Genomic DNA, 44,300 nt, shown 5'->3' on the forward strand with positions numbered 1-44,300 from the left:
TGGAACCTCGTAGGTGGTGCCTTCGAAGACCAATTCGCTCATGTAGTCCAGGTGGCGCCGGACTAACGGCTGAGCACGTCGTTGCGTGTGGACTCGGCAATGGCAAGTACTTGCTGGATCAATTCCGCGGGCGCGGATAGTTCACTAAGCGCCTTCTCAAGATTCTCTTTCACGGCGTCGAAATGCGTGTCATTCAGTCCGCGAGCCACGAGATGAGCGTGCGCCCTGCGCATGTCTGCGCCGGTGTAGTTGTGCGGTCCGCCAAATGCCATCGTCAAGAACGCCTTTTGTTTGGCCGCCTGACGTTCCATGTCGACGTCATCAAAGAAGTGACTGATGCGATCGTCTCCGAGTACATGACGGTAGAAGATATCGACCGCCGCCTCGACCGCCGCCTGCCCGCCCAGAGTCTCGTACAGAGTTGCCATGAAACAGCCTCCCGAAGTTGGTTTGCAGAAAAGATGTATGTAGTATACATCTTTTGCGGTGACCGATCAATCTCTATTGAATCATCGGCACTGGAAACATTGAACCTGCGGCAAGGGGCTCGTCGTGGTACAATTTGCGCGACGGAAGGAATCTCGATGCAATTAACATTGCACACAGACTATGCGTTACGAATGCTCCTCTACTTGGCATTGCGCGCGAAGGGCGCCACGATTTCGGAGATTGCGGAGCGTTACAACGTTTCGCGCAATCATCTTGTGAAGATAGCCCACGCGCTCGGGAAGAAGGGCCTGATAGAAACAACTCGCGGCCGCGCGGGAGGGTTACATCTTGCAAAGCCTGCCGCGGAGATCAATATCGGCGCAGTTGTGCGAACGATGGAGCCCAACTTTGACATTGTGGAGTGCTTTGACAAGAAGCGAAACGAATGTGTGATTTCGTCGGCTTGCGAATTGCGCCGAGCGCTTTACGAGGCACAGCGCGCTTTCTTAACGACCCTAGATCGTTACACGCTAGCCGATCTCACGGCAAACAGCGCGCAACTGGGAGCTTTGCTTGATAAGAGACCGCGTACGTCTGCCCGCGGTACAGGCCGTTCTCGCGTGAATCACTAACCCGGATTTCCCACGAACACTTCCCGTGACATCGCGCGATCAGTGCGCTTGCCCTTTATTCGGGACACTGGCATTCCTCAGCTTTCATGCACAGAGAGCGAAGACTTGGCTTCTGATCGCCACGGACCCACAATATTGTCCTTGAATGTCAAAAATAGAATAAAGATGGCAAAAGCAGATGCTCCCCATCGCGCAACTCCTACCGTAACGGCAATGATCAACGTGGGGAGTGCCGAAACTGACCAGGAACTTCCGGGCAACAGAAGATACCGTAGTGAATCTGCAACGAGTCCGACGGATGCACTGCCAAGGCATCCCAGCAAAACTACAGCGACAACATAGTGTAGAGCTGCCGATACGGCGGAGAGTGCCGGAGAATCGCCTGCGGTTCCGCAGGCTATCGCGACGACAAGCATGAGCCGCACGATGCCATCCGCAATAGATACTAAGCACACCGCGCCAAACCAGGGGAGGTTGCTCCATTCGAATAGCGCGGGAACGTTTGACTCACCGAACAACGAGGAGGCAAACAACGACGTGGATATTGCGTTGACGGCCAGAGCGGGCAGGAACGTAGCGGCTCTCATGAGCTCTGTATGGAAGATGCTACGCGCCAGAGCGTCGTCCTTCGCAGCCGTCACAAAGAGAAGGTCAAGGTCGCCTTTTCGTCGCGCCGAAGAGAGAATGATCGCGGCGTCGTATGAAACGACCAGCATGATGAGCAGGCCAACAACGCCAAACGGGATCAGGCCAACAAGTACGCTCGCGACGACCACTACAACTGCCAATGGACCCTGCAATAACCCTGCGCCGCACTCACGAGCGGTGGCGTTGAATAGACGGGCCAAAGGACCCAGACGAAGCAAGGGGGGAGTCCAGTGGATTGGCATGGGTCTGTAGTGCCGCCGCGACCCGCTTTGCGAAGGGGAAGATTCTGGCCTCCAGAGAATGGCGATACTGATCCGAAGCGAAATTGCAGCCACGGCAATACAGGTAAGCGTCAAGGGTCCGCCTATCCACCATGTTTTCTGACTGTCGTCGACAAACGGAGAAACGCTCGGGAAGAGAGCCGCGGTGGCGGCGCATAGAGCCATGCTCAACCCGAGGCAAATGATATAGGCATCCGCCGCGCGGCGCACGTAGGTAGATGCCAATATGCCAATTGCAGTCATAGCGAGATTGAGTCCGCTTATTACGGCAAGATCGTAGAGTGACGCCTGAATCGTAATGCCGCCGAGAAAGGCTGCAATCCCTTGAAGCGGGAGGCAACTGAGTACGAGCATTTCGCTTTGGATAAACGCGGCAAGTGCCTTCGCAAGCACGAGATCATGCGCGCGGCAGTCTGTGAGCAGAAGCAAGTTGAGGGTGTTTTCCTGACGCTCGCGCGCAATCGATCCTGCCGAAAACAGCGGCGCTCCAAACAGAGCCACCCCCAGTTGGAAGAGCAGAAGTACGTTTCGGAGCATGCTTCCCAGCGATTCGGCGGATGTCCCCGCGGTGTCCACGCCCATCGTCTCTCCAATCCCGAACATAAGGAACACAAAACAGACAACCGCGGGTGCGGTACGCAGCAGGTACATAGACTTCTTGCGACCGCTTCGAGAGAGTTCCAACGCAATTAACGGCAGGTGATGGGCCATGTGCAGGTTACGTTTCTTGCGGAGCGGAATTGGGGCTATCGCCCGAATCCGTGTTTCGGTCAGGATCGGTCATCTTTAGAAAGACATCCTCAAGCAACGCCTCCTCCTCTTCTATGGTCAGCACCTTGAGGCCTTCCTTCACCAAGCGTGCCGCAATGAAGCTGAAATCGTCCATATCTTCCGGCAAGTCAATTGTAATGGTGTTGTCTACGGTATCGACGCGTTTGACCGCTGGGTAGCTTGCAAGCAATTCGGCGGCTCGTTGCGTATCGCCAATCGTCTTGACCCTAATTCGCCGGCCGCTCCGCGCAAACGTCAGCGCCTCCTTGATCGAGCCGTTGTACAAAACCGATCCGTTGTCGAGGATGCACATGCGTGTGCAAACGGAACTCAATTCGGAGAGAATATGCGAGGAGATGAGGATGGTCTTTCCCATTTCCCGCAACACATTCAGAACCGCAAGAAGCTCGATTCGCGCACGGGGATCAAGCCCCGACGCCGGTTCATCCAGTATGAGCAGCTTTGGATCGTGTACCAGGCAGCGGGCCAATCCGAGACGTTGCCGCATTCCGCGGGAAAGCCCATCTATCTGACGCTCGCGCAGGCTGTGCAGCCCTGTTAGTTCCAGGCAGTCTTTTACGACACGAGTGCGATCCGGTTCTTCAATACCGTAAGCTGCCGCGAAGAATTCAAGATACTCGTGAAGAAGCATGTCCCGGTAAGCGCCGCCCGAATCGGGCATGTATCCGATGAGCGGCCGCACCCGGTTTTCTTCACCGTTCACATTGAAGCCAAACACATTGGCCCGGCCCATATCTGGACGCATAAGGGTCGCGAGAATACGAATCAGGGTGGTCTTCCCCGCGCCGTTGGGGCCAATTAAACCGCAAATCTCGCCCGAACCGACAGAGAACGAAACGTTGCGCAACGCGACGGTCTTGTCGAACGATTTGAATATGTCTCTGACCTCAACCACCGGACTCATTCTCATCTTCTCCTCACGGCCCATCTTGCCCCGGATAGACGATGACTTCCAGCCGTTCGAGGCAGTCTCCCGTTAGTGTCTCTCCATTCACGAGGATTGAGCCGAGAACTCTTGTATTCATTGTCGCCACAAAGAGTAGACCACCCCGGGCCAATGCGGCGCGCGCATCCATTTCTCGGGTTATAGATTGCTGGAGTCCATCTGCCTGAGATGGACACCCCATGCGTGCAAATGCCTCGCTGGGTAGTCGGCTTGGAAATTCGCTGGATTGGGCTCTGTCGAGGACAAGAGAAGTCTCTGAATCTGGTTTGATGGAGCCGGACACGCTCCAAACTTGTGTTCCGTAGCAGACCCAACAATTCTCCAGGTCGACCCTGCCCATGTTCGCGATAGACACGGTTTCTATTCCGTTGGGAGACTCCAGACGTAGACCGACTGGGCAGGGCGCCGTACTTGCGGTGCTGTTCAGATACACGCGGTAATTCCATATTGGGACTCGGTCGATTGTCGCGTATTGGTCATTTTCAAAGGTTGCGGGCTTTAGCGTCGGCCAAATCTCGGCTAATGGGTTCAACGGTTGGAACAAGCAGCCCAATTCGTCTGACAACGCATACGTGCCCGTGGCAGGAGTGAACAGGCTAGAAAGGCGGCACTGAGTGGCTGTTACTACACCCGGCGCATACAGAGTCCGTTGAACAAATCGTACGCCCAGTTCACCTCCGACGAGATACTTCGCTCCCAACCAAGAACCCGCTGTGAAGACAACCATAATTATGGGAAACGTGACCCACGTAAGATAAGGCTTCCCCAGGAACTTGACGAAGCTGTGGTCAAGCGGGCCAATAGCCACTGCATACATGGCAGTCAAGAGTACAACGAGGGCAATCCTATTGCGGGGTTGCTGGACCGGCTTCGCCGCCGTGATGAGCTTTAGCGCATTGTATCCCGTGCTCGGTTGTGTGCCGTTGGCTGAACCTGAATCTTGACTGGAGGCAAACAAGTACCCCAGTATCCGCTGCTGCCACATAGCTGTCCAGCCCTCCCAGCTGCTTACAGCCGGGGCTTCAAGGGGCACCGCTACGCACACAACACTTCCCAGGCCCATGTTGCGACGGACGACGAGAGGGATGCCGTTCGACTCCAGCAAGGTCGTGGCGCGGTCGATGATGCCGGTCATGACTTCTGTCTGGCCGCCAAAGTGGGAAATGTTGAGCAGTTCCAAGGCGCGTGGCTTCAGGGGCAGCATGTCTCCTGACGCCAAGTTCATCACCCCGTCCGTTTTCGCGTCAACGTCGACGATCCAGACGCCGCCACGCAAAACCCAATTGTGCAATGCGCTCAAGCGATTACTTTCCAAGGGATGCTTGATTGCAGTTGAGAAGGCAATGACATCAAACATCTGTAGTCCTTCCCAACGATCGGGCAGTTGTTCCGGCGTCAGAAACACCCGAGTGCTGAGAATGTTACCCCTTTCGTCTATAGCTGCTGGAAAACCTGGGGGTATCGGACCAATTATTCCTATCATGGGCGTGAGAGGAGGTACAGAAGTGACCCGCTCACTGGTCTCGGAGACTATATTGTTCCTCCCGGCCTTGTATTGGACTTTAACCCGGTCAGGTGCTGCTAAAGTTGCGGGAAGGTAAAGAAAGACGGACTTGCGGGAGTGCGGCGGCAGTTCAATCGTCTTAGTCGCCCTGCTGACCGCCATTTTCGCATTCGTGAGACTTACGTCAACAGTTCCGTTCCTATCCACCTCGTCGTTTTGCAGGGTGACAAGAACGGGCGTGATCGCACCGGGCCGCACTACCCCGCCCGCGCCGGCTATCAACGAAATCTGCACGCTGGCATGAGCGCTGAGTGCGGTGAGACCCAAGAGTATGTACGCAACCCAATTTTGCGAGATAGAAGACCCCATGTCTGCGATACTATGCGTCAAGAGGCCATCGAGTCAACAGGCAGGGCGAACGGAGTAGTCAAATAGAGATACTGGACGGCGGCAACTCGATATTCAATAAAAACGGCATTGCAAAAACCGCACAAGCCGCAAATTTTGGAAATTGTTGACTCTATTCTGCACTATGGTTATAATTTGTCCGTAAGGGCAGTATTTACCTGGGGGCATAGGCGAGATGTTCCGCCTCTCCTTTATGACTCACTCGGGGTCAGTCCAATCTGTATGTTGCATTCATGGACAAGTGACGCCGAGTCGTAGCCCAGGCATTTGTTGTTGAAGGACTTAATCCCCATTAAGTCAAGGGACAGGTTGTATTTGATAGAAGGCAGGATGAAAGGAGTCCACGGGTGAGCACAAGCAAATGGTCATTGCGGGCGCGATTGATTGCCCTCGGTACGTTACTTCCTGCCTTGTTGGTTGGTGCCCTCTTCTTTCTTTACTACACCCAGTCTCGGAACGCAACAATCGATGCGTATGTAGACAAGGCGCGGTCTATCTGCCTGACTGCGGAAGGCGCGCGGGAAGGCATGGAAGAGAAGTGGAAACAGGGCGTCTTCACCCTGGAGATGTTGCAGGCATGGGGGAAAGAAGGCGAGGAAGGGCAAACCAAGATTCTTGGCGCTGTGCCCGTAGTGTCCGCCTGGCAGGCGGCGATGTCGAAGTCGGAAGAAGGGAACTACACCTTTAGAACGCCTAAGCGCCAGGCGCGCAACTCTCAGAATGAACCGGATGCCGTGGAGGAGAAGGCGCTCGATATTCTAGAAAAGGAACAGCGCAGCGAGTGGCACATGATTGACCCGGAGAAGAACGCTGTACGTTACTTCCGTCCGGTGAAGCTCTCCGAGCGTTGCATGTATTGCCACGGCGACCCCAAGACCTCTCAGGAAATATGGGGAAACGATCAGGGATTGGACATTCTGGGCCAGAAGATGGAGAACTGGAAGGTCGGCGAGACTCACGGGGCCTTTGAGGTAATTCAGAGTCTGGATGAAGCGGACCGAAAGCTGGCGTCGACGATGATGTTCGCGGGAAGCATTGCATTCGTGGCGCTTGTGACCGTCGGAATCATGTTTGCCCTATTTGCGATCTACTTCGTTGAGAAGCCGGTATCTGTTGTATCTCAGCGCTTGTTCGAGGGTGCGGCTCAGGTTTCGACCGCTTCCACGGAAGTGTCGAACGCGAGCCAGCAAATGGCCATTGGGGCAAACGATCAGGCTGCATCGTTGGAAGAGACTTCGGCATCACTGCAACAGATGGCCTCGATGACGAAGCAGAATGCGGCCAATGCTACCCAGGCCAGCTCGACCGCGGGAGTTGCGCGCAAGGCGGCGGAACAGGGGCAAAGCGCCATGGCGCAGATGTCAGGCGCGATAGAACGCATCAAGGCATCATCGGTAGAGACGGCAAAGATCCTCAAGACCATCGATGAGATTGCCTTCCAGACCAATCTGCTTGCATTGAACGCGGCCGTTGAGGCCGCGCGCGCCGGTGAGGCTGGGAAGGGGTTTGCCGTAGTAGCGGAGGAGGTTCGCAGCCTCGCACAACGCAGCGCGGAAGCGGCAAGAAACACGGCGGCGCTCGTGGAAGAATCGCAGAAGAACGCAGGAGACGGTGTCGAAGCGTCAGCCGTTGTGGGGCGCCAATTGCAGGAAATCGGGACTTCAATCGAGCGTGTGGCGCATCTCATCCAAGAGGTAGCGGCCGCGAGTAACGAACAGGCCCAGGGAATCGACCAAATCAACAAGGCAGTCTCCAACATGGACCGCGTGACGCAATCGAACGCGGCATTGTCGGAGGAGTCCGCCTCGTCAAGCGAGCAACTCAACGCGCAGGCGACCGAATTGAACGCGATGGTTCACGAGTTGGTGAGGTTGATCCATGGGTCCAAGGCTGAAGACACTTCGAGGATGCAGCAAGTTGCCAAGCGTCCTCCCCGGGATCGTATGAAGCCCAAGAAGATTCAGGAGACGACTGTACCGCGCGTTGAACGCAGACAACGAGCCGCAGGACAGTTGGCTTTGCAGCGTGAAAAAGGAGTCGTGAAGCCGGAACAAGTGATTCCCCTGGATGACGGGGACATCGGAGACTTTTAGCTCCAAACTTAGGGTGACTTGTCCGCGAGTTTCGGCAAGTCTTCTGACAATACCTGCGAACAAAATGAGACGCCCCGGCGGGTTTTCCGGGGCGTCTTTTGATTGTTACGAGTAGCCGTCCGCTTAGTCTACGGGAGTGAACGGCCTGATTGTGGCGCCGGTGTAAACCTGTCGCGGACGATGAATGCGATTATCGGGGTCTTTGCGCATCTCCATCCACTGCGCAATCCATCCCGGTAGCCGCCCAATTGCAAACATCACCGTAAACATGTTTGTGGGAATGCCCATGGCGCGGTAGATGATGCCGCTGTAGAAGTCGACATTCGGATATAGCTTCCGTTCAATGAAGAAATCATCTTTCAGCGCGACTTCTTCAATATGCTTGGCCAAATCCAGCAGCGGATCGGAGATACCCAAGGACGACAAGACTTCATCGCACATCTTCTTCAACAAAGTCGCGCGAGGATCGAAGTTCTTATACACGCGGTGGCCAAAGCCCATCAGCCGGAAACCGGAGCTCTTGTCCTTGGCCATCTCAATGTACTTCTTATAGTTGCCGCCGTCGGCCATGATCCGTTCCAGCATCTCAAGCACTTCCTGGTTGGCGCCGCCGTGAAGCGGTCCCCACAATCCGCTGATGCCCGCGGAAATGGAGGCATACATGTTTGCGCCGCTGCTTCCAACCATACGTACGGTGGAAGTACTGCAGTTCTGCTCGTGATCGGCGTGCAGAATTAGCAGCATGTTCAGCGCGCGTTCCATTACCGGCGACACTTCGTACGGTTCGGCGGGCGAAGCAAACATCATGCGCAGGAAGTTTGCGGCATAACTCAAATGAGCCTGCGGATAAATGACCGGTTCGCCGCGCGATTTACGATACGAGAACGCGGCAATGGTCTTTGCCTTTGCCAGAATCCGGATGATGTCCAGGTCAAGATACTGGTCGTCGTTTGCGTCCGGATAGAAGGTCGACAGCGAGGCAACCATACTCGAAAGGATCGCCATCGGATGCGCCGTCGGCGGGAAGTGGTCGAAGAAGTTGACCAAGCTTTCGTGTACAAAGCTTTCCATGGTGAGCTTGCGGCGCCAAGCCTGAAGTTCAACTTCATTGGGCAAGTGATCGTAGATCAGGAGGTGGCATACATCGGTGAACCGAGCATTGACGGCCAGATCCTCAATAGGATATCCGCGATAGCGGAGAATCCCCTTCTCCCCATCGATGAAGGTGATTGCGCTCTTGCACGATCCTGTATTGCCATAGCCGGGGTCGTAAGTTATGGCGCCGGTCCTCGCTCGGAGCGTGGAAATGTCAATTGCGGCTTCGTTTTCCGTTCCGACGATGACGGGGAACTCGTATTCCTTCCCTTCGAGAATCAATTTCGCCTTGCTCATACTTTTCTCCACATCCTCGTTGAAGGGTCGCCAATGGACCACACCTAGCCCACGACCAACGTCTAGTCGCACACCTATGTCCATTGATTGACAGCTTTCCAGGGCCGCAGCCACGCCCTAGCCCCCGCCAAGCTGGCGGCGGGTCAGTACATGCACCCCGACAAGCAGCGTCACACTATAACTATCCGGGCACGAATGATGCAAGAAGGTTAAGCCGTGAGGATTAAGCCGTATGTGATAAGGTCCTGTGGCCGTGGCCTGCATTTAGATGGCGGGAATAGATTCTGGCGCCAAGAGCGTCTACACATAGTCCGCAATTTGCGTCGGCGCAATTGAGTTCCAACGCAAATTGCTCACGTGCAAGACTTTGAGGTTATGCCATGAGGATGTCTCTAGAACACACTCTTTGTTTGAAGAACTGCGTTGTTTTTCGCCGCATGCCTCGTAAACACACTGGTTACGAGAGAGGTTCAAGTGTGTTCGTGATAAATCCGGGATAAGACAACGGGCACGATGACCAGGGAGAGCGTTATGACTACCATCCTTCCGGAAACTACTGTCGGTCAGATTGTTGCACAGCAACCCAACCGATCCCGCGTATTTGAGGCCTTGGGCCTGGACTATTGTTGTGGAGGCAAGAAGACCCTTGCAGACGCGTGTGCGAAGAAGGGGCTCGATGTAAACACGGTTCTCGAACGGCTGTCGGCTGTCGAGCCTTACGGAACGGCTGCGGAATCCGCATCGCATCTGGATATGCCCCTTCCCGAGTTGGCGGATCTGATAGAAGCAACCCACCATGCGTACCTCAATCGAGAGCTGCCGCGGCTGAAACAACTTCTCGACAAGGTCGCGAAAGTACACGGAGAGAAAGACGCGCGTCTGGGGCAACTGCGTGACATCTTCGCGGAGCTTCAAGCCGAGCTTGAATCTCATCTGATGAAAGAGGAGCGGGTACTCTTTCCGGCGATTCGCCGCTTGTGCGGCATCGATGCAGAATGCGCGTGTTCACCTGCAACCATTGCGGCTCCGATTCGCGTGATGGAAGCGGAACATGACTCGGCGGGAGAAGCTCTTGAGGCGATTCGAACGTTGACCGACGGCTTCACGCCTCCGGATTGGGCCTGCAATACCTACCGCGCGACACTCGACGGACTTCACGAGTTGGAACTGGACATGCACCAGCACATCCACAAGGAGAACAACATTCTGTTTCCCAGGGCACTCGCGTTGGAGCGGGGAGAAGGTTAGTCCGCAATTTGCGTCGGCGCGATTAAGCGCCAACGCAAATCGCTGACGAAACAGGAACTGGCGGTCGAGGCAAAATCCTCTGGAGATTTGGGCTCTGCGTATCCTACCGTATTGGCAGGGCAACAAATCGGAGGGGGATTGCCATGGACTCCAAACTCCTGCTCGTGTGTGTACTGGTGTGCTTTGCGTCTCTGGGTGCGTCAGCCCAGGGATCCGTCTCGCCATTTCCCGTGGAAGACAAGTCGCAACTCTTCGTGGACCAAGTGCTCGTGCGCGACGCGTCGCACATTGCGTTCACGTTGCATCCCGCCAAGAAGCATTCCGAAAACCCTATTCTAAAAGCGGACCGCCCATGGGAAGGGTGGCGGGTTGAGATTTACGGCAATGTCATCCGCGACGAGGCGGAAGGCGTCTTTAAGATGTGGTACCTCGGGGAGGAAACGAAAGCGTTTCCCAACTATGCCGTCTACTACGCGACAAGCAAAGACGGCGTCCATTGGGAAAAGCCGCCGGTAGGGACGGTCAAAACGGACGCATATCCCGAGCACAATGTCATCGCCGCTGACATCATCTTGCCGAGCGTCATCAAAGATGATGCGGACCCGGACCCTGCGCGACGATACAAGATGATTGGGTGGGACCAGAAGCGCGCCGGTTACCACACATGGACGTCGCCGGACGGACTAAATTGGACGCCCCTGAGCACGGCGCCGCTCTGCAGGGGCGGCGACGTAATCACCGGGTACTACGACGAGCAGCGAAAGCTCTATGTCGCGTTCCCAAAGATCGGGGCCGTCGTGCGCGGGCACGACCGACGTGTGTTCTGGATGATCACGAGTGCCGACTTCCAGACGTGGACCGAACCCGAACTGGTCATCACCGCCGACCTGCGCGACGACGCCTCTTCCCTCGCGCGCATCGAACAAGTGCGCCCGATTCTGGATGTCCCCGACGACCCGAATCTCATGCGGACAGAGTTCTACGGGATGGGCGTTTATCCCGCGGAGTCCTGCACGCTTGGTTTCGTATGGATGCTGACTATCAACAACAATGCGCGCTACGGAAACCACGAGGGTCCTGGCGAACTGCAGTTGGCCGTAACGCGTGATTTGCACAATTGGGAACGGCCGTTTCGTATTCCGTGCGTCGAACGCGGCAGACTCGACGAATGGGACCGTGGGTTCTTCGAAACGCAGTCGCGCGCGTTGCGTGTCGGCGATGAGATTTGGTTGTACTACGGGGGCTCCACGTACACGCACGGGACGCCTTGCCTCTACCGAGCCGAAAACACCGGCCGAGGCAAGGAACAGACCGGATCGATTGGCCTGGCTATTTGGCAACTGGACCGCTTCGTAAGCGCCGATGCGCCTGGCGAAGGCGGCGTGCTGACCACAGTGCCCGTTGTGTTCACGGGGAACCGCCTGGAGGTCAACGCGCGAACGGCCGAGGGCGGTTCGATTATCGTTCATTTGCTCGACGCCGCAGGCAAACCTATCCCTGGCTTCGAGAGCTCGGCGCCCATCTCCGGAGACAACTTGCGGCATATCGCGACGTGGAACGGGCAATCGGATGTAAGTGCGTTGATCGGCAAACCCATCGTCGTGCAATTTGAGATGAAGAGTGCGGAGCTGTTTGCGTTTGCGTTTCGGAACAAATAAGTATCGGACCCGCGAGAAGCGGTACAGTTCGATGCCAAGAATGGAAAAGTAAAATGAGAAAGTGCCTTCGAGTGTGCACGGTAGTGTTGGCTGTTGCAGGGGGCGTCGCGTATGCCGGCGAACCCTCTTCGGGCGCATTGCCCGGTACCGCATTGGTATCCGGTTTGTTCCAACTCGATGAGATGGACCTGCATCTCCATTGCGGGATGGAGCGCCAGGTCCCGATGCAGGAATGGATCGATCTGGCCGTCAAAGACGGTCGTAAAGTCATCGTCGTCCTCGATCACATTGAGCTTTACCGAAAGACACCGGATGAACTCGCCGACTGGACGAAGAATCAGGGATTGCAGCAGTGGTATCCGCTGGGATTCGAGGGGCAGAAGGCCTTTCTTGACGATGCCGCGTCACTTCGCGTTCGCAACGACGTGATCACGTTTCGAGGCTGGGAAATCAGCGAGACGGAGCTTGATGAAGAACTGGACACGGAGCCTATGCGGTTGGCCGAAGTCATCGGCTGGCACATATCACCCAACTCACCTGGCGATGCGCCAAACGGTCAGTCTCTGATCAAACGCATCAGACAAATCCTTGAAGTCCAGAAGCAGTTCCCCGTGCCGATGATCGTGTTCCATCCGTTCTCAATGAGAATGGAGAAAGTTCAAAAGGTGGCACGTAAGGCGGGAAAAGACATCAAGTCACTAACCGTGGAAGATTACCGATTCTTCAAACCGGGTGAACAGGAAGAAGTCGCGGCTCTGCTGCGAGGTCAGTCGGTCTATATCGAGATGGCGCACGGCACGAGCGGGTACTGGGACGACCCCGTGGCGCGCGCCGCGTTTATCGCCGATATAAAACCCTTGGCAGAACGGGGGGTCCAGTTCACGGTATCCACGGACGGTCATCACGTGAACGGTGCCAGAAAACCTTTCGAGCCGGAAGTGTATTGCGCGGAGACGGGGATTACTCCGCAGAATACGAACACGCTTGTCCGCGAGTTGTTGGCGATTCGCACCCGGAACTCTGTGGTGCAGCAGATATCGAAAACGAGATAGTCGCCACATCTGCCGGGAGGGAAGAAGCCGCTTATGAGCCGTAGCGATTGCATATCTCCGGCGTGCTCATTCTGTGGCAAGCAAGAGCCCGACACGGAGATTGTCCTGTCTGCGGCCCAATTCAAAATCTGTGCTCTCTGCGTGATTTCGTTTGAAGCGGCGCTTGACGATCCTGAGTGTCTTGCTGCGCTGGAGGAAAAGGAAAGTCCTGGACATAGACAGGAAGCGTGCTCGCTCTGTAGAAGAAGGACAGACCAAGCCTTATTTCTCTTTAGCGGACGCATGTGCAATGTCTGCGACTCCTGTGTGCGTCTCTGTGCCGAGTTTGTCAATACCAGCTCACGAACATCCGCGCAATGGAGACAGCTTCTAAGCGGAACGGCCCAATCGATTCGTGATGAATACACCAGCTGTTCTTACACGCGGCTGAATATCGCGCTAGCCGCAAGAGAATCGTTCTCTCGAAACTGGCGAGGCCGTCTGACTGCCGCCTTGATATACGCGGGAGCCCGTGAAGTCAACTATCTCTTCGGCGGCGAGACCGCAAAGACGATTGCGTGGTATCTCTTTGTGAAGTGGAAGAACGAGGGTTCAGGTGAGACACTGATTCGGAGTGAACCCATACCGCGCTTGCTGGACGAAATGCGCAAGGAGGGCATTCTTTGCGGAAAGACGGTCTGGTATAGCGTTGATGCAATCACACACAAGCCACCGTCTCCAAAGGGCTAAAGCATACAACAGGGATTCTTCATTCCTGTCTTACCTCAAAGCTTCTCATGTCCGGCCACACGTGCTATTCTGTCCGAGCAATCATGTCACGAGATTGTAGGACCGATCCGCCGGATCCGACGAATCGGTCCTATGTATTGGAGAGAGGAAGAAACATGCCGAACAGTCTCAAGAATGAACTGAGCAGTATCTCCCGCGCCTTCATTGCGACGGTAAGCCTTCTGGTGCTTGTCGTCTCCGCTCAGGCGAAACCCATTTATCTGTATTTGACCTATCCCGGAGATCCAAGCACATCGATCACCGTCAACTATCAAACGGAGCGGCCGATAAAAGACTCGACGGTTCGGTACGACACAAAATCGCGCAAGCATCTGCGTGGGTATTCGTATCAGGCGGAAGGAACTACGCTCCAAGTTCCGGGGCTTCCTGTGGAACGCACCATTCACACGGTGACACTGCGCGGCCTAAAGCCGGACACCAACTATTACTTTACGGCGGGAAGCGTGCAGGACGGGTTCACAGAAGAGCGGTGGTTTCGTACGGTACCCGCCGGAGACGAGCCGATACGCTTCATTACGGGCGGCGACATGGATTCGACGCCATTGACTCAAGCGCTGTTAAAACAAGCGGCGAAAAAGGACCCGTTGTTTTTGGTTGTGGGCGGAGATATCGCCTACGCCAACGCCGATGTGCAGAACTATAAGCAGTGGGATCGGTGGTTCGACAATTGGGAGAAGCTCATGATTACGCCCAATGGCCGGACCATCCCTGTTGTGACCGCCATCGGTAATCACGAAACCAACAAGAGCGATTCGCCCGATCCGAAAGAACGCGCAAGATTCTATTTCGAGTACTTCGGGCGCCAATCGGAGTTGACGTATTACGAACGCAAGTTCGGATCGAACATCGCTTTATTCGTACTGGATTCGGGACACATCGCGCCGCACGATGGCGCGCAAAGAGAATGGCTAAATCAGGCGCTTGAGAGAAACAAGGATGTGCCCTATCGTTTTGCGGTCTACCATGTGCCTTTGTATCCCAGCCACCGCGATTTCGAGGGCAAAGGCTCCGTCCTGGGGCGCACACACTGGTTGCCTTTGTTCGACCAATACAAGCTGACCGCCGCGTTCGAAAACCACGACCACACCTTCAAGCGCACACACCTGCTGCGCGGGAACCAGGTTTCGCCCGATGGCACCCTCTATATCGGTGATGGCAGTTTCGGTGTCGATCCGAGAGAGATTGAAGGCGACCTGCGGTGGTATGAAGCCAAAGCACTGCAGACAGGTCACTTCTGGGTGATCGATGTGACCCCCGCCGGCGTCACCTACACGGCATTCGGCAAAGATGGCGAGCTAATCGACAAGTTTCCCGAGTGAACAGCGTTAGCAAAAGTTCCTAGTTGCCTCGGATTCGCGACATCGTGACATTGAGCACGAGCGCCGCCATCAGAATGGTGCCGCTGATCGCGTCTTTCAAGTAGATGTCGATCTGCACGTGATTCAATCCGTTGTAGAGGACGCCTAGCGTTAATACGCCGATTACCGTGTTGGCGATGCCGCCTTTGCCTCCGAAAAGCGATGTGCCGCCCAGTACGACAGCGGACACGCATTGAATCAGCATGTTGTCGAGTCCACCCGACTGAGCGCTGCCCAGACGGCCTATCAGCAAGATGCCGGCAAACGCCGCGGTGACCGAACAGACACAAAACGGAATAGTCGTGACCCATTTAACATTGATGCCCGACAATTCCGCGGCCACTCGGCTGCCGCCCGCTGCGTAGATATGCCTCCCAAAGCGTGTAAAGCGAAGCACAATGAACGCCATAACGAGAAAGACCGCCGCCACCATCGTAATGTACGGAATCTCGATCGCCGTGTTTCCAAAGGTGACTACGCGCCACGACTTGTTTCCGATGAACGACAGCACGGGGGGAATGTCGAATATGGGACTGCCGCGCGTGATGCGCAGGGCAATGCCTTTCGTAATCAGCAACATCGACAGCGTCATCATGAAGGAAGGCACCCCAAGCCGTGCCGTTCCGCTGCCCGTAACAAGTCCGAAGAGGAGAGCAACTACAAGAGCCGCGAGAATCGGCACGCCCTGAACAACCACCGCAGGCAAGCCCGCGTTTGCAGAAAGTACCTGATACAACGCTGCCGTCGTTACGCCCGCGAGAATCGCCATGCCCTCCACGCTGAGGTCGATTTCACCAATGAGCAGCACAAGGGTCATCCCCACGGCCATCACGGCCAGCGCGGAATTCTGGCGCAGAATATTCAAGAGGTTCTCGGAACTGAGGAAGGTGTCCGAAATCAATGCAAAGAACAAGAACATCGCCAGAAACGTGATGACCGGCGACAACGCCCCCAATCGACGCATGAACGTATTCACAATGACTCCCCTTGAACGCAGATAGCGCAACATTCCCCGCAATGGAGAAGCCCGCAGGATTATAGCGGAGCGAGCCGAAAAGTCGAGAATTGCGATTCGGGCTAGGCCTCAGCCTGATTTGCCCCGCTCATGGACGATCCAAGCAAGGAACCTGCGAGCGCGGCTACAAACGACGAACTCGACGAAAGCAGCACGGTATAGGTCCACGGAACCGGATTCGTGAATGCCCACTCGCACACCGCGGTCACGCTGAACCCGGCAATCAACCCCAGTCCGACGCCGAGCCCACGCAAGCGCCCGGGAAGGAAGGTGAATACAGTAAAGACGCCAATGAGCCCGCCGTTGATGTAATTCATGGAGCCCATGCACAGCGCGAGGAAGTCGGGGTGGCGCTTCTCAATGCTGATGAAGAAGACTGCGAACGCAATCATGATGAACAAGGACATGGCCGACCAAACACGTCCTTGGCGTGACGAGTTCATCAGCGACTTCCACACCGCACCCGTTGAGTGAATCGTTGAGTCGAGCGATGACATCGCCGCCGCCGCCAGCAACACAAGAAAGACCCCTTTCAATACCGGCAGGTCGCCCCGCATCACGTAGTCTGCCAGCGGCGACTTCGCGTTCAAGTCTGCTATGCCCGAATACCGCAGCAAGTAGCCCACGGTCAGGTACAAACTGATTAACAGTGCGGCTCCGAACCCCGACAAGATTAGCGACCGTTGCGCTGCGCGAAAGCTGCGTGTCGAGAGTATTCTCAAGAGCAAATCCTGGTCTGCGCCGTGCGATCCGATCGACAACACGGCCCCGCCCAGCAGCATGATAGGCGAGAATGTCGCCTTCGACGGATCCAAATCCACAAACGAGGGCATGGTCAGCGCGCCTGACGGAATCAAACGCGCCAGGTAGAAGCACAGGAACAGCCCCGTGCCTACAATCAACACACTCTGCACTTGGTCCATCACGACCACGGCGCGTAGGCCGCCGGTCAGGCTGTACGCCGCGACACAGACAGCCACCACGACGATCCACATCGCCGTCGGCCCGCCGTGTATGGATTTCACAAACTCCGGTGCAGGCAAGATCTGCGCTAGCGCGTAGCCGCCGACAAAGTAGCGCACTCCCCCGGAGATGTACTTCGCCAGCAGGTAGGCCCCTTCCAGTATCCGGTGCTGCGCGCTCATTGTCTGATAGATCGTCAGGCGTTCCGAGTCGTACAGCTTCCGGAGGTAAAACACCGCGACAATCGTGCGCCCCGCGATATAGCCCATCAAGAGCCACACGAGCGCATAACCGCCCGTCAGTCCGGCTGCCGGAAACACCACCGTCGTCGCGACCGACGTCTCCGACGACACCACCGACAACAGCGCCTGAACTCCGCTCAAACGTTTCCCCGCAAAGAAGTACTCCCCGTCCTCCGGACGGCTCCGCATCGTCGCCGTTACACCCACCACCACGGCCACATAAGCCAACAGCGGCGCTAAGAACAGGATCTGGTCCATTGCCGTGAATACCCCTTCCTTCCGCAATTCTTGCGAGGCATGGTAACGATCCGGTTACACGGTGAGCAATACGCGGGGTAGGGCAGCCGGGCAGGGGAAGCGCTTCCGCTTGCGGCTTACGCTAAAAGGTCATGTCCATAGGTTTCCCGCCGGTCAAGTCTTCCACCTTCACGCCCTTCGGCGGTGTGTAGACGAATCGGCTGGGGTCGATTTTCGCGTTGAGCGCGATATCGGTGTAATGGACTGTCGTAAACGGTTTGTTCGCCGCGTCCAGGAACTCCGATTTAACCTGAATGCCCGACTCTTTCGCGACGTACACGCGGATGGCAGCAATGGTAACGGGGGCGTCTTTTTGATCCTCGGGCTTGGGTTTGACCTCAAGCACGAAGACCGGTTTTCCGTCAACTTCCGCATCGGGAAGTAACGTCAGATCCCCTTTCTTGCGCAGCGAGTCAAACATCTCTTTGCCGCTTTCCGGGCTGCGGCTCGTACCCGAGTTCGGGTCCCGTTTCGCGGCCTTCTGCCGTCCCGCCATCGACATCTGCGTGTAGAGCGTTGTTCCGTCGAACACAGTCAATATGTTCTGCTGAGCCATGCTTTCAGGAAGGGGAATCCCGATATCGACTGTATTTGTCAGCTCGGAGCGGTAATGCGGTTTGCCGTCAATCTTCATGAATTCGAAGGGGCCGCTGCCCTTCATGGCGATCGTCATGATCCCTTTGGGAATGTTGCCCTCCAAATGCAACGTGGCCGTATAGGACTCAATCTTCTTCCACGCCTCACCAATCTGCTGCTCGACCGAATCGAGCGTTTGCGGCGCGGTGTCAGCGCCAATCGCGGTGAAGGGTACGAGTGCTGTCAATAATGCGGGAAGAATCGTTCGCATGCGAGTCCGGCTCCTGCCAATGGTATGTCACGGTCTCCCAAGAGACGAGTCGAAAGGACAGAATATTCATTGACATAGACACAGGTTCTCGCCGCGAGGTTTCATCAACCCGGTCAAAGGGTCGGGGTCAAATCGACCACCGCTTCCGCGCCCTCCTTCAGTTCGACGACCGACGAGGCAAAGAGCGCCTTGGAAAGCATCGTGTTGAGGCCTTCGGCGTCACTATTGGGCAGTTCCGTGTACGCGAAGGCCACGATGGTGTATGTTCCCGGGTCTAGGCCGTCAAAGCTATATGCTCCATCCTTAATCCGGCCCGAGGCCGCAATCAAGGGTTCCAGCGAAGTCAGCAACTCCGTGGATAACGTATCGATCTTCACCTCGCCACGAAGCGCGACGATCGCCCCGTCCTTAACCGTATCGGGAATAGTTATGGTGCCTCGAACAGCCGTCGTCAGATTGAAGTCGATGTTTTCCACGTGCGCTTCATTCTCCGCAATTGAGAATGCGACCTGTTTGGAAGCCCGATTACCGCTCTCCAGTTCGACACTGGCCACAAGAGCACATGTCCCGCTCGGCGCTTCGGAAAATGAGTAGCTTCCGTCGGCCTGGATCGTTCCCTCAAAGCGCTCTACCTCTCCATTGGTAGTCGTGACCGTCATCCTCAGCATTCCTGAAGATACGGGCTCTCCCCGGGATGTCACCATGCCCTGCAATGAAGAAGTCACTTCGCTGAAGTCAAAATCGACAGGCGTCGTCGTGCCGGTGAGCAAGGAGGCCATCCGCACTAATGACCGTCCCCCTTCGGGAAGCTTTGCCAATATGCCCAAGTCTCCCTGAGGGAGATTCTCTAATTCATATTTGCCGTCGGGTCCAGTGGTCGTCTGGCCCACTTCCGTGACAGACGCCGCCTGTACGGTTGCTCCCGCGACAGGTACTCCACCGACTGCAACGCGGCCACTTACGGTCCCCCCCTTGGTCATTACGACCCTGATCTTGACTGTACCCTCCGGCTGCGACGGAAGACTTACCCATCCGGGCGCCAGATCGGCATGCCATGCATATACCCATTGATTTTCGTCCGAGACAGAGACGTCCTCCACTCGGAACGTGCCGTCTGAGGCGGAAGTGGCAAGCGTATTCTGCAGGCGCATTGATTCGTCTAAGGGCAGTCGCGGACCCACGAAGATTCGCGCGTTGCTCACGGGGGTCTCGCCGGCCTTGTCTTCGGTGACTACAAGTCCTTCGATTGTGAGAGATGACGCTGGTGTTGCGTCAGGCTTCCTATTGGGGTCCTGCGGCTTGCGGAGCGTCGTCTCGGGCAACGCCGCTTCTGCACCGATTTCCTTGCCCTTGGGAGTACCATCACTCTCGGGCGCCAGACTGTCGCCATTCCGATTGCTCTCAGTCTGCCGAGTCTCATCCGCGGGGGGCGGAACTCCGTCGGAAACCGCTTGTTTGTCTGGCGGAACGGAGGTGTTTGGGGATTGGGGTGAACTCTGCCGCAAGGCATACCACGCCCCCAAGGCTATAAGCGCCAGCGACAATGCTCCTACAACGGCCTTCTTCATTAGCAGTACCTCCAAAGGTCGAATCCAGATCCACAGAGTGCTTCCCCCGCCTGCCGTAGCAGGGACAACGGTCCAGTTCGTCGGAAAGGCCATCGCCGCAACCATGACACGCCTCGGCAAGTCAGAAGAAGGCCGCTCGGACTCCAACGCCGATCCCAGTTCGTCCACGATTCTCTCGCCAAGAGCGCGGCGCGCACGTTGGATGCGCTTGGCAGCAGCGTCTTGCGAAATATCCAGAGCCTGCGCGACTTCACGTATCTTGAATCCTGCGAAGTAGTGCAGCATGAGGACCTCGCGGTCGTCCTCGTTCAATGCATGAATCTCGCGACGCAACGCCGCGTGAAGTTCGTGCCGATCCGGGGCCGGGATGCTGTGCTGACTGCGCGACATTTCAAGCAATACGCCTTCGCGATGGTGCTCAGCTTTGCGGAAGTTGGTGCAGACGTTTCGTGTGATGGCGGCCAGCCACGGCCGGAACTTTGCAGCATCACGAAGCGTGTCCAGTTTCTCCAATGCCTTGAGAAAGGCATCTTGGACAAGGTCTTTGACCTCTGCCGGATTGGACACGCGGCCATACACCAACGCGTGAACCAAAGGTAGATGCCGCTCCACGAGGATGCCAAATGCCTCGCGGTGCCCGCACAACACCTTCCGAACGATCTCTGCGTCATCGAGTTGTTGACTTTCCAACACGGAGAACCAGTCCTTTCTGACCTATAAGACAATCAAGAGGCCCGTTTTGGACATCATGGCGTGAAAGGCCGGATTCGATTGGATACATGCTCGGTTTGGTGCGTGAGAATAGTGGTGCAATGCGGGGGAGATGCGGCGTGCAGGCGCCGTTCAGTCTAAAATGATTCCTCATGTCGATCTGGAACGCTTGCTTGATGAAATCGGTAGAGAATCGTCTCGCAACGCCTCGGGACCTGATAACTCGGTATCCGGCGCGTCCCACTTAGGACACGCCGGATACCGAGTCTAGAGAAGTCTGACTAGAACGCGCTGCTCAGCACCACGCCGGAAACATTCGACGGGAACTTGCTGTGGAACGGAAGCCACTCGACGTGACCGTCCATGTACAGGCAATTACCGCCGCCTGGAACGTGGTTATAGGTGGTGGCGCCGCCGTATACGGCGATTTCATCCCACATCACGGGAATTCCACTGGATGCGACCGCACTCGCCGCGGCGTTATTGATGTCGCTCACGAAGAAACGCTCGATGCCCTGGCGTAACCGTGGCACGGGCCCCAAATCACTCTCTTTGTCCTCAAGCGAGAATCCGTTGGTATACATGTCAACGAACCCGTTTATCAGATCCGCGTCAAACAACGTGGACGCGAAGGCCACGACGCCGCCGACTGTGCTCAGGTCGACGCCCGCCAGCGTTGTCGGCACCACTGCGCCCGGCAGAAGAATGTGCGGTTCGTAGAACGCCCAGCCCAGGTAGTAGTAGCTGCCACGAGCCAGCTTGCACACTTCGACTGGAAGACTGGGATCGCCGTTTTGGTGAAAGCCGTTCAGCACGTTATCCCGGTCGGAATCTGACGGGCAAACGCAGATGTTCACATCTGTCAGGTATTCGGGATATAGCGACGGACCGTCAAAAGTTGCATCCTGCGCATTCTCTCCTTCGCAATTCAGGACTTTGATGGGCGGAAACTTCTCTCCCTTTGATTCGTTCGTATACATCGCGAAGATCAGACCCATCTGCTTGAGATTATTCTGGCAGGACGCCCGGCGCGCTGCCTCTCGGGCTCGCGCTAGAGCAGGCAATAGAATAGCCGCCAAAATACCGATGATTGCAATTACAACCAACAATTCTATCAGCGTAAAACCCCTGGACTTCATAGATGCCCCCTTGCCAATAGACGCTTTGTTCGACTTCACACCAAGGACCCGTTGGTGCGCCGCCAATTATCTCTACACCACGAAACACTGCACAAAGACCGGCGAGTGTGATGCCCGTGTCACCCCCTTTTCTCCCCCGAAGAAGACCTATTACACCTTCATACTACGCCTGAACATAGCATTTCGTCTATGGGGTATTAAGGGAGGCCGTGCCGTGCCATTCCTGGACGTCGGACTGGACTGTAACGCAGGTTGGAGGCTGCTTAATGCGCTCGCGAAGTCAGTGGACGGATATGCCGCAGCCTTGGTCGCATGCATCATCATTCACGACAATCAGAAATCCGGCTACTTGGCGGCCCGAAGCCGGTCCAGCCCGCGTAGCAGCAGCACGGAACCCCAGACAGTCAGAGTGGCAAACAGCACCAGAATGGGCGCTATGACGAGATTCATATGCGGAGCCCCCTCGCCGTGGTCTGCCGACGAGCCGTTACTCGCGTAATAGGCAAAAAGCGCTGCAAAGCAGACGGAGAGCGCAAGATTCACGCGCCGGGTGGAGGCTTTGGAGGTAAACGTACCTTGAAGTCCAACAAGCCAGGGAATCGCCAGCCACGTACAAACCGCAATCGCCACAGTGGACCAATCTCGCAACAACCCGAACTCGTCAACAGCGTTCCAAATGGCGCACACGGTTGAAGCAAACACCGCAATGCCCAGAGCTCCACTCTCAAGGCGCCACTTCCGCATTTCGACACTCCTTACTGAACTCAGTGGTAATACTCAAGTGGCCCGGCCCACTCGGCAGGGTCGCGGCGCAATTCGCTCTCCTACAGCGTTCCCGCCGGCACAATCCGAACGGTGGTCATATAGCCGGGGTGGTCGCTCATGCCCGACCGTATGCGTTCCTTTCGGTCATCAACTCCGATCTGGACGGTGTCGACCACCTCGAACCTATAACGAGGTGACTCCACGGCGAACACGTGGTCAATCCGGCTCTCCATCTTCATAACGCGCTTGAGCTTCGCAGTCTCGACGAGAGTCTTGTACTGCTCTTGGTCCGCTTTTGTGTTGAAATCGCCCACCGCGATAGCCGGAGAAGTCCCTGTCGCGGCTTTGTTGATGAAAGCGGCGAGTTCCTGGGCTTGGCTGAGACGAATGGAATCGTAGAGGGTTAGGCCGTACTGCGCGTGGGTGTGGGTATCGAAGAAGTCCAAATATCCCACATCATTTGGTAACGCTATACGGGCGACACAAACACCCTTACCCGCCCACCAATCGCCATGATCCACGCGATACGGGATGCCCCCTTGCGTATACCTGTGGAAGAATGCCTCTGCGATGGGATAGCGGCTGGCCACAAGCAACCCGCTACCAACCAAACCGCTGCGGAAATATTGGCTGTTGACCAGACCAATTTCTTCTAGCCGCTTCAGAATAATTGCGCGGTCGGCCTCCACCCATGCTTCCTGAAATCCGACGATGTCAGGATTCAATCCGACAAGGGTTTCGCCGATTAAGGCCATGCGTTCTGCGCGCCGGGTACTGAGCGCGTAGAGATCCCAAATATTGAACGTGACAATCTTCAGGGTGACCGGTTCGCGCAACGGAGCGGGAGGATGGCTAAGCTGTTCGCTGTGGGAAAGATCCGTTGGCGCAGGGGTGCGCGAGTTCAGGGCAACGCACACTCCGACGAGGAGCGCGAAACCGAGTACGAACCCGACTAACAACGCGCCGAACACGTTCAGAATTCTCCGCAAGATGTGCCTCCGCTACGTCGGCTTCTTCATTCTATCCCAGCAAGCACTGCGAGTCACTTCGCAATTGCTTCTACTGATAGAGAAGCTCGCACCAATACAGTGGATGATCCGTTTTCGACTCCGGTGTCAGGATGTACTGCGCTTCGGTCGGCTTGAAAGTCTTCGTCGCAAAGACATGGTCGATTCGATCGCTCATGTTGAAGCGTTCGCTATCCGACGCGTTACCGCCGAGAATAGTCTCGGGTGTACCGACTGCATCAGGACGCAGTACCAGCCAGGAATCCTGCAGCACCGCCGTGACCTTGGCGTAATACGGCGTCGTTTGCTGGAAGTTGAAATCGCCGGCCGCAATGACGTGCTTATGACCCTTGGCTTCCGAAACCAACGCGTCGGCGTGTGCGTGCATGACGGCATCGCTTCCCCCTGGATGGTTATCGAAAAGCGCGATGCGGCGCCCGCCTGCCTCAATCTCCGCCATCGACGTGCCCACCTCGTCGGTGTCGCTGTAGGTGAAGATCGTGCGCGGATTCTCCAGCGGGAAACGCGATAGGATCGCCGTCCCGAACGTATTGGTTACGGTCTTTGGACCGAAATAGAGGTAGTAGCCCAATGCGTCCGCGAACAGTCTTGGCGAATCCACGTTACCGCCAGAGGGCCGCGGCGTGTCGCTCTCCTGCAGAAAGAGGATATCGGGATTGATGCGCGCAATAAGACGCATTTGGGTGAGGTAACACTGATCACCGTTGAGTTCCGACCCCTGTTGATAGTTGTACGTCATGACCCGTAGACGATCGATCGCCCCCGATTTCTCTACCGATGGTACTCGAGCCAGGACCGTCCGGTTGAATCCAAACCACGCAAGAAAAACGATTCCAAGCACTGCGGCAGCACCCCTGACCCAGACGGCACGGACTCTGCTCGCTCCCGGCGAAGTCCGAGCGCCTGAGAAGGCGAGACCAATTAGAATCAGCACTCCCGCCAATAGGAATGGCAGATAGAACTTGTTGCGAAGCATTCCGCTCACCGGCTGCACATAGGCCCATACGTTGCTGAAGACGAGCAGAATCGGTAGCAAAAGCAACAGCAGTCCACCGATGAGGACGGCCGCCGCCGACAGACGCACGGAAGCACATGGCCTCTCCAACACCCGCGCGGCATTGAACGCGAGGACGGGCGAAAGCAGAAGCATCACATAGAGCGGGATATGCTGCCACCATGCATCTCCCGCCACGATCAGCGCGGGGGCATCGGGTGTGGCGGGGAACGCAACCCGGTTGGCGAAAATACCCGCCAACAGGCTAGTCAAAAACAGTACATTCCAAAAAGCCAGCATACCCCTGCCCACGGATACATGCGCGGCGACACATGCGGCCGCCATCCACGACAGTGTTGCGAGGACGATGACAACCGAATAATTGCAGCCAGACCACGCACTCACGACACCGGGACTGGTGGCAATCAGATAAAGCAAAACCAATGACGGGAAAAGAACGAGCACGCTGGAGATGGCTGTTGCGAACGCGCCGGAATCAACGTTTACGTTCGGCTCGGGCACGGACGCATCTGGGCTTGCAGAGACCTTCAATGCACTGCGAGCAAGCACTATCAGAACTGCAAATACGGCGGTCGCACCCGCGAATCCAGCCGGATCGAGTGAGAGGTCAAACGTGGACCATATCGAACTGCGCAAGATCACCGAGCCCAGCACCGCAAGCACGATGGCGCTCGCCCAATCGGGCCGGGAGAAGCGGTTCGAGGAGGAAAGAACGTAACAGAAAAGGACAAGGAAGCAGGCAACGCCGATTCCGGAATTAACGATTTGTGCGCGTGCGCCGAGGTAGGGCGCAAGACAACGGGTGAACAAAATTCCCGCGATTGCGATGCGCGAGAGAAATCGCGCGCCGTGACGGCCCAAGAGAAGCACAAGCAGGGGGGCCAGAATAAAGAACACGCCATACATCTCGGGCCCCATGGAGAGCTTCGTCAACGACAGACGGTAGATGCTCTCGACGTAGAGTGTGAACAGTTGAAAGAAGAACAGAAAGCCGAAAGCCCACAGGACGGTAGGCATTAGGTCGTCTCCTGGTTATTGAAGTGAAGTGAATTACCCGTGTGAGTCCAATTCCGAGACTGGCGCACGCATTCTTTGAACGCAGCACTAGTACAAGATAGTATCGAATCGGTGTCGAACGTTCCAGGAGGGGGGATCACGGATAAACCGTCTCGCTCGACATCAGCATCAAAGTGTTTGAGGGAGACTTGCACTATGATCGATATCGTGAACTTGACCCAGCACTACGGCGTGCGGCCAATTCTCAAGAACCTGAACCTGCGCGTCGCTACGGGCGAACTTGTCGCCGTGATGGGACCCAACGGGATGGGCAAGAGCACGCTGCTCGCAACCGTCGCGGGAATGCTAGCGCCGCAAGAAGGATATGTCGAAATCGATGGTCTCCGGCGCAGGAGCAGCGAAGTGGCTGAATTGAAGATACGGCAACGTGTCTTCTACCTGCCCGACAATCCATGGCTTCCGGTGTACAAAACTGGTCGCGAGTTTCTCCTGAACGTCGGACGACTCTATGGCGTCGCATACAACCGGCTTTTCGATCATATTGAGCGTCTCGCACCACTGTTTGACTTGACGCACCAAATTGATGCGCCGATAAAGTCGTATTCAACCGGGCAACAGAAGAAGATCTCGATTTGCTCCGCATTGGTCAGCGATGTTCCTATCCTTCTCTTGGACGAACCGTTCTCGGGAGGACTCGATCCGTCCGCGCTATTTGCCCTCAAGAGGGTCATGCAAGGACTTGCCGCCCGCAACGATATTACGGCACTAATAACAACGCCGGTCCCCGAGATTGTCGAGGAAGTGGCCGAACGTATCGCGATTTTGCGGGATGGAAACGTCTTGGCTTACGACACGGCGGATGGCCTGCGCGCCGCGACAGGTGTCTCCGGTTCCTTGCAGGATGTGCTTGAAACGATGCTGAGTCCAGACACACTGAAGAACATCGAAAAGTACTTCGAAGGGTCGCGGTCATGATGCGCCGAGTGTTTCAATTGTGGCCAAATCATCCAATGGTAGGCATCGTCTTTTACTCCGCTTTGCTGGTTCCAACGGGATTCTATTGTTGGGCCTGGTACAGCACTTACGCTTACGGTCTCGCGGAAAATGCCGACTACATCGCGGAGATGAACGCGTTGAATTTGAACGTACTGCGTATAGGGCTTAGTGTGGCCGCGACCGTTTACGGTGCTTACCGCGTTTTTGCCTTCCATCCTATATTCAACGCGGGCTACTTTCTCTGGTTGCGGAGTACTCCGTACAACGGGAAGCAGGAACTGCCATTAGGCCCACTGGAGCTGGTTATTGAAGACCTGCCTTTCGTACTCCTTTGCCTGGGGCTGTCCATAGCGTTTCAGGTCACTCCTTGGTACGGGTCGATACTCTGTCTGTTTACCGGTTATGCGCTAGTACTGGGAAACGCGGCGTATCGGACTCGCGAACTTCAGCTATACGCAGCCCTTGGCTTTGTCTTGCCGGCTGCGCTTCTCTTGGGGCGCTCAACCGTGGGCGGAGTTGCTCTTCTGTTGGTACTGCCGCCACTACTCCGTTGGGCAGCGGCGTATTCGCTGGAAGGACTTCCGTGGAATACTCAGGAGACAGGCAGACCGAACGTGTTCGAATTGTCGCTGCGGGGGAATGACGTTCTTACCGGTTCCACACCCATCGCGAAATTGTACGACGAAAGCGAGGTTGGCTGGCCGTTGTCTGATCTCGGGCCTCGCGAGGAGTGGCCGCATATCTCCCACGTAATGGCCGCCTTGGTGGCGTTGTGGGCCGGACTCGTAGTCACGGGCGGATTCTTGCTCTTTGGGCGTTCATTAGACGTCTTGCCCAACGAAGTCTACAGCGTCTCGGGTCTGTGTCTCTTTGCCACACTGGCCGCAGTGTGTGTGCGCATTGCTGTGTATACTCCGCGCACTCGCTCTCCGTTGAGCATTGTCGCGCGTATTCGCCTCAAACGGATACTCATTCCGTCGCATGACAGAGTGCACGTGCCCAGTATTGCGGCACTTCTTATTGCGGCCATCCTCCCCCCATGCATTTACGTGTTCACGACTTCGGCTGCGTGGCTTGTAGGAATCACGTTTGGCGTTTGCACGTTTGTGCTGTTGCGAATGGGCCCCACCCTGAAATCCTGGCGTCTGACGGGCAGTTATCGACTCCAGCGGAGTACTCTCAACGGACAGAATCCCGCCGCCGTGGCGCAACGGACATCGTCACTTTAGCCAAACCCTACTCGTCTTTCCTCAACGCCCGCGCAAAGACCTCCGCGGAGTGCAGCGGCTTTACCGGCGTCAGGTGATCGATTTGGTGGCGGCAGCTTGTTCCCGCCGCGACGACATCGGTGCCCGCGGTAAGGTTATTGATCTGCTCGACGAGTGGTTGAGCTACTTTCACGGAGAGATCGTACTTTGATTTCAGCGAGCCGAAGGCTCCGGCCATACCGCAGCAACCGGTGTTGAGCATGGTGACGGTGCTGTTGGGAAGCTTCGAGAAGAGCTTGGGCACGATACTCGTGTCGGTGAGGGCCTTCGCGTGGCAATGCCCGTGAACGGCGACCCACGTGAATCCGTCGGCGAAGTGGAGTGCGTCGGGCTCCTTCTCAAGCAGATTGTAGAGGAACTGCTCGAATAGAATGCAGCGTTTTGCGACCTTGTCCCAATCCGGGATCTTCAATTCGCGGTAATCCTGTGCGAACATCGAGTAGCACGAGGGTTCTACAAAGATGATTGGCTCCGTACCGTTTTTCAGCAACGAAACGTTGTGCAGGCCAAACTCGCGCGCGGTATCGAGGCAGCCGACGCTGAACGCGGGCCGTCCGCAACACTTGCGTCCTTCGGCGAGCGCGACTTCGAATCCCGCCGCTTCAAGCACCTGCACCACGGACTTGCCCACGTTGGGTTCGTAGAAGCGCACGAAGGTATCGTCCCACAGGATGACCTTGCCACGCGTGCCCTTCTTGGGCGCGAGACGCCGCTTGAACCAGCGGTCGAACCGTTCGAGCGCGAAGGGAGGCAACGGGCGCTTGGCGGTCATGCCAAGGACGCGCTCAATCTGTTTGCGAACCCATGTGTTCGCGATAACTGCGTTGGCGATACGCGGCGTGATGGTCCCCAATGCGCCGAGGATGTCGACGCGGCTGATCATGCGCTCGCGAAGCGAGACCCCTTCGAGCTGATGGCGCGCATGCACAAGCTCGGACTTGAGCAACGTCATGTTGACGTTGGAAGGACACTCCGATGTGCAGGCCTTGCACGCCAGGCAATTGGAGAGCGCCTCTTCCAAATACCGCGATTGCAGCGGATTCGCCGTTCCATCAAGCCGCCCCTGCAACACTGTGCGAATGACGTTGGCCCTGCCGCGCGTCGACATGATTTCTTCGCCAGTCGCGACGAACGTCGGACACATCGTCGGCGGGTCCTTGCGGCAGCCGCCGCAGCCATTGCACTGCTCGAGGTTGCCGATAAACCCTTCGTCCTTCGCCGCAAACGCGAGCAGCGGCTCAAAAGGCAGAGTGATGTTGCGAGATGGACCGTGCCGGAAATTCTCATCGAGTTTGTAGCAGTGCTCGTCGGCGACAATCTTCCCCGGGTTGAAACGATTCTTCGGGTCGAACGCCGCTTTGATGTCCTTCATTGCCTGCAGCAACTCAGGGCCGACTTGGTCCGGAAGATGCTCGGTATGCGCAATGCCAACGCCGTGTTCGGCGCAGAGCGAACCCTTGAATTGCAGCACCAGCGCGGCAACTTCGTCGGAAAGCTGCCGGTACTTCGCGATCCCCTCTGCCGTATGCAGATCGAGCACGGGGCGCACGTGCATCAAACCCGACGCCGCATGACCGTAGTACGAGCCACTCAGTCCCATGCGCGCCAGCAGCGCCGTCAAGGAATTGATGTAGTCCGGCAACTGGTGCGGCATCACCGCGATGTCTTCGATTCCGGGTACAGGCTTCGAGGGGCCCTTGCATCCGGTGAGCAACGACAAGCCCGATTTGCGCATGTTCCAGATACGTTCTTGCTGCTTGGGATCGGTCAACGTCACGTGGCGCAGGCCCAGATTGCGCTTTTCCAGCGCGGCCAGTTTCTCTTCAATGTCGTCAAAGAACTCGACAATGAGGATTGACTTGCATGGCTCTTCATCCAGCTTGAGCAATGCGCGCGCTTCGAGAAACGCGAGCTGCCCACGCGTCTGATCGAACAACAGATCGTCAATATGCTCGACAGCCGCCGGTTCGAGATCGAGGATGTCAACTGTGGCCTGCATGGCCTCGGGCACCGACGCAAAACAGAGCATGCAGAGGCCGCGGCGTTTGGGAAGCGGAACCAGGTTTAGTTCGGCGGACATGATGCACGCGAGCGTCCCTTCACTGCCGCAAATGATCTTGGCGAGGTCAGATGGCGCGCGCAGGAATCGGTCCATGCCGTACCCCGGCCACCGTTTCTGCAGCTTGTCGTGGAAACGTGCGCGCACCGTATCGGCCTTGGGCCTGACAATGTTCTCGACTTGCCGATGCAGTTCGGCCAGCGAATCGTGTCCGTTGCCGACCGTCGCTATACGGCCATCGGCGAGTACAATCTCCACGGAAAGCAAATGTTCATCGGTGGTCCCGTACTTCGGGACGTGCGCACCGGACGAGTTGTTCGCGATCATGCCGCCCAGCGTCGCGCGGGAACTTGTGGCCACATCCGGGCCGAACCAGAACCCGTGCGGCCGCAGAAAAGAATTCAGTTGATCGAGCACCACACCCGCACCCACGCGGACCGTGCGTTTCTCCGCATCGAACTCCGTAATGCCCCGATTGTAGCGCGAGAAATCGATGACCATGCCATCGCCGATTGCGCCGCCGGCCAAGCCGGTACCCGCGCCGCGCGGTGTGACGGCCAATCCGGCATCGTCGGCGGCCTGTATGGCCGCGGCCGCTTCCTGAGCAGTGCGTGGAAAAGCAACAGCCTCCGGCCGAATTTCGTACAGTGACGCGTCGGTCGCATAAAGCTGGCGCGTGAGGTCATCGGTGCGAATTTCGCACGCGACGTGTTGAAAACTGCGGGGTTGAATGATCGTAGCCATGAGAGATACTGCTCAATTCCAATAAGGTTCTGTGACTGAAACAACTAGCCACCCTCGGAAATTCTAACGGATTTTGGCCGCTGAATCACGGAATGTCCGGACAACGAACAAAAGGGTGTTAGGAAAACAGCGTAAATATTGAATGGGACCCATGAGACTCATAGGTCCCATGAGTCTCATGAAACTTGTTAATAGGCTATCTCAATAACCACGTTTCCGCTCAGTCCTGCCAAGTCCACATCGCCCTTCTCGGCGCCGAACTTCGACCAAGCCTGACCGTTGACGGTGACGCTCTTCAGCGGCGTCTTGTCGGGCGTTCGGAAACGCACGAACAATTGTTCAGGCGTGTCGCGCAGTTCAAGACTGGCCACCGCACGAACGGTTCGCGACACCGGATTCGGCTCGTATCGTATCCCTACTCTTCCGTGTTCGGTGGCGACGCGTTGTGTCTCGAACGGCTCGGTTTGCCCGAACCAGTTGCGAGGGATCGCTCGGCCTAAATGCAGCAGCTTGGGCTTGCTGTAGACGAACATGTATCGCAACCATGAAATGGCGTTTGCTTCATCGCTTGTCTTTACAAGTACGTTGTTGGCCCACCCAAGCCACGGCGATGGGTGCTCGACCATCGCGTTGGATTCCGACAAGTACACAGAATTCCACGCGTTAAAGAAGACCCAGAGATATAGCTCCGGCTCATCGCGATCGAGATACGGCAAGAGATTCGCCAACAGGCAGGGTTGCATCGAGAACCCTGCGTTCGAGAACCAGGTACGGTTGAATGCGATTCGCGGATAGCCGTAGGGCGGCCCCGACAAGCGGTTATCCTGATAGTCATCCAGTATCCACTTGGCTTCACGACCGTTGGGATCGTACATGCCCGAGAGCAGCAAATACACCGAACCTTCCAATGTCTCTCGAATCCAACCCAGTTCCCGGCCGCGGTTATAAAGCCGCGACGGATAGTAGGGAACCCAACGCCCATCGCGGAGCCGAACCAGCGGAGCATGTTGCCGGGCCGTTTCCAGGCCCTTCATCACGTCTGCCTTGTAGGCATCCGCTTCCTTACGCACGCGCGCGGCTTCTGGATGTCCAAACGCTTCTAGCGCGCGCGCTACGTTGTCGACTCCGCGCCACGTGAGCGTGTTCGTTGCCTGCCAATAATGAAAGTCTTGCACGTCCTCAAGACTACCCGCGGGCAAGAAGCCGTACTCCCATCCGCGCGAGTGGTCGAGTTCCTTCATCGTATTGCGGCGTTGACGGAATACCCAGTCCGCGCCCTTGATAAGCGGCTCGGCAATCGAGCGGAACCACGCATCGTTGCGCGTGATTAGATAGTGCTCGCTCATGGCCCAAATCACCCAGCCGTGGTGTTGGTTGTACTGCCCGACCTCGTAGCCGCCCGCGCCATAGAACATGCCGTCGAAATCGGTGAAGTTTCCCGCTTGAGGAACCGACCCCTGGTATTTCACCCAGAGGTCGAGGCGACGCTGCGCCTGCTCATTCTCGCCGCGTTCATCCAACTCCCGGATGATCATGCATGACTCGTTGCTGAAGTTGCCGTACGTCGACGTACCCACCGAGGTGTTTATGAGCCGCGGTTCATCCGGCATCGAGATGTCGGCGGTCTGAATGTGCATGAAGTGCGCAGCATGAAGGGCCTGCAGGGGCCAGTCAGGAGCGGACAAGGTGGCCGCTCTGCTGGTCGCGATCCGCCAATACCGCAGCGTCGATTCCTTCCAGGCGCTGAATTCGAGTCTGTCGAGTGCGGCAAGCTCTTCGTCGTTCTCTAGCGCAATGAAAGGGACTTTGAGCAGCAGCTCGCAGGATTGACCCGGTTCCAGCGATTTGGTGTACACAACCGCTTTCTTCACGGGATCCGGCTCTGCCTGCATATCCGTTACCACTTTGCCGCGGAGCACGACCTCGGAATCGAAGGGCCCTCTTAACGCACCGTTATCGAGGGCAAGCTCATCCAGCGGCGAGCGTGTCACGCCATAATCATCCTGATTGCCGCTTCTCGCGTAGTAACTGTTCGCTCGCTCGCCGTGTTGCGCATACGCGACCGGAAGTTCTGCAGTGATCGATGCCGTACCGGTGTTCTCAAGGCGGAACTTCACCATCGCAACTATGGGGTCATCACCTGCCCACTTCTCCGAATCGGCGGGAACCAAGAGCGGAACGGCCAAGGACTCCTGGTGAATCTTGAGTTCTCCCTTTCGCGCTTCGATGGAGAAGACGGGCGCAAAATCCGCGCTCGGCGCGCGCGACGTGATTTCCCATTTCTCCAGTCCAAAATAGAAATGCCCATTGCCGTGCGCTTTGTAACGCTCGGTGTCCTTCCCTTTCACGTCATTGAGATCGTTGGGACGGACCAATAGATCGCCGTTCGCCTCGACGAGGAAACGTTCCCGAGCCAAGGCGCAACCCAACGGGAAACTGATCGTGTGCGGCCTTGGTTGTCCTCCAAATGCGCCCTGATACGTTTGCTCAGGCTCTTCAAGGACCGACTCGGCAATCGTTTTGTCCCCCGCGGTGCGCTCGCGATATGCGTCAAATGGTGTTTCGTCTTCGGCGCGCGTGACATATACGCCGAAGTCCTCGGACCATATCGGCCCTTGATTCATAAGGCTCGTGAGCGAAATCGTGAAGGTGTCGTCTTCAAGTGCGAAAGTGATCAGTCCTTCATCTCCTGAGAGGTCATGCTCCGGAAGCATGTGAGACACGCGCAACGTGAACGAGCGGGGGGATGCGTCATGCAGCACGACACGGTTCCCGTCTACAGCCGCCCCTTCGCCAGCGGTGACGGACTCGATCATGGCGTTGTAGGCGGAAAGCGAAATCCCCGCTCCCTTCACCCTGGTCCCCGCGTCCAACTCAACACGGAGGTCAGTAACGGCCGGTTTCGAAACCGTATACACATGAATAGCCTTCACTTGGCCTTCATCTGCTCCCGTCACCTGGATTCCCAACGTCCGCCGGAAAGTCACATCGTAGTCGGTTGTTTTCGGAAACTCCGTTGTCAGCGGCCTAAAAGTGAACTGAAGGCGCTCCGTCGATTTCGCGGAGACTTCGACTTCGGCGGGTTTCCATTTGGTGTTAAAGCTGTCGTCTATTTTGGTCCAGCCAAATGAAAACGCGTGGTCGGGATTGTAATTCTCGATCCGGTTCTCCGGCCAATGGTTCTGCAGGTAGGCGATCGACACACCATCGGGCGCCTTGCCCGTGAACTCAACCTCCACGGACTGAACGTCCCGCGGCTCCTCGAATCGTACCTCGTTCGCGGGTGTGCGCGGAAGCGCAAAGGCGGCGATATCGAACGGTTCCGCTTGAGCCGTAGTATTCCACGCAATCCCGAGCATTGTCATCGCCAGGCCAAGCGATAAAGCGGGGCGCAGTTTTGGCGAGCACTTCATTGTCTGCATGGAAAACTGCAACGGAAACTTCTTCATCGGAGGACCCCCCGTCCCTGTTGTATAGTCCGTGTTATACCATAGTGCGTTATTTCGAACGTATGCACAGGGACCGGACGGAAGCCCATCGAAACGGGAAGCTGGTTCGCGCCCGCATTGCTCAGATGCCTCCTATCCCTATCTCGTGGTACTATTACCACGGGTTGTGCAAACTGCAGGCAGAACGATGGAATCTACTCCTATATCTCCGGAAGACGAATCGGCGGACGAGGCTCCCAACGAGACCCTGGGGGCCGACGGGCGCTTTCAGATTCTGAAAACGCTTGGCTCGGGCGCCATGGGCGAGGTGCGTCTTGCACGCGATACGCAGTTGCGTCGCCTGGTGGCTATCAAGACCGTCCGCGCCGAATTGGCCGACGACGACGCCTTCGCAAAACGAATCGAGCGCGAATGCGTTCTGCACGCCAACGTTGGGATGCACCCCAATATCGTCATGATATTCGACACCTTTCGCGAGGCAGGACGTATTCACATGGTCATGGAATACGTAGACGGCGAAACCCTCCAGTCACTGCTTGAACGGAATGCGCGGGAAGGCGTGTCGCTTACGGCTCAGCGTTCCATTCTGATCTGCTCGCAGGTACTCGACGCGTTGTCGCGGATTCACGCGCAGGGCGTTGTCCATCGCGATATCAAGCCCTCTAACATCATGATCGCTCGCGATGAATCCGGGGCTCCGATAGCCAAGCTGGCCGACTTCGGAATTGCGCGCGCAGATGCGGTCGAAGATCGACTCACAGAGATTACCGTGGCAGGATCAGGCGCTCCGGGAACTCCGTTGTACATGGCGCCGGAACAGATCGATGCCGCGACCTTCGGCCCCGTCACGCCCGCCGCCGACATCTACGCAATGGGAGCGCTGCTCTACCAGCTCTTCTCGGGTGAACCGCCTTTCCGGGGCACACTCACCGAAGTGCTGCACGCACACCTTCAACTGACGCCGCCGCCACTACGCTCTTCCCTATTAGGAGTCGTGCCTGAAGAAATGGACCGTGTGTTGCGGCGTGCGCTGGCCAAGCGCCCGGCAGACCGCTGGCCGTCCGCGCAGGCTTTTCGCACGGAATTGATGCGGTTGGAGGCGGAACTCCCACGCCCCGGCGTCGCCCTTACCGATTCCAAGTCGGCAACGGAACCCATGCCGCATCATTCGTCATCCGTTTCAACGAGCCGTTCACAAGATGAACCTACCGTGCTTTCAGGCACCGGACTGAAACGCATGCAGCAGAAGAAGACCCGCGCGGCAGTGATTGCCATAGCCGCGACCTTGCTTCTAGGTGGGGCCGGTGCAATTGCCGCATGGCAGACAATCCGCGGCAATTCGTCGGATGCTTCACCGCCTGCTGCTGCGGCCACGCCCTATCCACAGTCCCCAGTTTCTCAAGAGGCGTCACTCCCACTTGAACCTGTGCCGGCGCCGGTAGCCCAGGTATCCGTGCCAGAGACCACCCCTGAAGTGCAGTCCCCCGTCACGCCTGCCGTGGCGCCAGCCACCGAACCGGTTGTCGTGGAAGCGCCGCTCGCGATTGTCGACGAGCCGCCGCTGCCCACGGAACCTCCATCGGAGTATGTCGTACAAGCGGGACAAACGCTTTCGAAGATTGCCTCGCTGTACCAACTCGACGTGCGCGACGTGCAGTGGTGGAACGGTCTGAAAGACGCCAACAATCTCTCTGTCGGTCAGACGTTGTATTTGCATAAACCTGAAGGTCTGCCACCGCGCGACAAATTCTTCGCGGAGATCGCTCCTCCCGCTCCAACGGCTCCGGAGACCGAGACCGTCGCGACTCCGCTGGTTCCCTCAGAGACGACCCCGGAGGTGTCGGCACCGGCGGAAGAAAAGAAACCCGAGAAGCCGAAGAAACGAGGATGGTGGCCATTTTCGCGCAAGAAGCAAGGTGAATCGAACTAGGTCCTGTACAAGTTTCGGACTGACCCCAAAGTCATGTAAGATACGGCGCAAACGAACCAAGAGGGGAGTATCATGGTCGACCCAGAATTGCTGAAAATTCTCGTGTGTCCCGAGAACAAGACGCCGGTGGCGCTCGCAGACGATGCGACAATCACCGCTTTGAATGCCGCAATTGAGCAGGGCACGTTGAAGAACCGGGCCGGCGAAAAGGTCGAAGAGAAGATCGACGGCGGGCTCATTCGCGAAGACAGGGCATACCTGTACCCAATCCGCGATGACATCCCCATCATGCTGATTGACGAGTCCATCCCCCTCGAAAAATCTTAGCCCGGACTACGCCGGTTGAGGCGTAGCTCCCAATATGGGCAACAAGAGTTCCTGCATCGATAGAGCGCCGCCACGCACACGTTTCGCCCTTCTATCGGTATCACGGCAAGGCCCGCGATTCTGGCAGTTTGTTTTTGTGTTGGGGATCCTGGACGGATTTGCCGTGCGATGGGCGTTTCATTCTGCCGACCCTCCTTTGCATCGGCAAACCGGAGCTATCCTCTAAGACGAAAAGTGGGGATTCGCCTCGCGAAATGCCTTCTTGTGGGGGACATGGCAACAAGACAACTGGAACCCATGGGTCGTATGACCAGTGCATTCCCTATTGCTTGAAGGGTCGTTTCGACTCTTCGGACTGAATCCCTTCGGGTTGCGTTTTCTTGCGATGCTCAGCGGAACGCCCATTGTCGGATACACGTACGTGATGATGCGTGTCGCACGGTTCTCTGTAACGCCTATTCTGGCCTCAGCGTTTGTACTCGCGACGTCGTGGACGATGACCGGTTTCAGCAAATGCATGACCCTTGAACCTACGCTGCTTCACTTCTACGCCCTATCTCTTCTACTCGCATTTGTCGCGGAGTCCCGTTTGCGTGGCGCCTCGATGGTGTACTGGTCATCATGCGTCGCAATGGGTCTTGGCACTCTCTGCAAGACATCTGGTGTCCCCATGGCTCTGGCCTGCCTGCCGTTTCTGCTGTTTGGCGTTGTCGTGGGCAGACAGCGGATGTTGTGGCGATGGCGCATCGCAGGAACCTCCGCTTATTCCCTCGGATTTGCTATGACCGTGGCGGCCGGATTCTGGCGCTGGATACTTCCTGATCTTGATTCTTTCTACACGCTTACCGTTCGGACGGCCTTTCTCGAACGCGCGTAGAATCCCTTGTTCATGCGACTGTACAAGGCTATCTTCTGGTTGGACTCACAAGCTTTCCTTACTACCCCATTCTGGCTCTGCGCACTCGTCCTGCTATTCCCCACACTCAATTGGGCGGTCCGAACGACCTGGTCGCGTACCGCCTCCATGAGACGTTTCGCAGTCGGACTAAGTCTCAGTTCTGGTTTAATCGGACTTCTGATGATGATCAACGTGGACGTCTCCGCCCGAAGGCTCGTCTATATTTCAATTTCATTGGCGTTGCTGACCGGAGCGTTGTGGGATGCGCTGTGGCGAACTCGCGATCACATTTGGTCGAGCCGCAAGGCAATTCTCACATGGGCATTACTCGCGCATGCAATGTTCTACTTGGTCGCGGTTGGACTCTGGATGGGCCGGATTTCGCATACGGGAGAAAACGCTTCGCGTGCTCCGGGGTCGATCGTGCCGCCAGGGGCGTATGTACTTGGCGCGGATGCGGCGGCCCAAGGCTACTTCAATGAAACGCGCCCGATCTTCTGGTCGCCCAAGAATTACCTGTTCGCAAACCACGACGAATCAGCCATCCAGCGCGACTACAATCCAGAGTACATGGTCTTGAATGCGATCGATCTGCAGAAGTTGCGGCAAGGCAAGTACTCGTGCGGCCCCTTCGTGAAATCGTTTCTTGACCACGAGGTGGCCCGCCTGCCCATTTATGAGTACCACGAGTCGCTGACCTTGGGAACTGATCTGATTGTGCTTCGGCGCGCACCGTAAGTTTTCTGACTGCAGGAGAGGGTACTCAAAATTTCAGACGCATCTCTGAAGATCCTCATCCAGTCATTGTTGCAGTTTTCGGAATGGTCTGTAGCATCGTTGGGAGCCTCTAGCGGAAATATCTCTCCGCATTGCGCCAACACGCCCCCACGAATGAATCCGTCAAGGCCCGGTCGGTTTACCCGCACACTTCCTTAGGGTTCCAACTTGCTCCTAGAACAAGTCTCCGATAGTGCTTCTCGGTGACCGGATGACTTCCATTGCATAAGGCTTAATCGAAAATATCGTTTTATTGCATTGAAAAACTCGATGAGGTCGAAACATCCGAAACCTGCACTTGCTTTTCATATATTATCTGCGTGATTTGATGATTTCCGTATTGACTTTTTCCGCAGAGAGGGTAAGAATCACATAAGTATCCGGTTGTTTGGTGACAGTCTGGTCTGCGCATTGGCGCTTACCAGGGAACGATTCAAAGGAGTACACGCCGTGAATCCCCGAGAGAAAGGCTTTACCCTGATTGAATTGCTGGTCGTTATTGCAATCATTGGAATCCTGGCGGCTATTCTGCTTCCCGCTCTGGCGCGCGCTCGCGAAGCGGCCCGAAGGGCGAGCTGCCAAAACAATCTGAAGCAGATGGGCATCGTCTTCAAGATGTATGCGGGAGAGTCGAAGGGCGAGAAGTATCCCCATATTGCCGTTTGGCAAGGCATGGCATCCGAACCGGACGATTGTTCCCTGCGCCCCGTCGCAAACAACTTCACGTGGGACGGCCCATCCGTGTATCCGGAATACCTCACGGATTACTCCGTTTCAATATGTCCTTCGTCGCCGCGGCACGGAAACGAAATGGAGGCAGGCAGATTTAACTTCAGAGAAGATCCCAATGAGCCCCTTAATCCCTGCCGATTCCAGGATCTTTCCTACGGATACATGGGCTACGCAATATCCGACAACGATCTCTACGTTGATGTGTCGCTACGCAACGACTCAGCCAATCCCATCGGCAACATAAGGCCGGACGCGCTCAATGCACTGCTGACCCTGACTGCGGCGCAACCAGCAGTGGATGGAGTCGAAACGGTCGACTCAGACATCTCTGTGGGTGCGGTCACCTTCTATCGGTTGCGAGAGGGTATCGAGCGTTTCTTCATATCCGACATCAACAATCCGGCGGCAAGCGCCGTGGCACAGAGTGCCATTTGGATTCATTTTGATTCGGCATCCACAGAGATCATCCAATACAGCCACATCCCCGGTGGCGGTAACGTCCTATACATGGACGGACACGTCAAGTTCCTTCGCTATCCCAGCGATTCCCCACTCACACGATGCCTTACCGAAGTCCTGTCGATGGGATAACATGGCCCTTGGCAAACCTTGGGTAATCGATGTGGGGAGGTGGATGGCGTGGTCGCGTGTAACCGATTGAATCCAATGGATGCCACGCTCCTGTATCTTGAGTCGCCGATGTATAGCTCGACGATAGGCCTCATCTGCAGATTTGAGGGTCCACTCGCCTTCGACGCCTACGTTCAGGACTTTCGTTGCCGTCGAATCGAGAAACTGCAGCGCTTTCGGCAGGTGATAGTCCCTGTGCCATTCACGCTGGCGCATCCATCGTGGGAGGATGACCCCGGCTTCTGTCTCGACAAACACCTTCGCCATGTGCGGTTGGAGCATCCCGGTTCGGAAGAACAGTTGCGGGAAGTGAGCAATCGCGTGCTCGAAGAACGGTTCGACTTCACCCGGTCGCCATGGAATATCGTGTTTGTGGACGGTCTCCACGACGGCACCTGTGTCCTGATATTTCACATGCACCATTCCATTACCGATGGCATGGGGTTTCTAAAAATCCTTCAGGCAGTATTTGACGAGGGCCCGGAACCGTTTGTCACCACCGGTTCCGGCACAGGTCTGGCAACACCTCGGCAATTGCCCGGAGCGTTCGAGCGCACACGCGCAGCTTTTCGCGAGTGGTTTGCCAATCGCTCCAGATCTCGGAGAGGTGGTGAGACAGCGCTCGAAGCCAAAGAGCGAAAACTCCGCGAGAAGAAACAGCTTCTTGCGTTCAATTCGGCGATGAAAGAACTGTTTACAGCAAAGGGCATTCACTTACCGTTTAACGCGCCACTATCGGGACGCATTCACCACAGCAGCGTCGTCTTCGATCTGGACGAACTCCGCGGCATCGCACGTGCCGTACCGTGCACTGTCAACGACGTACTACTTGCCGTGTTGGCGGGAGCGATTGACCGGTTAGCGCACGAACTCGCTCTGGATGTCTCAGGCACGTGTTGCCGCGTCTATCAGGCGGCGAATACCCGCGCTGCGCACGACGCGGAGTCCTGGGGGAACCGGCTTTCTTTCATTCCTGCGCTATTGCCCCTTGGCCTAAGGGATCCGCGCGAGAGACTTTGCGCTATTTCTGCATACACCAGAAAGACGAAAGAGAACGGCGTCCGTGAAGCGGCAGATAGAATTATCCGCACCTTTCAAGCGGCAACCCCGCCACCACTCGCAAAGCTGGGTGTACGCGTCGCGTTTTCTCAGTTTGCCCAGGCGCTCGGGCGTCTTAACAAACGGCCCCCAGTTTTTAACCTATACATGTCCAATGTCAGGCTTCCGCAATTCAATACGTTCTTGGGAGGGAAGCGCATGACTGAACTCGTAGGTCTGGCGCCACTCGTTCCCAATACCGGACTGACTTTGACTGCAGCTGCTTTCGATAAGTGCGTTAGCGTGGGTATTCTGGCCGATGCCGTATCCCTCCCCGATGTGGACGGGTTTGCAGCAAAACTGACCGCCGCCTACCTCGAACTCAGGTCTGGTTTGCATCAAGAGGCCGTATCCACTCCATGACCCGCACCTCTGGTTCAAGATACTGAAGTGCTCGCCGGTTACTCTCTAGAGGTGAATTCGTCAAGGTTCATAAGAACCCGCGCGACTGCTGTATAGGCCGCAGCTTCCGCGCTTGTTGTCCCATCAGGACAGCTGGATCCTGCTGCCTCGCTGGCCGATGCGGGGTTCTGTTCGAATGCCGCACGTTGGTCAGCAAGCAGCTTTTCGAGCTCGCCAAGCTCTGCATCACTGGGTTCTCGCGATAGACAGACTCGGAACGCATAATTCAATCGCTGACCGGGATCGCAGCCTCCCCGAGTGAGTATTCGTCTCCCCAATGCCTGGGCACACTCGTTGAATACGGGATCGTTGAGCAGCGTTAACGCCTGGAGCGGCGTGTTGGAACGCGTGCGCCGGATGCATGTCACATTGGAATCCGGACAGTCGAACGTCATCAGCATCGGATACGGGACCGTTCGCTGGAAGAAGATATACAACCCGCGCCGGTACTTGTCGTTGCCTTGACTCTCCGGCCAGCGCACCGATCCGGCGTAACCCAATTCCGCTACACCCTTGGGCAGCGGAGGGCGCACACTGGGTCCGCCGACAGCGGGGTTTAGCAAACCGCTCGCCGCCAGAAACAGGTCGCGGCTGATTTCGGCTTCGTTGCGAAAACGGCCCTGCCTAGCGAGCAGGACATTAAGCGGATCGCGGTCAACAAGGTCTTCGCGAATATTCGATGACTGCCGATACGTCGCCGATGTCACAATCAGGCGGATCATATCCTTCATGCTCCAGCCCCGCGCTATAAACTCGGTCGCAAGCCAGTCGAGCAGTTCGGGGTGCGACGGCAATTCGCCGCGCGTGCCGAAGTCATTGCTGGTAAACACGAGCCCGCGTCCAAACAAATGGTCCCACATCCGATTGACCGTCACGCGGGCCGTCAGGGGATTGGCGGGATCGACCAGCCAGCGCGCCAGATCGAGCCGGTCGGCCTTTTCGCCTCGAGGCTTCAACGGCGGCAATATCGAGAATGTACCGGCTTGCACGGCATCTCCCGGACGTAGGAAATCGCCCCGGATGTGGATGTGTGTTTCCGGCGGAGTTGGATTTTCCGCGATAGTCTGCGCTTGGGTCGCGGGCTGTTGCGGCGCGGCTTTGATATGCGCGTCAAGCGCGGCCTTGAGTTCGCGCATTCTCGAATCAAGTGTACCGTAGTATTCGAGAAGCATGGACTTCTGGGCATCCGTACGTTGTTCGGGCGCGGTCTTTAACGCAACGCGCACTTCGTCAGGCAATTGCAGTAGGTTCCGGGGACTTCGCGTCGCGGAGATCCGGAATCGGCCAATCGTGTAGTTCTCTTGGTATTGTTGGTCCAGCGTGAACGTGAAAATCGTACCCTCGGAGAATCCGGCGTCGTTGACGGTCGCGAATACGGCGGATTGACTCACGCCCGCGCCGTCACGCGGTGCAATCGCCCAGCCGGACTTGCGGTTGTCGTCGATGGCGCCAGCCACATCAAAACCGTCTTGCGAGTACGAAGCGATGGCTTGCGCAAATGGAACGGGCTCAGTTGTACCCGGGTCCTTCGGGCGCGCGGCCTTCACGCTGAATCCCGTGAGCACCAAATTGCCGTCGGCTGCGCGGCCTGGACCGTTTTGAGGCAGGCTCGCATCGGTGAGCGTCTCAAGCCGAAACGCCGTGACTCCCGTCAGATCGGTTGTGACGTTGACCGTGTACGCGTCGCGCGCGGGTTGCTGGCCGCTCACGAGAATCGAGTCATCCTCTTGCTTCGTCAAAGTAGCGCCGCCCGTAGAAATGAAGCCTGCGGGTTTCAATGGCAGCCACTCGGGATCGGTCAAGTCTTGTTTCGCGGCCCAAGCGTTCATACTGGCCTCAAGTTCCGGCTTGTACGCATCAATAGCCTTCTGCAATTCGGCCTGACGTGCCTCGTGGGAGGCTTTGGCCTGCTTGTACGCTTCCACCTCGGGGTCGAGCGGAGCGGGGATGTCCTTCTCCATGCCGGTGTTGAAGAAGGCGTAGAGTTGGTAGTACTCCTTCTGTGAAATCGGGTCGTACTTATGCGAATGGCATTGTGCACAAGCTACTGTTAACCCAAGGAACACGGCGCCCGTCGTGTTTGTGCGGTCGACCACCTGCTCGACGCGGAACTGCTCCGGATCGACTCCGCCTTCCTTGTTCGTCAGAGTATTGCGATGGAAACCGGTAGCCACCTTGTCTTCGGTCGTCGAGCCCGGCACAAGGTCGCCGGCCAACTGAAGTACGGTGAATTGATCGAACGGCAAATCACGGTTCAGCGCGTCGATTACCCAATTGCGATAACGCCACGCATACGGGCGGACCGTGTCCTTTTCAAACCCATCGCTGTCCGCGTACCGCGCCTCGTCCAGCCAATGACGGCCCCAACGCTCGCCAAAGTGCGGCGATGCGAGCAAGCGATTCACCAATGCCTCATAAGCATAAGGCGATGGATCGTTCACAAAGGCGTCGACTTCTTCTGGCAACGGCGGCAGGCCGATTAGGTCCAGGCTAAGGCGGCGAATGAGCGTGTAGCGGTCTGCCTCGGATGAAGGCTTAATCCCTTCCTTCTCCAGACGCGCCAGGATGAACGCGTCAATCGGATTCCGTATCCAGGCTGAATCATTCACTGCGGGTGGGTTGCTACGAATGGGCGCCTTGAACGCCCAATGATCGGACTTGGGCGCCGTATCTTGGGCTGGAGGCGTATCCGGCCATGTCGCGCCAGCATCGATCCATGCGGTAATTAGCTTGACGTGATCGGCTGTGAGAGGGGCGCCATTGGGCGGCATCACTTTGCCAGGTTCCGCCTCTGTAATCAGGGCGACGAGTTTGCTGTGAACCGCCTCACCCGGTTGTATGACGGGCCCGGAATCGCTGCCGCGCAACGCATCGTCCTTCACATCGAGGCGCAAACCAGCCTTCTGTTTCTCGGGACCGTGGCAGCCAACGCAATGGGTGGCGAAGATGGGGCGAATGTCGCGCTCAAAATCGACTGAAGGAACGTCGCCTTGAGAAGATGGGGGAGAGGCTGCGGACGCGCCTTCTGCTACCGGAGCTGGCGGCGCCTGCTCGTCGGCAAGAGAAAACGATCCCACTACGCACACGCACAAACAACAGAAGAATAGCCGTTTCATAAGGACACCTTCTGCATGCAGCTTCTGACCAGGAACC

Annotated in this window: 32 protein-coding genes (1 of these 32 only partly in view); 15 read left to right on the forward strand and 17 right to left on the reverse strand. The window is 56.7% G+C overall.

Features of this window, described 5'->3' with window-relative positions:
• Together K1Y02_01050 and K1Y02_01055 are read right to left on the reverse strand one after the other, a co-directional pair.
• Nucleotides 1-42 carry the beginning of a 2Fe-2S iron-sulfur cluster binding domain-containing protein gene (locus K1Y02_01050; protein MBX7254916.1) on the reverse strand. It extends 939 nt beyond the left edge of the window, so the window shows 42 of its 981 coding nt (coding positions 1-42); the start codon lies at nucleotides 40-42; its stop codon lies beyond the left edge, outside the window.
• Between the two features lie 20 nt (nucleotides 43-62).
• The gene (locus K1Y02_01055; protein MBX7254917.1) at nucleotides 63-428 is read right to left on the reverse strand and encodes a group 1 truncated hemoglobin; all 366 of its coding nucleotides are present in this window, start codon (nucleotides 426-428) and stop codon (nucleotides 63-65) included.
• Nucleotides 429-584: 156 nt separating this feature from the next.
• Between K1Y02_01055 and K1Y02_01060 the strand changes: the two genes are divergently transcribed.
• Complete coding sequence (locus tag K1Y02_01060; GenBank protein MBX7254918.1) at nucleotides 585-1,061, forward strand: Rrf2 family transcriptional regulator; 477 nt, start codon at nucleotides 585-587, stop codon at nucleotides 1,059-1,061.
• A gap of 77 nt (nucleotides 1,062-1,138) precedes the next feature.
• Here K1Y02_01060 and K1Y02_01065 read toward each other — a convergent pair whose 3' ends face one another.
• Genes K1Y02_01065 through K1Y02_01075 form a run of 3 tightly spaced genes read right to left on the reverse strand, consistent with a single transcriptional unit; the run spans nucleotide 1,139 to nucleotide 5,085 of the window.
• Nucleotides 1,139-2,701, reverse strand: coding sequence for an ABC transporter permease (locus tag K1Y02_01065; protein MBX7254919.1), 1,563 nt, complete (start codon nucleotides 2,699-2,701; stop codon nucleotides 1,139-1,141).
• Nucleotides 2,702-2,708: 7 nt separating this feature from the next.
• Nucleotides 2,709-3,686: an ABC transporter ATP-binding protein gene (locus K1Y02_01070; protein ID MBX7254920.1), complete on the reverse strand. Its 978-nt coding sequence runs from the start codon at nucleotides 3,684-3,686 to the stop codon at nucleotides 2,709-2,711.
• A gap of 13 nt (nucleotides 3,687-3,699) precedes the next feature.
• Complete coding sequence (locus K1Y02_01075; protein MBX7254921.1) at nucleotides 3,700-5,085, reverse strand: hypothetical protein; 1,386 nt, start codon at nucleotides 5,083-5,085, stop codon at nucleotides 3,700-3,702.
• Nucleotides 5,086-5,987: 902 nt separating this feature from the next.
• Here K1Y02_01075 and K1Y02_01080 point away from each other — a divergent pair.
• Nucleotides 5,988-7,733 (forward strand): DUF3365 domain-containing protein, encoded by a 1,746-nt coding sequence (locus K1Y02_01080; GenBank protein MBX7254922.1) that lies wholly within the window; start codon nucleotides 5,988-5,990, stop codon nucleotides 7,731-7,733.
• 123 nt (nucleotides 7,734-7,856) lie between these two features.
• Here the strand turns inward: K1Y02_01080 and K1Y02_01085 are convergent, their stop codons facing one another.
• Nucleotides 7,857-9,125 carry a citrate synthase gene (locus K1Y02_01085; GenBank protein ID MBX7254923.1) on the reverse strand — a complete coding sequence of 423 codons (1,269 nt, stop codon included), beginning with the start codon at nucleotides 9,123-9,125 and terminating at the stop codon, nucleotides 7,857-7,859.
• A 531-nt stretch (nucleotides 9,126-9,656) separates the two neighbouring features.
• On the opposite strand from K1Y02_01085, the gene ric reads away from it, so the two are divergent.
• The 5 genes from ric to K1Y02_01110 all read left to right on the forward strand — a co-directional run bounded on the left by ric (nucleotide 9,657) and on the right by K1Y02_01110 (nucleotide 15,191).
• Nucleotides 9,657-10,373: an iron-sulfur cluster repair di-iron protein gene (ric, locus tag K1Y02_01090; protein ID MBX7254924.1), complete on the forward strand. Its 717-nt coding sequence runs from the start codon at nucleotides 9,657-9,659 to the stop codon at nucleotides 10,371-10,373.
• Between the two features lie 143 nt (nucleotides 10,374-10,516).
• Nucleotides 10,517-12,031, forward strand: coding sequence for a hypothetical protein (locus tag K1Y02_01095; GenBank protein ID MBX7254925.1), 1,515 nt, complete (start codon nucleotides 10,517-10,519; stop codon nucleotides 12,029-12,031).
• Between the two features lie 53 nt (nucleotides 12,032-12,084).
• Nucleotides 12,085-13,083 carry a hypothetical protein gene (locus K1Y02_01100; protein MBX7254926.1) on the forward strand — a complete coding sequence of 333 codons (999 nt, stop codon included), beginning with the start codon at nucleotides 12,085-12,087 and terminating at the stop codon, nucleotides 13,081-13,083.
• Nucleotides 13,084-13,116: 33 nt separating this feature from the next.
• Complete coding sequence (locus K1Y02_01105; GenBank protein MBX7254927.1) at nucleotides 13,117-13,812, forward strand: hypothetical protein; 696 nt, start codon at nucleotides 13,117-13,119, stop codon at nucleotides 13,810-13,812.
• Nucleotides 13,813-13,967: 155 nt separating this feature from the next.
• Entirely contained in the window at nucleotides 13,968-15,191 is a 1,224-nt protein-coding gene (locus K1Y02_01110) for a fibronectin type III domain-containing protein (protein MBX7254928.1), read from the forward strand.
• Nucleotides 15,192-15,210: 19 nt separating this feature from the next.
• Here the strand turns inward: K1Y02_01110 and K1Y02_01115 are convergent, their stop codons facing one another.
• The 8 genes from K1Y02_01115 to K1Y02_01150 form a co-directional block, all read right to left on the reverse strand.
• A complete protein-coding gene (locus K1Y02_01115; protein ID MBX7254929.1) occupies nucleotides 15,211-16,206 on the reverse strand; it encodes an ABC transporter permease in 996 nt (331 codons plus the stop codon).
• Between the two features lie 101 nt (nucleotides 16,207-16,307).
• On the reverse strand, nucleotides 16,308-17,708 hold the full coding sequence (locus K1Y02_01120) for a hypothetical protein (protein ID MBX7254930.1): 1,401 nt from the start codon (nucleotides 17,706-17,708) through the stop codon (nucleotides 16,308-16,310).
• Nucleotides 17,709-17,829: 121 nt separating this feature from the next.
• Nucleotides 17,830-18,594: a hypothetical protein gene (locus K1Y02_01125; GenBank protein MBX7254931.1), complete on the reverse strand. Its 765-nt coding sequence runs from the start codon at nucleotides 18,592-18,594 to the stop codon at nucleotides 17,830-17,832.
• Nucleotides 18,595-18,707: 113 nt separating this feature from the next.
• Nucleotides 18,708-20,855 (reverse strand): sigma-70 family RNA polymerase sigma factor, encoded by a 2,148-nt coding sequence (locus tag K1Y02_01130; GenBank protein ID MBX7254932.1) that lies wholly within the window; start codon nucleotides 20,853-20,855, stop codon nucleotides 18,708-18,710.
• A gap of 299 nt (nucleotides 20,856-21,154) precedes the next feature.
• Nucleotides 21,155-22,012, reverse strand: coding sequence for a DUF1559 domain-containing protein (locus tag K1Y02_01135; GenBank protein MBX7254933.1), 858 nt, complete (start codon nucleotides 22,010-22,012; stop codon nucleotides 21,155-21,157).
• Between the two features lie 345 nt (nucleotides 22,013-22,357).
• On the reverse strand, nucleotides 22,358-22,756 hold the full coding sequence (locus tag K1Y02_01140) for a hypothetical protein (GenBank protein MBX7254934.1): 399 nt from the start codon (nucleotides 22,754-22,756) through the stop codon (nucleotides 22,358-22,360).
• Between the two features lie 80 nt (nucleotides 22,757-22,836).
• Nucleotides 22,837-23,766 carry an endonuclease/exonuclease/phosphatase family protein gene (locus K1Y02_01145; GenBank protein MBX7254935.1) on the reverse strand — a complete coding sequence of 310 codons (930 nt, stop codon included), beginning with the start codon at nucleotides 23,764-23,766 and terminating at the stop codon, nucleotides 22,837-22,839.
• A gap of 70 nt (nucleotides 23,767-23,836) precedes the next feature.
• Complete coding sequence (locus K1Y02_01150; protein MBX7254936.1) at nucleotides 23,837-25,837, reverse strand: endonuclease/exonuclease/phosphatase family protein; 2,001 nt, start codon at nucleotides 25,835-25,837, stop codon at nucleotides 23,837-23,839.
• Nucleotides 25,838-26,032: 195 nt separating this feature from the next.
• Here K1Y02_01150 and K1Y02_01155 point away from each other — a divergent pair, with 195 nt between their 5' ends.
• Together K1Y02_01155 and K1Y02_01160 are read left to right on the forward strand one after the other, a co-directional pair.
• Nucleotides 26,033-26,812 (forward strand): ABC transporter ATP-binding protein, encoded by a 780-nt coding sequence (locus tag K1Y02_01155; GenBank protein MBX7254937.1) that lies wholly within the window; start codon nucleotides 26,033-26,035, stop codon nucleotides 26,810-26,812.
• Complete coding sequence (locus K1Y02_01160; protein MBX7254938.1) at nucleotides 26,809-28,062, forward strand: hypothetical protein; 1,254 nt, start codon at nucleotides 26,809-26,811, stop codon at nucleotides 28,060-28,062. Before K1Y02_01155 ends, K1Y02_01160 begins: the two co-directional genes overlap by 4 nt.
• Nucleotides 28,063-28,069: 7 nt before the next feature.
• On the opposite strand, the gene K1Y02_01165 is transcribed toward K1Y02_01160, so the two are convergent.
• Both K1Y02_01165 and K1Y02_01170 read right to left on the reverse strand, forming a co-directional pair.
• Nucleotides 28,070-30,904: an FAD-binding protein gene (locus K1Y02_01165; GenBank protein ID MBX7254939.1), complete on the reverse strand. Its 2,835-nt coding sequence runs from the start codon at nucleotides 30,902-30,904 to the stop codon at nucleotides 28,070-28,072.
• Nucleotides 30,905-31,092: 188 nt separating this feature from the next.
• On the reverse strand, nucleotides 31,093-34,353 hold the full coding sequence (locus K1Y02_01170) for a hypothetical protein (protein ID MBX7254940.1): 3,261 nt from the start codon (nucleotides 34,351-34,353) through the stop codon (nucleotides 31,093-31,095).
• Nucleotides 34,354-34,540: 187 nt separating this feature from the next.
• Here K1Y02_01170 and K1Y02_01175 point away from each other — a divergent pair, with 187 nt between their 5' ends.
• The 6 genes from K1Y02_01175 (at nucleotide 34,541) to K1Y02_01200 (ending at nucleotide 41,108) form a co-directional block, all read left to right on the forward strand.
• Nucleotides 34,541-36,283 carry a protein kinase gene (locus K1Y02_01175; GenBank protein ID MBX7254941.1) on the forward strand — a complete coding sequence of 581 codons (1,743 nt, stop codon included), beginning with the start codon at nucleotides 34,541-34,543 and terminating at the stop codon, nucleotides 36,281-36,283.
• Between the two features lie 72 nt (nucleotides 36,284-36,355).
• Entirely contained in the window at nucleotides 36,356-36,610 is a 255-nt protein-coding gene (locus K1Y02_01180; GenBank protein MBX7254942.1) for a hypothetical protein, read from the forward strand.
• Between the two features lie 313 nt (nucleotides 36,611-36,923).
• Nucleotides 36,924-37,487: a glycosyltransferase family 39 protein gene (locus K1Y02_01185; protein MBX7254943.1), complete on the forward strand. Its 564-nt coding sequence runs from the start codon at nucleotides 36,924-36,926 to the stop codon at nucleotides 37,485-37,487.
• Nucleotides 37,488-37,634: 147 nt separating this feature from the next.
• The gene (locus K1Y02_01190; GenBank protein MBX7254944.1) at nucleotides 37,635-38,246 is read left to right on the forward strand and encodes a hypothetical protein; all 612 of its coding nucleotides are present in this window, start codon (nucleotides 37,635-37,637) and stop codon (nucleotides 38,244-38,246) included.
• A gap of 489 nt (nucleotides 38,247-38,735) precedes the next feature.
• Nucleotides 38,736-39,608: a DUF1559 domain-containing protein gene (locus tag K1Y02_01195; GenBank protein ID MBX7254945.1), complete on the forward strand. Its 873-nt coding sequence runs from the start codon at nucleotides 38,736-38,738 to the stop codon at nucleotides 39,606-39,608.
• 48 nt (nucleotides 39,609-39,656) lie between these two features.
• Nucleotides 39,657-41,108 carry a WS/DGAT domain-containing protein gene (locus K1Y02_01200; GenBank protein MBX7254946.1) on the forward strand — a complete coding sequence of 484 codons (1,452 nt, stop codon included), beginning with the start codon at nucleotides 39,657-39,659 and terminating at the stop codon, nucleotides 41,106-41,108.
• Nucleotides 41,109-41,146: 38 nt separating this feature from the next.
• Here K1Y02_01200 and K1Y02_01205 read toward each other — a convergent pair whose 3' ends face one another.
• Nucleotides 41,147-44,263, reverse strand: coding sequence for a DUF1553 domain-containing protein (locus K1Y02_01205; protein MBX7254947.1), 3,117 nt, complete (start codon nucleotides 44,261-44,263; stop codon nucleotides 41,147-41,149).
• Nucleotides 44,264-44,300 lie beyond the last annotated feature (37 nt).

Source organism: Candidatus Hydrogenedentota bacterium (assembly GCA_019695095.1).
Lineage (GTDB): Bacteria > Hydrogenedentota > Hydrogenedentia > Hydrogenedentales > SLHB01 > JAIBAQ01.

What these genes read in the sequence shown, in the direction of transcription:
- K1Y02_01055 (MBX7254917.1), bottom strand. Translation starts at nt 428, where the DNA reads ATGGCAACTCTGTACGAGACTCTGGGCGGGCAGGCGGCGGTCGAGGCG.
- K1Y02_01060 (MBX7254918.1), top strand. Translation starts at nt 585, where the DNA reads ATGCAATTAACATTGCACACAGACTATGCGTTACGAATGCTCCTCTAC.
- K1Y02_01065 (MBX7254919.1), bottom strand. Translation starts at nt 2,701, where the DNA reads ATGGCCCATCACCTGCCGTTAATTGCGTTGGAACTCTCTCGAAGCGGT.
- K1Y02_01070 (MBX7254920.1), bottom strand. Translation starts at nt 3,686, where the DNA reads ATGAGTCCGGTGGTTGAGGTCAGAGACATATTCAAATCGTTCGACAAG.
- K1Y02_01075 (MBX7254921.1), bottom strand. Translation starts at nt 5,085, where the DNA reads ATGTTTGATGTCATTGCCTTCTCAACTGCAATCAAGCATCCCTTGGAA.
- K1Y02_01085 (MBX7254923.1), bottom strand. Translation starts at nt 9,125, where the DNA reads ATGAGCAAGGCGAAATTGATTCTCGAAGGGAAGGAATACGAGTTCCCC.
- ric (MBX7254924.1), top strand. Translation starts at nt 9,657, where the DNA reads ATGACTACCATCCTTCCGGAAACTACTGTCGGTCAGATTGTTGCACAG.
- K1Y02_01095 (MBX7254925.1), top strand. Translation starts at nt 10,517, where the DNA reads ATGGACTCCAAACTCCTGCTCGTGTGTGTACTGGTGTGCTTTGCGTCT.
- K1Y02_01100 (MBX7254926.1), top strand. Translation starts at nt 12,085, where the DNA reads ATGAGAAAGTGCCTTCGAGTGTGCACGGTAGTGTTGGCTGTTGCAGGG.
- K1Y02_01105 (MBX7254927.1), top strand. Translation starts at nt 13,117, where the DNA reads ATGAGCCGTAGCGATTGCATATCTCCGGCGTGCTCATTCTGTGGCAAG.
- K1Y02_01110 (MBX7254928.1), top strand. Translation starts at nt 13,968, where the DNA reads ATGCCGAACAGTCTCAAGAATGAACTGAGCAGTATCTCCCGCGCCTTC.
- K1Y02_01120 (MBX7254930.1), bottom strand. Translation starts at nt 17,708, where the DNA reads ATGGACCAGATCCTGTTCTTAGCGCCGCTGTTGGCTTATGTGGCCGTG.
- K1Y02_01125 (MBX7254931.1), bottom strand. Translation starts at nt 18,594, where the DNA reads ATGCGAACGATTCTTCCCGCATTATTGACAGCACTCGTACCCTTCACC.
- K1Y02_01135 (MBX7254933.1), bottom strand. Translation starts at nt 22,012, where the DNA reads ATGAAGTCCAGGGGTTTTACGCTGATAGAATTGTTGGTTGTAATTGCA.
- K1Y02_01140 (MBX7254934.1), bottom strand. Translation starts at nt 22,756, where the DNA reads ATGCGGAAGTGGCGCCTTGAGAGTGGAGCTCTGGGCATTGCGGTGTTT.
- K1Y02_01150 (MBX7254936.1), bottom strand. Translation starts at nt 25,837, where the DNA reads ATGCCTACCGTCCTGTGGGCTTTCGGCTTTCTGTTCTTCTTTCAACTG.
- K1Y02_01155 (MBX7254937.1), top strand. Translation starts at nt 26,033, where the DNA reads ATGATCGATATCGTGAACTTGACCCAGCACTACGGCGTGCGGCCAATT.
- K1Y02_01160 (MBX7254938.1), top strand. Translation starts at nt 26,809, where the DNA reads ATGATGCGCCGAGTGTTTCAATTGTGGCCAAATCATCCAATGGTAGGC.
- K1Y02_01165 (MBX7254939.1), bottom strand. Translation starts at nt 30,904, where the DNA reads ATGGCTACGATCATTCAACCCCGCAGTTTTCAACACGTCGCGTGCGAA.
- K1Y02_01170 (MBX7254940.1), bottom strand. Translation starts at nt 34,353, where the DNA reads ATGAAGAAGTTTCCGTTGCAGTTTTCCATGCAGACAATGAAGTGCTCG.
- K1Y02_01175 (MBX7254941.1), top strand. Translation starts at nt 34,541, where the DNA reads ATGGAATCTACTCCTATATCTCCGGAAGACGAATCGGCGGACGAGGCT.
- K1Y02_01180 (MBX7254942.1), top strand. Translation starts at nt 36,356, where the DNA reads ATGGTCGACCCAGAATTGCTGAAAATTCTCGTGTGTCCCGAGAACAAG.
- K1Y02_01190 (MBX7254944.1), top strand. Translation starts at nt 37,635, where the DNA reads ATGAGACGTTTCGCAGTCGGACTAAGTCTCAGTTCTGGTTTAATCGGA.
- K1Y02_01205 (MBX7254947.1), bottom strand. Translation starts at nt 44,263, where the DNA reads ATGAAACGGCTATTCTTCTGTTGTTTGTGCGTGTGCGTAGTGGGATCG.